Here is a 53,994-nt window from a genome sequence, read left to right as displayed (position 1 = left end):
CCTTGTTTGAAAGATCAGCGTACCTGCGTAACTCCTTAAAACCATCAGACATCCGAAAACATCCGATGATCGCAAGGCCAACGCCGCCTACGCTTCCCTTCCTTCAATAATCAAATTGTCAAAGAACCATTCGCCAGTCAGCAAATGCGGCCTGAAAGCCTTCAACCAAAGACGCCGAACCACTTCCCTGTTGCCAGGTCGATGCGGCAAAGTTGTTTGGTAGAACCAACAGCGAGGAGCGCCGTGTTGGCGGCGCCGCCGTCGATGGAGGGCGTTATACGCATGGCCTGAAGATGAGTCAACACTCTTTGTCAAAAAAGATTCACACAAGCCAAAACGTACGGATTCCCTTATCTAAATCATCGATTTAGTCCCGGAGCCTCGTCTTCTCCCGCGAATTTTTTCGATTTCTTTTTGTCTTTTTTGCTCCGGGAATACGGGAATGCCCACAGCCTCCCGTGTGAGCCCCCTCATAAAGAAGACTCGTAGCCCTATTGCGACCACAGAACCGACAAATTCTGCTCGTAACCCACCACCTCGAAGCGGTTCGCCTCGTGGGCATCCGTGCAGAAACAATTGACGATTTAAATCAAACACTGCATGTAGCAGGATCTGTTATGTTTAGCACCGCTGAAACATACTGGCCGTGGCCCAGGGCTGCGGGCTTCGGATTCACGCGATAGCTTAAAAGGACCGGACAGGTATTAATGCATTTGGGGCCCTTCCATAGCGCGCAGACCCTACGTATAGAGTTAGGTGAAGAGCCGCCGCTGCGCGGCTACGAAGGCCGCAGTGGCATGTCCGACCGTCGGCAGGTGTCTTTGCGCTGGTTTGCAGGTACCGTCCTGACAGGCGTCACTTCACTCGTATTGATGGGTGGAGCCCTCATGGCGGCACTCGACGGACAATACAGTGTGGAAGCCGCGCCCTCTTCCGGTGCATTTCTGAACGGCTTTGCCCTGTCGAGCGGTGGCGCCAAGGGCGATCGCGTCCTGCGCACCGCAGCCGAATATTCCAGCAAGCATGTCATCGACGTTAATGTGGTCACCCGCGAAGGTGACAGGGATCATATTCGGGTCCAGCCGCATGTCTTCGTCAGCGCAACGCTTGCGACCCGCAAGGATCCGGAACTCGCAGAGCGCATTCCCCCGTTCAATCCGTTGAACATGTTCGCTGACAATAACGACGATGATGGCGGCATCAGTGTTGCCGAAACCGGCACTCCGCTTCCAGCCGATTCCATCTATGGTGCAAAGCTGGAAAGCGAAGTCAGCATTTCGCTTGCCCCCTTCCCGTCTTCCAGCGGGGACATAGACCTCGACCGGACGCCGTCCGAAACCGAAGTTGAGCTTGCCGTTCGCGAAACCGCGCGCACTCTTTCTATTGACGCTGTCGAAATGGCGGCAAAATCCCTGGTTGATCCGGGCCGCTTCGATTTCAATCTCGCCCTGCAGCCCGACCTGGAACGCTACGCCGTGCGCATCACGCCGGAGAACGTTTCGTTCGTGTCCAAACAGGATGAGGACATCCGCTTTGCCGGAATGGACGAAAGCATCGTTCCCGTAACCAAGGACCAGGATCTGGTCGACGTCATGATGGATTATGACGCGACCGAAGATGAAGCACTTGCAATCTCGACCGCCTTCTCAAGCCTGTTCGGCATTTCGGACCTGACTGAAGGACAAAGATTGCGGATCGCCTATGCACCGTCGCCGGACGATCTGGAGCGGATGCGTCCTGAACGCGTCAGCCTCTATGAGAACACGGAGCACCGCGCTACGGTGGCCCGCTCGGACAGTGGCGCCTATATTGAGGCCAAGGAACCGAGCACGTTCCTTGCTGATGCCTTTGAGGAAGCCGACCGTGTTTCCTACGGCGGCCCGACCCCGGCAATCTACGACAGCCTCTACCAAACGGCTCTCGAACAGGACATGCCTGAAGAGATCATCAACGATCTGGTGCGCATGTTCTCCTTTGACGTCGACTTTAATGCGCGGGTCCAGCCGGGCGACGCCCTTGAGCTGTTCTTCACCGACGGCGACGACAACAGCCCGCCGAAGATCTTGTATGCCGCGCTCAACACCGGCAACACCACACGGGAATTCTACCGGTTCCGCACGCCAGACGACGGCGTGACCGATTTTTATGATGACACCGGTCAGAGCGCCAAGAAGTTTCTTATCCGCAAGCCGCTCAATGGCGGCAAGTTCCGCTCCGGTTTCGGCATGCGCCGCCACCCGATCCATGGCTACACCAAGATGCACCGCGGTGTGGACTGGTCTGCGTCGCGCGGAACGCCGATCATGGCGGCCGGGAACGGCACAATCGTCAAGGCCGGCTGGAGCTCCGGCTATGGCCGCCGTATCGAGCTGCAGCACACGAACGGCTACACCACGACCTATAACCACATGAGTGGTTTTGGCAGCGGCATCCGTGAAGGATCCAAGGTCACCCAGGGCCAGATCATCGGATATGTCGGCTCCACCGGCCTGTCGACAGGCCCGCACCTGCACTATGAAGTGCTCGTCAACGGCCGTTACATGGATCCGATGCGTATCAAGCTGCCGAAGGGCCGTACGCTGGATGGAGAAATGCGCACAGCGTTCGAAACCGAGCGCTACCGCGTCGACACCTTGCTGGACCGTGTCCGCAAGCCGTCGCGGATCGCTGCCATCAACTGACACTCCTGAAAAACAAAGTTCGGCCGGGGCCTTCGTGCCCCGGCCGAACTTGTTCATATCTGCACTCCAGACAGGCTTCGATCATTCAATCCCCGCCTGAGGGACCGGCACCAGCTTGACGCCGGCGACAATCAACCTGCCGCTCATCCAGCTTCCGAAACTTCCTTCTGTCGTGCCTGGTCGCGGCGCAGAGCCATGTAGATCGCCGGGATCACCAGAACCGTCAGGATCGTCGATGATGCCAGACCGAACAGCAGCGAGATCGCCAGCCCCTGAAAAATCGGATCGGTCAGGATAACAGCAGCGCCGATCATGGCGGCAAGCGCTGTCAACAGGATCGGCTTGAAGCGGATTGCCCCGGCTTCCAGCAAAACGTCCAGAAGCGGTTTGTCGGGCGTGCGCGAATGCTGGATGAAATCGACCAGCAATATGGAGTTGCGCACGATGATGCCGGCAAGCGCAATGAAGCCGATCATCGATGTCGCCGTGAATGGCGCAGCAAACAGCCAGTGCCCCAGCATGATGCCGATCAGCGTCAGCGGAATTGGCGTCAGGATCACGAGCGGCAGTTTGAAGGAACCGAACTGGGCCACCACCAGGAAGTAGATGCCCAGGATCGCCACCATGAAGGCACCTCCCATGTCCCGAAAAGTGACCCAGGTGACTTCCCACTCGCCATCCCAGAGCAGGGTTGGCCGCGTTTCGTCTTCGGGCTGACCATGGAACGAGATCACCGGTTCCCCGTCAGGTCCCCAATCCATGCCCTGGATCTTTTGTCCAACAGCCAGCATCCCGTAAACCGGTGCTTCGAACGCGCCTGCCAGTTCGCCGGTTACCATTTCAACCGCGCGCCCGTTGTGGCGGAACACCGGAAAGGATGTCTTTTCCCTGCGAACCGTCACCACGTCGCCAAGCTCGATCACGCCCCGGCCTCCAGGCAATGCATTGGCCGGCACCGGCGTTGCAAGCACCGCTTCACCGATCACCATGTCACCCCTGGCTAGATGGATCCGGATCGGGATCGGATAACGCGCCCGGCCGCGGTGCGAATAACCGACCTCCGTTCCACCATAGAGGCGCCGGACGGTGTCGAAGACATCGCCCTGCTCGACCCGGTGATATTCAAGCCGGTCCTGATCGATGGCGATGCGCACCCGGTCGGCCTGGGTTCCAAAGGAATCGTCGATATCCACGATGAACGGCACGTCCTCGAAGGCCTGGCGAACCTTGCTTGCAACCGCGCGCCTGGTTTCGGCATCGGGCCCATAGATTTCCGCAAGCAGCGTCGCCAGAACCGGCGGCCCCGGGGGCGGTTCCACCACCTTCAACACAGTACCGGCGGGTAGGTCGAGACCTGCCAGCATCTCGCGGATATCCAGCGCGATGTCATGACTTGTCCGGTCCCGCTCCCCCTTCTCGGTGAGATTGATCTGCACGTCCCCCTGTTCAGGCAGTGCGCGCAGATAGTAGTGGCGAACCAGTCCGTTGAAATTGAAAGGCGATGCAGTGCCGGCATAAGTCTGGAACGACAGGATTTCAGGCACCTTTCCCAAACGGGCGACAATTTCCTGAAGAACCCTGTCCGTGTCCTCGACCGAAGACCCTTCCGGCAGATCGGCAAGCACCTGCAATTCCGCCTTGTTGTCGAATGGAAGCAGTTTCACCGTAACGTCGGAGGTATAGAACAGCGCAAGCGAACCGATTGTGCAGACGCCGACGATCAGCAGAAAGCCCCAGGCGCGCAGGCGCGAACCGATCAACGGTCTGGCGACCTTCGCGTAAATACGACCCAGAGCCCCGCCATGGGCCGCAGGCGCATGGGAATGGCCTCCGCCGCGGCCAGCGAATTTCATCATCAGCCAGGGTGTCAGCATCACGGCAACAAAGAACGAAAACAGCATCGCTGCCGAAGCATTGGCGGGAATCGGTGCCATATAGGGGCCCATCAAGCCTGAAACGAACAGCATCGGCAAAAGGGCGACGATGACCGTCAGCGTTGCGATGATGGTCGGATTACCGACTTCCGCCACCGCTTCCACCGCGGCTTGCGTCCGGCTGCGATCATCCGACATGCCCCAGTGCCGGGCGATGTTCTCGATCACCACGATGGCGTCGTCCACCAAGATGCCGATGGAAAAGATCAGGGCAAACAGGCTGACACGGTTGATGGTGTAGCCCATCAGATAGGCTGCAAAGAGCGTGAGCAGGATCGTCGTCGGGATCACCACCAGCGTCACCAGCGCTTCGCGCCAGCCGATCGCCAGTGCGATCAGGACGACAATGGAGACTGTCGCAAGCCCAAGATGGAACAGCAATTCATTGGCTTTTTCATTGGCGGTCTCACCGTAGTTCCGGGTGATCTCCATATCCACGCCTTCGGGAAAGAGATCTCCGCGAATTGCTTCAAGCCGTGAAACGATTTCATCGGAAATCACCACCGCATTGGTGCCCGGTCGTTTGCCAATGGCCAGCGACACCGCCGGGGCCAAGGTCAATGCTCCATCTTGCTTGCGAATATGGGCGACCCTGTGCTCTGCCGGTTGAGTGGCAAGGTCGATGCGGGCGACATCACGCACATAAACGGGTCGGGCATCACGGGCGGTCAGGAAGAGATTTCCGATCTCTTCGGTCGATTGCAACGTCTCCCCTGCGACCAGAACGCGCTGCTCTCCGGCTTCCCGGACATAGCCTGCGCGGAAGGACTTGTTGGCACCCTCGATCTTGGCAGCCAGCTGCTGCAGCGTGATTCCGTAAAGCGACAGTTTTTCCGGGTCAGGTTCAACGCGAATGGCTTCCGGCTGCTCCCCGACGATGAACGTGAGACCGATGTCCGAGAGCTTGGCGATTTCGGTCTGAAGTTCACGCGCAATCCGGGTCAAACCGTTTGCCGTCCACCGCTCGGCGCCCCCCGGTGTCGGTGTCAGCGTAACGACGACAATGGCGACATCATCAATACCCCGGCCAACAATCAATGGCTCCGGAATGCCGACGGGGATCCGGTCCATGTTGGCGCGGATCTTTTCGTGCACGCGCAAGATGGCAGCGTCCGCGTCGGTCCCGACGAGAAACCGTGCCGTTACCAGCACACGGTCGTCCTGGGTCTGGGAATAGATATGCTCGACACCATCGATCGCCTTGACGATCGTCTCCAGCGGTTCCGTCACCAGTTTGACCGCATCATCCGCATTGAGGCCGTTGGCTTCCACATGAATATCGACCATCGGCACGGAGATTTGCGGTTCTTCTTCACGTGGCAGGGCAACAAGAGCAATCAGCCCGAGGGCAAGGGAAGCCATCAGGAACAGCGGGGTGAGCGGTGACCCGATGAAGGATCGGGTCAGCCATCCGGCAAGACCGAGTTTCATGGCACCAACACCCGATCACCGGCACGCAGTCCGGTCAGGATCTCGACCAGAACCGTCCCGTCGTGAAGAACATTTGCACCTGGAACCACGGCGACATCCTGGGTGCCAGCCGCAACGGCAACCTGCACATAATCGACACCATGCCGGATCGAAAGAGCAGCTTCCGGCACCGCAATGACCTGACGCTCGCCGACGGGCACATGAACAAGGGTGCGTTCGTTGACGAAATAGTCTCCCAGACCATCGACATCAACATCCGCCGTCACCCGTCCTTCAGTAATTTCAGGATAGACCTTCACGATCGTTCCGAAGGTTTGCCGGGTTGCGGTGCTCCCGGTCTCCGCAACCTCGGGCTTGGGGTCAAGACCACGTCCACCCAGCAGGACTTTCGCCCCTGAGGTTATTTGGGCGGCATGACGCTCCGGGATGGAGAGACGCAGGAAGTATCGGCCGCTGGCAATCCGGGCGACTTCCTCTCCCGGCAGAATGACCGAGCCTTCCGTGACGGGCACCGTCAGAACGCGTCCGGCATTGGGGGCCAGGACCTCGCCTTCGCTGGCGCGCTGGCGCACGACCGCCATCTCCGATTCCGCCGCGACTGTCTGGTTGGTGACCACATCGAATTGTGTGCGCACCTGATCCAGCCGGCTTTGTGCCGCGCTGCCACGGGCAACCAGTTGCTCCACACGCTCCAACTCGGTGCGGGCATTGTGAAGCTGGGAGCGCAGAACCTCGATCCGGGCCTCCGCAGCCCCCAGCTCGAGTGCAATTTTCTCGTCAACGACCAGGGCAATGACCTGATCAGCTGACACGACATCGCCCTCGCGCACGGAAATTGTCTTGATGGTTCCGCCAATGCGGGCACGGGCAGGAACGACCGTCCGGCTTTTGACCTCGGCAAATACCGCCTTGGTTTCCGGTACGGTGATCGGCTCGGCCAGAAATTCACCGGCACGAGCCACCGGCGCGGCACCCGACGCTGCAGCCAGCGTCAAAAGAAAGAAAATGAAGATACCGCGTCTCATCTTGTCCTCCACCTTACGAGAAGGCCACTCCCGGTTTCATGCCGAGCTTCTTGAAAATGATTGCTGCCGGACAAAAGCCGGTGACGGATGCCTGCATCAGGTTCAAGCCGACAAAGGCGTTGAGCAGATACCAGTAGGACGAAACGTAAAACCCCAGCGCCAGGGACAAGAGCACCATGGCACCTGCAAACATCATGACTGCACGATCGACTGTCATCTGAGTCTCCTTGATCGGATCAGCCGCCCTGGGGTTTCACCGAAGCGCGGCTCTTGTTTCACATTTATGAATATATGAATACCACAGCTTTTCGCGAGCCCGTTTGACAAAACGCAAATGCCCGGGCCAATCGAGCTACAAAACGAAAAACCCGCGGAAGTGTCCTTCCGCGGGTTTCCTTTTCATTTCTTTCAGCTTGCCTCAGATCAGGCGGCTGCGCTTTCCGAACCTTCTACCTGGAACATCAGGCGGTCTGACCCAGCCGTGACATCCACCGTCTGGCCGTCAAGGATTTCACCGGCAAGCAGCTTTTCGGCGAGAGGATCCTGAACGTCCTTCTGGATCACCCGTTTCAGCGGCCTCGCTCCATAGGCTGGGTCGTAGCCCTTCTGAGCCAGCCAACCGAGAGCGCCGTCGTCCAGTTTCAGCGTGATCTTGCGATCGCTGAGGAGAGCCCGCAGGCGCTCCAGCTGGATCTTGACGATATCGGCCATCTGCGCCCGCTGCAGGCGATGGAACAGCACGATCTCATCAAGACGGTTCAGGAACTCCGGACGGAAATGACCCCGCACGGCGCTCATCACCTCGTCGCGAACCGCATCCGTATCCTGACCTTCCGGCTGGTTGACCAGATACTCGGCCCCCAGGTTCGAGGTCATGATGATCAGCGTGTTGCGGAAGTCGACCGTCCGGCCCTGACCATCGGTCAGCCGACCGTCGTCCAGAACCTGCAACAGCACGTTGAACACGTCGCTATGCGCCTTTTCGATTTCGTCGAAAAGCACGACCTGATACGGGCGCCGCCGAACGGCTTCCGTCAACGCACCACCTTCCTCGTATCCGACATAGCCGGGAGGCGCGCCGATCAGACGGGAAACGGAGTGCTTCTCCATGTATTCCGACATGTCGATCCGCACCATTGCGCTGTCGTCATCGAAGAGGAACGACGCGAGTGCCTTGGTCAGCTCGGTCTTGCCGACACCGGTCGGTCCGAGGAACATGAACGAGCCAATCGGCCTGTTCGGATCCTGAAGGCCGGCACGCGCCCGGCGCACCGCAGTGGAAACCGCATGAATAGCTTCTGCCTGGCCAATGACCCGGTTCGCCAGCATGTCTTCCATCTGAAGCAGCTTTTCGCGCTCGCCTTCCAGCATCTTGTCGACCGGAATTCCGGTCCACTTCGAAACGACCTGGGCAATGTGAGCCGGCGTCACGGCCTCATCGACCATGGCATCGGCATCCTCTGAAGCTTCTGCTTCGGCGAGTTTGCGCTCCAGCTCCGGAACCACGCCGTAGGCAAGCTCACCAGCCTTGGCCAGATCACCGCGACGCTGCGCGATTTCCAGGTCGATGCGGGCCTGTTCCAGCTGTTCCTTGATCTTCTGTTCAAGGTTCAGCTTTTCCTTCTCGCCCTGCCAGCGGTTGCTGAGTGCCTGCGACTTTTCTTCCAGATCCGTCAGCTCCTTCTCGAGCCTGGACAGACGATCCTTTGAAGCTTCGTCACTTTCTGCCTTCAGCGCCTCGCGTTCGATCTTGAGCTGGATGATCCGGCGATCCAGTTCATCCAGTTCCTCCGGCTTGCTGTCGACCTGCATCCGCAGCCGGCTGGCGGCTTCGTCCACAAGATCGATCGCCTTGTCCGGCAGGAACCGGTCGGTGATGTAGCGGTTGGAAAGAGACGCTGCCGAGACGATAGCACTGTCGGTGATACGGACCCCGTGATGGAGTTCGTACTTCTCCTTGATCCCGCGAAGGATCGAAACCGTGTCCTCGACCGTCGGCTCGCTCACGAACACAGGCTGGAACCGGCGTGCCAGAGCGGCATCCTTTTCAACGTGCTTGCGGTATTCGTCCAGCGTTGTCGCACCGACACAGTGCAGCTCACCGCGCGCCAGAGCAGGCTTCAAGAGGTTGGAGGCATCCATGGCCCCATCCGCCTTGCCGGCGCCAACCAGCGTGTGCATCTCATCGATGAACAGGATTACCTTGCCCGCGGCCGCCTGGACTTCGGACAGAACACCCTTCAGGCGTTCCTCGAACTCACCCCGGTATTTCGCGCCAGCAATCAGCGAGCCCATGTCGAGCGCAAGAAGCTGCTTGTCCTTGAGCGATTCCGGCACATCGCCATTGACGATGCGCAGCGCAAGGCCCTCGGCAATCGCAGTTTTGCCGACCCCTGGCTCACCAATCAAAACCGGATTGTTCTTGGTACGGCGCGACAGGACCTGGATGGTCCGGCGGATTTCCTCGTCACGGCCGATCACCGGGTCGAGTTTGCCTTCCCGGGCAACCTGGGTCAGATCCCGAGCGAATTTCTTCAGCGCGTCATACTGGTTTTCGGCAGTCGCGGTATCGGCCGTCCGGCCCTGGCGAAGCTGGTTGATTGCCTCGTTCAGTCCGTTTGGCGTAATGCCGTGCCGCTTCATCAGCTTGCCGGTTTCGCTGTCGCTGTCCATGGCAAGGGCGAGCAGAAGCCGCTCCACGGTGACGAAACTGTCTCCGGCCTTGTCGGCGATCTTCTCGGCCTGCTCGAACAGGCGTGCGGTTGCCTGGCCCATGTAAAGCTGTCCGGACCCACCGGAAACTTTCGGCATCTTGTCCAGAAGGCCCTCAAGATCGCCCTTCAATGCCTTGGCGTTGCCGCCGGCACGGTCGATCAGGCCACTGGCCATGCCTTCGGGATCATCCAGAAGAACCTTCAGGATGTGTTCAGGTGCGAATTGCTGATGGCCCCGCCCCAATGCAAAGGTCTGAGCGGACTGAACAAAACCGCGCGCACGCTCAGTGTATTTTTCAAAGTTCATAAGTTACCTCCTACCCGTCCGCACCACCCGAAGCGTGGGGAACGATCTGGAATACGGACCCCTGATACGAGCATCCGCACAGCCTTTTGCAGTGCTGCTCCTCTAATATAGTGTTGCATATTCACCACAAAAGCCCCTGCGGCATCTTATTCTGTGCCGTCCGGAACGGATGTCTGCAAGCCAAACAAAAAACGGCGCCCATCATGGACGCCGTTTTATCTGTTTCAGCTTTATCGAGGCTGACTATCTACCGGATCATTCTCCGGCAGGAGCCTCGGCCGGAGCCTCTTCAGCCGCCTTGGCACGGCGCGGGCGCGCAACCCGGCGGCGTGGTTTCGGCTGATCCTCTTCGTCGGAACCGCCAGAAGCTTCAGCACCGTCCGCGGCTTCCGCCGTGGCCTGGCCTGCGTCAGCCTGATCACCGGAGGCCCGGCGCGGCGTGCGCGCACGAGGTGTCCGGGGGCGGCGGCGCGGCTTTTCGTCCGCTTCGTCGTCGCCGGCTTCGGCTTTCTCTGCCTTCTGGGAAGCGCCGTTGACCTTACCTTCCTGATCGATGACAGGCATGTCGTCGATGAAAGGCTGCGGGCTGTCGGCATCCATCAGGTCGTTGTCCGAGGAGGACACGTCCTGGGAAGACCGTTCTGCGCCATTGGAGTGGCCTGAGCCATTCGTTGCCGCGGCTTCGAAACCGTCTTCGGCTTCGTTGCGGGAAGAGGCATGCGCCATCGGCTGCTGTTGCGGCTGCGCGGCAGCCACAATGCGCAGATAGTGCTCCGCATGCTGGTTATAGTTCTCGGACATCACCCGGTCGCCGGATGCCTGGGCATCCCGTGCAAGCTGCTGGTACTTCTCTGCAACGTGCATCGCAGTACCGCGGATTTTCACATCAGGACCGTTTGATTCGTAAGTCCGGGTTAACGGATTTGGGCCCTTGCGGCCCCGTCCGCGCATACGCTTATTGCTTTGATTACCTGGTCTCATCCTGCCGTTTTCTCTTAAGGAACGGCGGTCAGCTTGACGCTGACCCAACATCGGAATTGCCTAAAACCGACACGAAATACCTGCCGAAACCAACAATGCTGGTTAGCGGCTGTCATTGAAAACATACGCAGCGCGCTAAAGGCCGATGGCCAACGCGATTGTCTTTTTCTTCGACAGTCCGAAACACCGGATAGTCCGATTTGCAACGGTTTCCAAAACGCTGAAGTTGCGCCGGTTCCCAGCTGCCGGATGCGCATGCCCCGCTAAACGCTGATAACATTTCCGGTCTCGGCAAGAGGAACGTACCCGTTTCCGTTGCGATTTCCAAGTGCTTTTTCGCCTTTGGATCAAATCCGCAAAATTAGAGCCTGCGCCCCACCACAACACGGTCGTTTCCGGAAAGATCTTTAATGATTTCAATCTCTACAAAGCCATGATGACGCAGCTGTTTTTCCAGATCCTCTCCTTGATCGAAGCCGATTTCGAGAGCGATCCAACCGCCCGGGCGCAGCAGCTTCACAGCATCCGCGACGATACGAACATAGGCTGTCAGGCCGTCCTCACCGCCATCAAGAGCAAGCTTCGGGTCATGCTGAATCACTTCGCGCGACAGTTCGGCGAGGACAGCGCTGCGGATATAGGGCGGGTTGCTGACAACCCAGTCGAAGCCGCTTTCCGCTCGCAGCGCGGAGGTATAGTCCGCCCGCACGGGAAGAAACCGGTCTCCCACGCCGTGCAGAGAGGCGTTGCCTGCAGCACATTCAAGCGCCTGTTCCGACAGGTCCACCGCGATCATCCGGCTTCGGGGCAACTCGGCCAGCAACGTGACGGCGATCGCTCCCGTACCCGTGCCGATATCGCAGATAAACGGTGCTTCTTCAGGAGCACATCTTTCAAGCACGGCATCGATCAGGGTTTCAGTGTCCGGCCGGGGCTCCAGCGTTGCCTCGTTCAAATGAAATCGCCGGCCGTAGAAATCCCGTTCTCCGAGTATCCGGCCGACGGGCATGCCATGAAGGCGTTTCCGCGCATGGGCCTCTGCAAGTTCGGCCGCAACAGGTGCAGCCTCTTCCTGTTCTCGAAAGACAAGTTCCGACAGGGGCAGCTCGAGCGCCGCGCTGACCAGAAGCCTTGCATCCAGTTCCGGTGTCGGCAAACCGGCCACCCGAAACCGGTCGCGCACGGACCGGTAAAGCTGGCCGATGGTCACCTCAGGCCTCTTCGGTTGCCAGAAGATTGGCCTGGTGGTCCAGGATCAACGGCTCGATGACTTCGCCAAGCGCTTCCCCCGAAAGGATCTGCTCCAGCTTGTAGAGCGTCAAACCGATACGATGATCCGTCACGCGGCCCTGCGGGTAGTTGTAGGTGCGGATACGCTCGGACCGATCGCCGGACCCGACCTGCAACCGCCGGGCTTCGGTCCGCTCGCTCGCAGCCCGCTCGCGCTCCTCGTCATAGATGCGCGCCCGCAGAAGCTGCATGGCTCGCGCCTTGTTCTTGTGCTGCGAGCGTTCGTCCTGAACGGCAACGACGATACCCGTCGGTAAGTGCGTGATGCGCACTGCAGAATCGGTCGTGTTGACGTGCTGCCCACCTGCGCCGGAAGCGCGATAGGTGTCGATCCTCAAGTCGCTCTCCTGAACGTCGATATCGACGTCCTCCGCCTGAGGCAGTACGGCAACGGTTGCCGCCGACGTATGAATACGTCCGCCCGACTCGGTTGCGGGCACCCGTTGCACCCGGTGAACACCGGACTCGAATTTCATCTTGGCAAAAACGTTGTCGCCGGAAACGGACGCGATCACTTCCTTGTAGCCGCCGACTTCACCTTCGCTGGCAGACAGGATTTCCACCTTCCAGCCCTGAAGTTCGGCATAACGCTGGTACATGCGGAAGAGATCTCCGGCAAAGAGAGCCGCCTCGTCGCCGCCGGTCCCTGCCCGCACTTCCAGGATGGCATCGTTGGAGTCCGCCTCGTCCTTCGGCAACAGCCCGATGCGTACATCCTGGGCCAGTTCTTCGACGCGCTCTTCCAGCTCGTCGCGCTCCATTTCGGCAAGCTCGCGCATTTCCGCGTCGGAGGACGGATCCTGCACCAGTGACTTTGCACCGGCCAGATCCTGTTCCGCCTTGATCAACGCACGGATTTTGCCGACCAACGGCTCCAGTCCGGCATATTCCCGCGACAGCTTTACATAAGCGCCCGGATCCGGATTGGCGGACATCATGTGTTCGAGTTCAGCGAACCGGTCCAGCAGGGTATCAAGTTTGTGACGCGCCAGCATACGCGCTGATTCTCCAGAAATTATCGCTTTGACGGTGAGTTACGCCCGTTAGCGCTAAAGGGCAACATCGGTTTCGGCGGCAAAGCGCTTCAACACTTCCCGTATGTTGCTGTCATCGTGTCCCGGCTCCAGTCGCGGCAGCAACCTGGCGGACAGGCGACCGGCATCAAGGGTCCGAAGCATGGCTTTCACCGGCCCAAGAGACGCGGGCGACATGGAAAGGTCCCTGAAGCCCAGGCCTATCAACGCCATGCCTTCAAGTGGACGGCCTGCAAGCTCTCCGCAAAGGGTCACGGGCACATGAGCCTTATTTGCGGCATCCACGATGGATTTCAAGGCCCGGAGGAAGCCGACACCCAATGTGTCGAACCTGTCGGCAACACGCGTGTTGCCCCGGTCGACGGCGCAGAAGAACTGGAACAGATCGTTGGAACCGACAGACACGAAGTCGACATGGCTCATCAGCTCTTCCAGTTGGAACAGCAGCGAAGGCACTTCCACCATCACGCCCAGACGGATGTTTTCCGGCGTGGCGTGACCGTGGCGGCGCAGGTGTTTGACTTCCTTGTCCACCAGCGATTTGGCCTGCAGGAATTCATCGACCACGGCAACCATCGGGAACATCAGTTTCAGGTCCCGGCCGGCGGCCGCATGCAGCAAGGCCCGGATCTGAGTTCTGAGCAGGCCCGGCCGATCAAGGCCGAGGCGCAGTGCGCGCCAGCCCATCGCCGGGTTTTCCTCCTGGATCGAGCGCAGGTACGGCAGCACCTTGTCACCACCGATATCGAGCGACCGGAACGTAACCGGTCGGCCCGCCGCCGCATCGAGAACCTGGCTGTACTGGGACTGCTGCTCCCGCATGCGCGGGAACGAAGACGCCACCATGAACTGCAGTTCGGTGCGGAACAGGCCTACCCCGGCCGCGCCAGCCTCATCCAGGTGCGGCAGATCGACCAGAAGACCCGCATTCATCTGAAGTGAAATGTCGACACCGTCCCGCGTGACGGACGGCTTGTTGCGCAGGCGCCGGTACTGGGCCTGTCGCCGCGCACGGAAGCGGACCTTTTCCGCATAGGCATTTTCCAGATCGGCGGCCGGGCGCAAGTGCACTTCGCCGGTGTCGCCATCCACGATGATCGCGTCGCCGCCATCGGCCAGGCTGACGATATCATCCACAAGTCCGACCGTCGGGATGCCGAGTGCCCTGGCAACGATGGTCACGTGGCTTGTCGGGCCGCCTTCTTCCAGCACCAGGCCGCGAATGCGGTCGCGGCCGTAGTCCAGCAGTTCTGCCGCTCCCATGTTGCGGCCGACAACGATCGCATCCTGGGGCAGTTCATCCAGGCCCGGGCCGTGTTCGCGGCCCATGAGTTCGCGGATAAGCCTGTGGGCAAGGTCGTCGAGGTCGTGCAGGCGCTCACGCAGATACGGATCGGTCTGGCGAAGCATCCGGGCGCGCGTGTCGCTCTGGACCTTTTCGACGGCAGCCTCGGCGGTCAGGCCGTTGCGGATCGCTTCCTCGATCTTCCGGATCCAGCCGCGGTCGTAAGCGAACATGCGGTAGGCTTCCAGCACCTCGCGGTGCTCGCCGATGGCCGCTATTTCTCCGCTGGCCAGCAGATCGTCGATCGAAAGCCGCAGCCGGTTGATGGCAGCTTCCAGGCGCCCCTTTTCCCGGTCCGTATCTTCCGCGATCAGGTTCGTGACGACGACACGCGGCTCATGCAGAACCACATGACCGAGGCCGACACCTTCGGCAAGACCAACACCGTTGGAGGTGATCGGCCGGGAAAGATCCAGACCGGTGGCCTTCTGGGAAATGGCTTCCAGTTCTCCGGCGGCGACCATTTCGGCGATCACCATGGCCGTCGTCTGCAGCGCTTCGACTTCGTCTTCCAGATAGGTCCGGTGAGACTTGTTCTGGACGACAAGAACGCCAAGCGTGCGGCCGGCTCTCAGGATCGGCACACCGAGGAAGGAATTATAGGCCTCTTCACCCGTTTCCGGCAGATAGGCAAAGCCCGGGTGGGCACTGGCGTTGGGCAGGTTCAGCGGCCGGGCTTCGGCCGCGATCAGGCCGACAAGACCCTGGCCGACGCGCAGCGACGCATTGTGAACCGCTTCGCTCTTCAGACCTTCGGTCGCATAGAGTTCGAGAACACCATCGGCGCGCAGGATATAAACGGAACAGACTTCCGCGACGACGTTCGAGGCGATCAACACCACGATCTTGTCGAGTCGCTCCTGCGCCGTGATCGGCTCCGCCATGACTTCGCGAAGCCGGCGGAGCAGAAGGCGCGGTCCGGCTAGGTTGCTGCGCATAGCGCCCCCGTTGATCCCGCTTCAAACAGGCCCCTTTTCTACAAGGGCCTGCCTCCCGGATGAACTATCCGTCCAACCCGTATAGCGAATGCAGAGTCCGCACCGCAAGTTCTGCATATGCTGAATCAATAAGCACAGAGATCTTGATCTCGGATGTGGTGATGGCCCGGATGTTGATACCCTTGGACGCGAGGCCGCGGAAACACTGGGCCGCGATGCCTGCATGCGAGCGCATGCCGATGCCAATGACGGAGACTTTCACCACGTCACGGGCACCTTCAAGGTTCTGGAAACCGATGACGCCGCGATTGTCTTCCAGCACCTTGTTGGCGCGTTCGAAGTCGCCTTCGGGAACCGTGAAGGTGATGTCGGTGGTCTTGCCATCCGGCGAGATGTTCTGGACGATCATGTCGACGTTGATGTTGGCATCCGCCAGCGGACCGAACACGGATTCGGCGACACCCGGCTTGTCGGCAACGTCACGAAGTGAGATCTGGGCTTCGTCCTTGGCATAGGCAATGCCGGTGACAACCTGCTGTTCCACGAGTTCATCCTCGTCGCAAATAAGAGTTCCAATCGGAAGGCCGTTCTCGCCGACCTGGGGCGCATCCGGATCGTCAAAGCTGGAGCGCACGAATGTTCTGACGCCATGGACCATGGCCATTTCCACGGAGCGCACCTGGAGTACCTTGGCGCCGAGCGAGGCCATTTCGAGCATTTCCTCGAAAGACACCCGGTCAAGACGCTGCGCCTTGGGCACGATGCGCGGATCGGTGGTGTAGACGCCGTCGACATCGGTATAGATATCACAGCGGTCGGCCTTGATGGCAGCGGCGATGGCAACGGCGCTGGTGTCGGACCCGCCGCGACCCAGGGTCGCGATCCGGTTGTCCGGCGCCACACCCTGGAAGCCCGCGAGCACGGCCACCTGGCCCTGCTCGAGACGCTCGCTCAGGAAGCTGCCCTCGATGTCGCGGATGCGGGCCGCACCGTGGTTCTCGTCGGTCTTGATCGGCACCTGCCAGCCTTGCCACGACCGGGCGTTGACGCCCATGTCCTGCAGCACGATGGCCAGGAGACCGGACGTCACCTGCTCGCCGGAAGCAACCACGGCATCATATTCGCGGGCATCGTGGAGCGGTGATGCCTCACGGCAAAACTCCACCAGCTTGTTGGTCTGTCCGGCCATGGCCGAAACTACCACCGCGACCTGATGGCCGGCGTCCACTTCCCGTTTGACATGGCGGGCGACGTTACGGATGCGATCGAGATCGGCAACCGAAGTCCCGCCAAATTTTAAAACCAGTCGGGCCATACCACTCGTATTCTTTATAGTCGTGTCTGGAAGCGCTGTTGCGCCTCTGGGATCGGCGCACATGCATACAGGCTGCGTTCCTTTGCTGCAACTGGGTGTCTTGACAAATAGTCTCAGACCTTGGAACGACTTCGAACCGTTGAATGACCAGGCGAAGCGCCAAACCGCTTCACGCTCTTGAAAGGACCGTCCGATGACTGGCAGGGCTCAGGAAACCAGAAGCACGATCGACAGCGAGGAAGTCGCGCGCTTTTCCGCCATGGCAGAAGAGTGGTGGGACCCTACGGGCAAGTTCAAGCCCTTGCACAAGTTCAGCCCGGTGCGGCTGAGTTACATCAAGGAACATGTCTGCCGGCATTTCGACCGCGACCCAAAGACCACGGACGCGTTCAAGGGGCTGCGCTGCCTCGATATCGGCTGTGGCGGCGGCCTGTTGAGCGAACCGATGGCACGTCTCGGTGCCGATATGGTCGGCGCGGACCCGTCCGAAACCAACATCGAGATCGCCCGCCTTCACATGAAGACCTCCGGCCTCGAAATCGACTACAGGGCAGAAACAGCGGAAGCATTGGCAGCGGCGGGGGAGACCTTCGACGTTGTGTTCAACATGGAAGTGGTCGAGCACGTCGCCGACGTACCTCTGTTCCTGGAGGCCACCGCGCAAATGGTCCGTCCGGGTGGGCTGATGTTCGTCGCGACCATCAATCGCACGCTGAAAGCCTATGCACTTGCCATCGTCGGCGCCGAATACGTCCTGCGCTGGTTGCCGAAGGGCACACATTCCTACGAAAAGCTGGTCCGCCCTTCCGAAATCGAAGGCCCGCTTCAGACCGCCGGGCTCACCATGATCGACCGTTGCGGCGTCACCTACAATCCGCTGACAGACACCTGGGCCAGATCGCGCGACATGGACGTGAACTACATGCTGCTGGCGAAACGGGCGAAAGACAGCTGATGAGCGATCCGATCCTGTTCGTACCGGGCCTTCTGTGCACTGAAGCGCTCTACGCCCCGCAGATAGTTGCCTTTGCCGACCGACCGATCATGGTGGCAAACCACCGCGAACACGACAGCATCAAGGCGATCGCCGCCAGCATCCTGGAAAAAGCACCGGAGCGGTTTTCCCTTATCGCTCTGTCCATGGGCGGCTATGTCGCCATGGAAATCATGCGCGAAGCGCCGGAGCGGGTCGGCAAGCTTGCCCTTCTGGACACCAACTCCCGGCCGGATACGCCCGACCAGTCGGAGCGCCGGCAGTTCCTCATCGACCTGACCCGCAAGAAGGGCTTTTCCAAGGTTCCCCACCTCCTTTACCCCGGGTTCGTTCATGAAAAGCGCGAGGAAGACGAAGAGCTGAAGGCAATCGTCGTCGAGATGGCGCAGGAAACCGGGCCCGAGGCCTTTATCCGCCAGCAGACCGCGCTTATCAACCGCATCGATTCCCGCCCCCGTCTCGGCGAAATCGCATGCCCCACGCTTGTGCTGGTCGGTGATGGCGACCGGCTCACACCGGTTGAAATCTCGCAGGAAATCCACGACCACATTCCCCAAAGCGAATTGGCGGTGATCCAAGGCAGCGGCCACCTGTCGCCTCTCGAAGCACCTGAAAAGGTAACGGCGACACTGCGCGATTTTCTCAATCGCCCTTAACCCCGCAAATCGGCTGCACAAACCTGCGGCACAAATGCCTTTTACGTAAGAATCGGTATCCGATTTGATCCGTGTCAAAGCTTGGCCTTGATGCAAAGGTACAGTTACGTCACCTTTGGAGCGGGGCCCTGCGCTGGCAATGACAGAATGCGCAGGTCCGGGGACGGCAAGCCGGCGAAGAACGCCATGGCCAGCCGCAGGACGTCACACGAACAACCGGAGGATCTTTCATGCCGACGAAAAGCAATACAGGTGCCTTCGACTTCAGCGCCATGATGGCCGAATGGCCCAAGCTGCCGGAATGGCCGGCACCAACCGAATGGCCAATGCCTGCCTTTTCCAACTGGGCGTTTGCCGAGCGCGAAGACCGCATTGAAGCCAAGGCCATCGCAAGTTTCCAGAAAGTGGGCAAGACCATGTGGTCCCATGCCGAAAAGGCGTTTGATGACCACATGAATTTCGTCAGCCACCGGCTGCACCAGGACATGGAATGCGCCAAGTCCCTCAGCCAGTGCGCCGCGCCGGAAGAAACCATGGCAACCCTGCAGGATTTCTATTCCAGAATGGCGAGCGAGTATCAGGACCATTTCGAAAAGCAGGCTGCCCTCTTCCGCGACAGCTTTTCAGAAAGCGCTGCCGTGGTTGAAGAGCTCAATGAAACGGCGATGGAAAGCGTCAACGAGATGAGCAAGGCTGCAGAAGAAAGCCTGGAAGAAACCAAGGCTGCGCTGAAACCGGCGCAGGCGCGGCGCAAGCCGGCTTCAGCGAAACCCTGACATCCTCGCCTGACCGGCCCTACACCGTTTAACCTGCTTCATCCGCCCGGGCTGAAGCAGGTTTTCGTTTTGGTTGTCACGGAAAATTCCAGTCGCCTGGCTCCACCGGCACCCGGTGAAGCCGCGGCGAAACTGCACAATTCGGAAGCCAGGAAGACGCCTGCGTCCCAAACCGATCAGCAAAGCGCGCTCTGAAGGGCCCGCTTACGCCCGTTTGAGCAGCGTCCGGGCCGTTTCCACGGCAATCTGCAAACGCTTGGGGTTGGACGGCTTCGGAATGACTTCAGCCCCTCCGTAGCGATTCTTCAGGTCCACCTTGTCCGTATTACCGGTATGAAAGATGATCGGCACTTGCTGAGCATGCAGCGTGTCGGCCAGCGGATAGACAACGCCATCGGCCAGATCGACATCCAGAAGTGCCAACTCTGGCGGCTCGGAAGACACGCAGGAACGTGCCTCGGCAACGGTCGCGAATGGCCCGACAACCTGCAAGCCCATGCCAGACAGGATATCTTCCAGCATCCAGGCGATCAGCGGCTCATCTTCCGCCACCATTACACGTATCGTATCGGGCATGTTCATCTCAGTCATCGACATCGGGAACCTCGGCACAGCATCATGATTATAAATGTTTGTTTCAATATTCAACACCGACAACCCGAAAAAGTTCCCAAGTCGATGTAAATTTTAAATATCCAAAATAATTAACAATGATTAACACTACGTAAGAAATTTCTTGGAACAATCCCACTACATAAACGCAATATATCTTCTTTTACGTTATCTTCATCTGAGACTACCGAAAGAGAAACGCCTCTTTCCCGGCAACCTAAACTTCCAGTGAAACGGCTGAGAAATCGCAATAGCAGGGAAATTGCAGAGGCCGGCAACCCGGGCGCGAAGCTCCCGCCCCTTTCCTGGGTACGCTCCGAACTTCACGCTGAAGGCCGCCTGAACTCAGTTCTTGTCGTCAGGCAGTTCAGGAAGTGCGAACACCTGAATGCCCTCGTCAAGCAATGCCTCGACATCCTTGGGCGTTGTCTCGCCATAGATGCTGCGTTCTTCAGCTTCGCCATAGTGGATCTTGCGGGCTTCCGCCGCAAAATTCTGACCGACGTTTTCCGAACTTTCGACGATACGCGCACGCACCAGTCGAAGAGCTTCGAGGATTTCCTTCTGCTGCACATCCTGCGGCAACAGGGCGGACGGCCGCATTTCGGTCGAGGCAGCTGCCGTCGGCGCATCGGCCTTGTTGGCAGCGGCTGCGGCCACCGACTGCATTTCCGCCTGCGCGGCACCGACAAGCGCCTCCCGCTTGCGTGCGGTTGAAACTGCAGGCGCCATCAAACCTTTCTGAACGCTGGTTGCTCCGCAGATCGGGCAGACAACCAGTTTTCGCGCACACTGCGCGTCGAAATCATCGGAATTGCGGAACCAGCCTTCGAAGGAATGTGCACTGTCGCAAACGAGCGTGTATTTGATCACGCCGAAATCTCCTTCAGACCATCCGCGTGACAGCAGACGAAATCCCGCTCGTTGGCGATCGCAGGGATGCGCGCCCGCGCATCGGCAACCTTCTGGGTGTCGATCTCGGCGAGAGCGTAGCCGGGATCATCATTGTCTATCTCGGCGATCACGGCACCCCAGGGGTCGATAATCAGGCTGTGACCATAGGTTTCACGCCCGTCTTCATGCGTGCCGCCCTGTGCAGCCGAAATCACGTAGGCACCGTTTTCAATGGCACGGGAGCGCTGTAGTACGTGCCAATGCGCCTGCCCGGTCTGGCGGGTAAAGGCTGCCGGCCCCGTCAGAACCTGTGCACCCTGACGAGCCTGGGTCCGGAAAATCGCCGGAAATCTTATATCGTAACAGACAGCCATGCCGACCTTGGCAAAGGGCAGATCCGCGATGACCGTCTGTGTTCCAGGTTCATAGGTTGCGGACTCGCGCCAGCTTTCGCCATTTGGCAGGTCCACGTCGAACATGTGGATCTTGTCGTAGGTCGCAAGGATCTTGCCGTCAGGCCCGATCAGAAAGGCACGGTTGGCGACCTTGCCGTTGCCGGCAAGCACGGCCAGAGACCCCAGATGCAGATAGATGCCCAGCTCGGCTGCAAGCGCACGCGCTCTTTTCAGGAACAGGTCGTCTTCGGCATCGGAAATCCGCTCCAGCAGTTCTTCGCGGCTGCGTACCAGAACATTGGACATTTCAGGCGTTTGAACGAATTGCGCGCCATCCTTTGCCGCTGCCCGGATCAGGCTTTCCGCAGCATCGGCGTTGTCCGAAATCGTCTTGCCGCTGCGCAGCTGAATGCATGCTGCCGTGAATGAGGTCATCCGACCGCTGTCTCCGTCCTGGTAGGTAAGGTTGTTCGTTCAGTAAATCAGGACGCGAGCAGTGCGTCCAGTTTACCCGCACGTTCCAGATCGTGAAGATCGTCGCAGCCGCCCACATGGGTTTTGCCGACGAAGACCTGCGGGAAGGTTGAATGACCATTGGCCTTCTGCACCATTTCCTTGCGCAGGCCTGGATCGAACGTGGCATCGTGTTCCGTGTAGGCGACGCCTTTCTTGTCCAGCAGCCGCTTGGCCGCCGTGCAGAAGCCGCAGAGCTGGCGCGTATAGATCACCACTTCAGCCATCAGGTTTTTTCCTTGCTTTTTGGCAGCTGCACGCTTTTTCCCGCACCGCCGCACACCAAATCCGGGCGTTATATGCGAGCGCGCGGCGAAAACTCAAGAGGAAGCCTGTCGGGATCAGGTCGTGTTGCCCGAGCGCAAAGCAGGGTCGACTTGCGCGAATGTGAGCACGTCGACGGAAGCTGCCCCTGAAGAAAGCAGGCATTTACAGCAGGCCGACACCGTTGAGCCGGTCGTCAGCACATCATCGATCAACACAACGTGACGCCCCTGAACCAGATCGGCCCGGCCACCATCGACCTTGAAAGCCGAGCGGACATTCTTGTGGCGGTCCTTGGCTGACAGGCCAACTTGCCGGCGTGTACGCTTTTGCCGCCTGAGGACCTGCGGTTCGAACTGACCACCGCATTCGCGGGCAACTTCCTTCGCCAGATCTGCCGCCTGGTTGAACCGGCGCTGCAGCAGTCGCATCCAGTGTAGCGGCACCGGCACCAGCAGGCTGTCGCTGCTCAGAAGTTCGCTGCCGGAACGCGCCATCCAGCGTGCCATCGGACGGGCAAGTTCCCGCCGCCCGGAAAACTTCAGTGCATGCACCATCTGCCGGGCAGGACCATCATAAAAGGCCACCGCCCGCAACCTGTCGAAGACAGGCGGTGAGGCGATCGCCTGCGGGCTCCAGGCACCGTCGCCGACATCATAGGAGAAAGGAATACCGAGCCGCTGACACCAGGGCCGCTCCAGGAACGGCATCCGGGACCAGCATTCCGCGCACAATCCCGTCTGCTCGGACACCCGCGCATCGCAGCTTAAGCAGCGCTGCGGCAGCACGAAATCGAGCGCAAATCGCGCCGCGACTTCCGGCAGGCCGGCAATGTTCATCGCAAGGCTTCGCAAAACCGCTCCCCAATGGCACCCGACAGGAATAATCCTTCAAACTGAGGAATACCTTGGCACTGAAAACACAAATCTGGCCAGCCCAAACAAGCAGGAACCGGCCTGAACTTTCAGGAAGCCTGCTCCGCAAGCCGCCTGGCGCGACCCTTGCGCCTTTGACCTTGGCGGGCGGATACCATATGTGACCGCGATAAGTTCGACGAAAACCGGGATTGCCGTGACCGCACAACCAGATCTCTTCGACCGCTCCTTCTTCCGCACCTGCCGCCTGCGGGCGCTGATGGCTGCCAAACCGGGCGCGGACTTTCTGCTGAAAGCCGTCAGCGAAGACCTGCAGGACCGCCTGCTGCTGGTCAATCGGCGGTTTCCGGTTGCTGTCGATCTCGGTGGGCACTGCGCTCACGTGAGCGAAGCAATCCGGCAGTCCGGCAAGGCTGACTTCGTGTTGCGCGCAGATCTGTTTGCTGCCGACCCGAGCCTTGCTGCACCCGACCTTGTCTTCGATGACGCCCTGATCCCCTTTGGCGACCAGTCGGTGGATCTGATCGTCTCCGCTCTCAACTTCCAATTCGTCAACGACCTGCCGGGAACACTGGTACAGCTCCGCCGTGCCTTGAAACCGGACGGCCTTTTTCTGGCAACCTTGCCCGGAGCCGGCACCTTGAGCGAACTGCGCGACAGCCTCACGCGGGCTGAGCTGGAAGTAAAAGGCGGTGCAGCTGCAAGGGTGTTGCCGTTTGCCGACACGCGCGACCTCGGCAGCCTGCTTCAAAGGGCAGGATTTGCGCTGCCGGTCACCGATTTGGACACTCTGACGGTGCGCTACGACACGATGTTCGCACTGTTGGCGGATCTCAGGGCCATGGGTGCAACATCCGTGTTGAAAGACCGCAGCAGAAAGCCGCTGTCTCGACAGGTACTGCTGCGTGCGGCCGAACTTTATGCGCAGAACCACGCCGATGCGGACGGCAGGATCCGGGCGACATTTTCACTGGTAACCCTGTCGGGCTGGGCGCCGCATGAAAGCCAGCAGAAACCATTGCGCCCCGGCTCGGCCAAGACACGGCTCGCAGACGCGCTTGGCGTTCAGGAACGGAAAATAGGCGACTAGAGGTAGCCGACGGCCCGGATCAGCTGGAACCGAGCGCTCCTTGAAGGGCAGTCGTTATCGCACCGAAAATATCGTTGCGCATGGCTGAACCTATTGCAGTCATAGAAACCAGAACGACAACGCCGATCAATCCGACAATCAGACCATATTCGATTACGGTCGCACCACGTTCATCGCGATCAAGTTTTCGGACTATACGAGCAACGGTCGCTATGCGGTTCGCGTCAGATTCAAATCTAAACTGCATGAGGCCCCCGGCGCCAAGAAAGCTGACTTAAACTGCATCCAGGAGATGGGGTATCAGAGGTTCATCAGCGGCAGGCATCGGATAATCCCTCAGCCTGACAGCCCGCACCCATTTCAACGCCTGGCCTTCCTTGCCGAGTGGAGTTCCATTCCACCTGCGGCAAATGAACAATGGCATAAGTAGGTGAAAATCTTCGTAAGAGTGGCTGGCAAAAGTAAGTGGCGCCAGACACGCTTCGTTAACTTCAATGCCGAGCTCTTCCTCCAGCTCGCGTATCAGCGACTCCTCGGGACGCTCACCTTGCTCGACCTTGCCGCCGGGGAATTCCCACAGTCCGGCCATGGATTTGCCTTCGGGCCGTTGCGCCAGAAGAATGCGGCCATCCGCATCCACAAGGGCGCAAGCGGCGACGAGCACGATCTTGGTCATTGGCAGATTGTCCAATCCTGAAACGCTGAATTAACGCGCGGTTAAGCACGTTTGCGGGCAGTACCGTCAGAACTGCTAGGGATACTCAGCTCCGGTAGTCGCCATTAATGGCGACATATTCCTTGGTGAGATCACAGGTCCAGACCGCCGCCTGGCCACTGCCAAGACCGAGATCGACCCGGATGACAATGTCTTCCTGCTCCATGACGGCAGAAGCCGCCGCTTCGCTGTAGTCTGGATCGCGCTCACCTTCCACGGCCACCCGCACATCGCCGAACCAGATGGCCAGCTTGTCGCGGTCGGCCGGCTCACCAGCCTTGCCGACGGCCATGACGACGCGGCCCCAGTTGGCGTCTTCGCCGGCGATTGCCGTCTTGACCAGCGGCGAATTGGCAATCGACAGCGCGATCCGCTTTGCGGACCCATCGCTTTCGGCACCTTCAACCCGCACTTCCACGAATTTGCGTGCGCCTTCACCGTCGCGGACGATCTGATGGGAAAGGTCCAGCATGACGTCGCCAAGAGCGGCCCTCAGCACATCGACGCGCGGATCATCGAGCGAGGCAACGCTCTCCACGCCCTTTTTGCCGGCTGCACCGGTTGCGAACAGAAGAACCGTATCGGAGGTGGACGTATCGCTGTCGACGGTCACCGCGTTAAAGCTGCCGTCGACTTCCCCGCTGAGCAGAGCCTGGAGAACAGACGGAGCGATCGGAGCGTCGGTATAGATGAACGACAGCATGGTGGCCATGTCCGGCGCAATCATCCCTGCGCCCTTGGCAATGCCGTTGATCGTCACGGTAACACCATCCAGTTCAACGCTTGCAGTGGAGACCTTCGGATAGGTGTCAGTGGTCATGATCGCCTTGGCGGCATCCAGCCAGCTCGCGCTGCCCTGGTTGGCCTTCAATTCTCCGATGACACCGGAAAACTTGTCCGCCGGAAGCGGTTCGCCGATCACGCCGGTTGATGCCAGGAAGATTTCACCTTCGCTGCAGCCAAGCTCCCTGGAGACGATTTCGGCAGACAGTTCAACAGCTGCCTTGCCCTTCTTGCCGGTAAAGGCATTGGCATTGCCGGAATTGACCAGGAGCGCGCGGGCCTTGCCGCCACCGACCCGAGCCTTGCACCAGTCAACCGGCGCGGAAGAACACTTGGAACGGGTGAAGACCCCTGCGACGGCCGTTCCCTCGGCAACCGTTGCCAGCAGGACGTCGGTCCGGCCCTTGTACTTGATCCCGGCAGAGGCGGTCGCGAACTGAACACCCTCGATCTCCGGCATCTCGGGATAGGACTTGGGTGCAAGGGGAGATACGGTGGTCGACATCAAGGCGGTCCCGGTCAGATGATACAAAGTTCCGGATCAACGGGCGCTCAATCGAGATCGTTTGACCGTCCGGACATTGATCCATTCAAATGCGTGCGAGCACCTTGTCAGCGCTCGCCTGAACACTGGATGCTCTTGCCGCAAGCATGGGACAAAGGCAAGCCTTTTCAAGCCTTTTCGGGCGTGGTGCACAAGGGCTGCAAAAAAGCCCGGCAGTCTGACTGCCGGGCTTTCTGGTTTCAGGCAGCGTTTGCCTTATTCGGTCTTGGCCGCACCGTCTTCGGCAGCAGCACCTTCTTCTTCGGACTTGGCCAGGGCTTCATCGAGGATTTCGACTGCAACCTGATCCTTCAGCTCGGCCATGCGGGCGTCATAGCGCTCGCGCATCAGCTGCTGGCGCAGACCATTTGCGACTTCCTCGAACGCCGGCTTTTCCTGACGACGCTTGTCTTCAAGCTTGATCACGTGCCAGCCGAACTGGGTTTCGACAGGCTCCTTGGTGTAGGTGCCCGGTTCCAGCGCAAAAGCCGCGGCCTCGAACGGCGGAACCATCTGACCCTTGACGAAGTACCCCAGGCTGCCCCCATTGGGACCGGACGGACCAGTAGATTTTTCGCGAGCCAGTTCAGCGAAGTCCGCGCCACCGTCCAGTTCGGCAATAAGGGCTTCAGCTTCAGCCTTTTCCTTCACCAGGATGTGACGGGCGTTGATTTCTTCCGGACCTTCGAAGTCGGCGAATTCCTTGTCGTATGCAGCTTGCACCTCTTCGTCGGTTACGGCACCGTCGATTTTCTGGGCAAGGTAAGCATTCCGCAAGGCACGTAGTTTCAGGAAGTCGAGCTGGCGCTCGAAGTCCGGATCCTTGTCCAGGCCATCTTCACGAGCGGCATGCGCCATCAGTTCCATGTCGACCATGACGTCCAGAAGAAGCTTGCGCCACTGTGCCGGCGGGAACCGCTGCAATTCCTTGCCCAGGTCCTGCGCAGCAAAGGCGAGATCGGCTTCGGTGATTTCCGTGTCGCCAACTTTCGCGACCACATCGTCCGGTTCTGCAGCGGACAGAACGGTGGATCCGAGCGACAGCGCCAGGAGAGAAACGGCAAGCGCCTGAGCCGGCCTGCGCATCGAAATTCGGAACATGAGTAGTCCTTTACGTATCGGAACAGTAATCTTTCTTTCCCCTGTCTTGCAGGGGCGTGGCTACATTGCGCATTCCTGCGGCGTTGACAAGCATTCAGCCCCCTCTTATCTGTCGGGCGTCCTGGCCGTAGCGCCGGGAAGGCATCTTTTCGGCCGCGAATGCCGGCCAGCGCTCTGCGCCAGGCGGCAACGTGGACAGCAATTGAGACGATTTCATGGGCAGGCGCCTCTTTGCCAGTTGGCGCCGCCCGGTAGGGAAGGACCGCCACATGGCTGGCCTTGGCGCTTTAGCACGTAAGATTTTCGGTTCGGCGAACGACCGGAAGGTGAAGACATTTCGGGCAAAGGTCGAACAGATCAACGCCCTGGAGTCTGAGATCCAGGCTCTTTCGGACGACGCTCTCAGAGCCAAGACCGACGAGTTCCGAAACCAGCTGAAAAACGGCGCAAGCGTCGATGACCTCTTGGTTCCCGCGTTCGCCACCGTCCGCGAAGCCGCTCGCAGGGCACTCGGTCAGCGACACTACGACGTGCAGCTCATCGGCGGCATGGTCCTCAATTCCGGACAGATCGCAGAAATGCGCACCGGTGAGGGCAAGACACTTGTGGCAACCGCCCCGGTCTATCTCAACGCCTTGACCGGAAACGGCGTTCACGTCGTTACCGTCAACGACTACCTGGCACAGCGCGACAGCGACTGGATGGGTCAGGTCTACAAATTCCTCGGCCTCAGCGTCGGCTGTATCACCCACGGGCTGAGCGACGAAGAACGCCGGGCAGCCTACGCCGCTGACGTCACCTACGGCACGAACAACGAATTCGGCTTCGATTATCTCCGCGACAACATGAAGCATGACCGCCAGTCCATGGTTCAGCGCGGACATGCCTATGCCATCGTCGATGAAGTGGATTCGATCCTGATCGACGAAGCCCGTACGCCTCTGATCATTTCCGGTCCGCTGGAAGATCGCTCCGAGTTCTACAATTCGGTCGACGCCTTCATTCCGCACCTGACTGAAGAAGATTACGAGCTCGACGAAAAACAGCGTTCGACCACCTTCACCGAAGCCGGTAACGAGAAGCTGGAAAAGCTGCTCGGCGAAGCCGGCCTGCTGAAAGGCGATTCGCTCTATGACGTCGAGAACGTCGCCATCGTGCACCATCTGCAGCAGGCGCTGAAGGCGCACAAGCTGTTCCAGCGCGACAAGGATTACATCGTCCGCAACGACGAAGTGGTCATCATCGACGAGTTCACCGGCCGCATGATGCCGGGCCGCCGTTTCTCCGAAGGCCTGCACCAGGCCCTGGAAGCCCGCGAGAAAGTGCGCATCCAGCCGGAAAACCAGACGCTGGCCTCCATCACGTTCCAGAACTACTTCCGCATGTACGGCAAGCTGGCCGGCATGACCGGTACCGCGTCCACCGAAGCCGACGAATTCGCCGACATCTACAAGCTGGAAGTGGTCGAGATTCCGACCAACGTTTCCGTGAAACGTATCGATGACGACGACGAGGTCTACCGGACCGTTCAGGAAAAATTCCAGGCCATCGTCAAGCTGATCGACGACTGCAAGCAGCGCGCCCAGCCGATCCTGGTCGGCACCACGTCGATCGAGAAGTCCGAATATCTTGCCGAGATGCTCAAGAAGCATGGCTACAAGCAGATCGATCTCAGCGATCCGGCTGCCTTTGCCGCCGCGCAGAAGAACGAAGGCGGCAAGACCAAGGTCTTCGCGGTTCTCAACGCGCGCTACCACGAGCAGGAAGCTTTCATCGTTGCCCAGGCTGGTCTGCCGGGCGCCGTGACCATTGCCACCAACATGGCCGGCCGCGGTACGGACATTCAGCTCGGCGGCAACGCCGACATGCAGATCGCCATGGAACTGGGCGACATGCCGGAAGGTGAAGAGCGCAGCGCCAGGGAAGCGCAGATCCGCGCCGAAGTCGAGGACATGAAGCAGAAGGCGCTTGCGGCCGGCGGTCTTTATGTCATCGGCACCGAGCGTCACGAGAGCCGCCGCATCGACAACCAGCTTCGTGGCCGTTCCGGCCGCCAGGGCGACCCGGGCCATTCCAAGTTTTTCCTGTCCCTGCAGGATGACCTGATGCGCATCTTCGGGTCCGAGCGCATGGATTCCATGCTGCAGAAACTCGGACTGGAAGAAGGCGAAGCCATCATCCACCCGTGGATCAACAAGGCACTTGAAAAAGCTCAGCAGAAGGTCGAGGCACGCAACTTCGACATCCGTAAGAACCTGCTGAAATTCGATGACGTGATGAACGACCAGCGCAAGGTGGTCTTCGATCAGCGTATCGAGCTGATGGACAGCGAAGCGATCCAGGACGCGGTTTCCGACATGCGTCACGACGTGATCGACGATCTTGTGTCCGCGCACATTCCCGAGCGCGCCTATCCGGAGCAGTGGGATACCGAGGGCCTTCAGGAAGAAGTCCGCAAGTATCTGAACCTGGATCTGCCGATCAAGGATTGGGCGGCTGAGGAAGGCATTGCCGACGAAGAGGTCAAGGACCGCCTGCGCAAGGCGGCCGACGCCGGCATGGCGCAGAAGGTTGCCAAATACAGCCCGGACATCATGCGTCAGGTCGAAAAGGCCGTGCTGCTGCAGACGCTCGACAACCTGTGGCGCGAGCACCTGGCCAATCTCGATCACCTGCGGTCTGTCGTCGGGTTCCGTGGTTACGCCCAGCGCGATCCGCTGCAGGAATACAAGACCGAAGCGTTCACGCTGTTTGAATCCATGCTGACCCAACTGCGCCAGATGACCACCGCGCAGCTGATGCGGGTCGAACTGGTAACGGAACAGGCACCGCAGATGCCGGCCGAACCGGAAATGCATGCTCATCACATCAATCCCTTGACCGGGGAAGACGAGATGGCCATGGCGGACGCCCAGCTTCCGGTACCTCCGGCACAGCGTGACCCGGAAGACCCTGCGACCTGGGGCAAGGTCGGCCGCAACGAGGCCTGCCCTTGCGGCTCCGGCAAGAAGTTCAAGCACTGCCACGGCGTGCTTGTCTGACGGCAGTCGGAACAATTGACCATCAAGAAGGCCAGCCTCGTCAAAGGGCTGGCCTTTTTCGTGAAATTCCGGCAGGTTGCCGCCGACTTCAACCGGCTAACGAATGTTCATGCACACCAAAGCGGCTAACACTGTCTATGTCACCCGGCGGGAAAACGCCCGCCCGCAGGCACCGCTGCTCAGCGTCATCGTACCGGTCTTTAACGAAGAGGAGGTCATCCTCCACTTCCTGCAGGCGACCCGGCCGGTGCTCGAGCGAAGCGGCCTTCGTTACGAATATGTTTTCATTGATGACGGCAGCCGGGACAGGACCGCGAACATCCTGTCGGAGGAGCTTGCAAACGGCCTGCCGGGACGGCTTCTGGGCCTTTCCCGCAATTTCGGCAAGGAAGCTGCTCTTTCCGCAGGGCTCGAGGCGGCGAAAGGAGACATCGGTGTCATCATCGATGCTGACCTGCAGGACCCGCCGGAGCTCATTTTGCAGATGCTGGACGGATGGCGCGCGGGCTATGATGTCGTCTACGGCCTCAGGGTCGACCGGTCTTCCGACACGCTCATGAAGCGGTCCACGGCGGGCATGTTCTACAGCCTGTTCAACCGCCTGGCCAATATCGACATGCCCGCGAACGCCGGAGACTTCCGTCTGATCGACCGCTGCGTTATCGATGCATTGCTGCGCCTGCCGGAACGCAATCGCTTCATGAAGGGGTTGTTTGCCTGGGTCGGGTTTCCGGCCATGGCACTGCCCTATGAGCGCCCTCCTCGCCTGGCGGGGGCTGGCAAGTTCAATTACTGGAAGCTCTGGAACTTTGCGCTGGACGGCCTCACGGGCTTCACAACGCTCCCGCTACGGGTCTGGTTCTATGGCGGCGCCCTGATCTCTGTCGGCGCCTTCACCTATGCGCTTTATCTGACGTTACGCGTCCTCATCGAAGGCATCGATCTCCCGGGCTACGCATCGCTGATGGTCGCGCTTCTGTTCTTCTCGGGTGTGCAACTGCTGTCGATCGGCATGATCGGCGAATATGTGGCGCGGCTTTTCAACGAAGCGAAACAGCGGCCGGTCTTCATCGTTCAGGATGTCATCGAAGGCGGCAACACGCCTCCATCCGCAAAGCAAACGGACGACGCCGCCAATGGCGCCTGAAATTCGCCACGGCAAGCTGAAGACGGAAACCGCTGCCGCCGGCAAATTCGCCGTGATCGGCGTGCTGGCGACACTCACCCATGCCATTGTGGCGGGCAGCCTGCTGCAATCTGGAATGCTTCCGGCCTATCCGGCCAATATCTGCGGCTTCCTGGTCGCCTTCTGTGTCTCTTTCACCGGTCACTATTTCTGGAGCTTCTCGCACCTGCGCCGGAAGGGCACCGCAATCAGAAGCATGGTGCGGTTCCTGGTGATTGCCGTCTCCGGATTCCTGCTGAACACCACCGTTCTGGCCCTGTGGCTGACCCTGACCCCCTGGCCGGATCTCATCGGCCTCCTGTTTTCCATCGCGATCGTGCCAGCCCTTTCCTTTGCCGGAGCCCGGCTCTGGGCCTTCTCGCACCATCCAGCCGAGACCTGACCCTTGATACGTCTGATCGAAAACGCTCCTTCAAGGGCGGCCCTCTACTACGCTGGCGGCCTCTGCCTGCTTTATGCCCTGATACCGACCCTGACCTTTCCCAACCCGCCACTCGACGTGGTTGAAGGCTTTGCCTGGGGCCGGGAACTTCAGCTCGGATATACCAAACATCCACCGATGCAGGCCTGGCTTCTGGAGCTCACCTATCGTCTCACGGGAGGCCTCAGTGGCGGGTACTGGCTGAGCGCGCTTTCGGTTGCCCTTGGCTATCTGTTCATCTGGCGGCTCGCTCGCCGTCTCGGACTTTCCGGCCAGCAGGCCTTCTGGTCTCTCGTGCTGACCAGCGTAACCTTCTACTTCACGCTGCCCCTGCCGGAATTCAACCCGAACATCCTGCAGATCCCCATCTGGGCAGGCATGATGCTGCTGTTTCACCGGGCAGTGGACAAAAGTCGCCTGCTCGACTGGGTCCTGCTTGGCGCCCTCGCCGCCTTCGGCCTTTACACGAAATATTTCGTGCTGCTCCTGATCGGTGCAATCGGACTTTACGCGCTGGTCTTCGCCGATGCCCGGCGGCATATCCTGCGCCCGGGCCCCTGGGTGACGATAGCCGTCTGCCTTGCCCTGCTGGTGCCACACGCGGCATGGCTTCTGGAAACAGATTTCCTGACGTTGCGCTACGCCGCCAGCCGCAGCAATCCGGCAGACGGTTTTGTCGACCATCTGTTCAATCCGCTGAACTTCCTGGCAGCTCAGATCGGCAATCACGCCGGCTTGTTCCTTGTGCTTCTGGCCGGTCTTGGCTGGCACGGCCTGAAACAGGTTCGACAGCGCAGGCGCGAAGTTGCAACGCCCCTGGCCACATCTTCCGACCGCTTTCTGCTCTGGTTTGCCGTTCTGCCGCTTGCAGTTGTTCTGATTGCATCAGCCGTTACCGGCAACGAGTTCGAACACATGTGGGGCACGCCCATGTTCGTGCTGTCCGGCATCCTGGCGGTGCGGTTTCTGGCGCTACCGCAACTCTGGCCCTTTCCCGCCCGCGCCTTCGTTGCCGCCGTTGCGATCCAGGCGATTTTCCTGGGCATCCTGTTCGGGCAGGCTGTTCTGGAGCCGCACTGGAAACACAAGCAGACCAGGCTCCACTATCCCGGCAAGGCGATCGCTGAAGACATGGCACGCGTCTGGAAGGAGCACATGGGCACCGATCTTGCTTATGTGGCCGGCGATATGTGGTCGGCGGCCAACGTCACCACACAGGCCGCCAGCCGCCCGTCGATGTTCTATCTGCATGACCGGACCCTCAGCCCCTGGATCGACCCGAAAGATGTCCAGGAAAAAGGTCTGATGATCGTCTGGCGAGGCGACCAGGAAACACCGATAGAGGAAATCCGTCGCTATTATCCGGATGCTGTCCGCGAAGGGTCGCGAACGTTCGCCTACCAGACCTCCGGCAGCATTCCCGACGTCACGGTCAACTGGGTCATCGTCCCACCTGGCAAGGTGGTTTTCGAACCAGCGAATTAATCGCAAACGCTGGCACAAGCCGTCTGGAAACCGGACGAAAACAACACTAACTTGGCGCCATGATCAGTATGGCGGAAATCGACGGCGTGGAAGACTGGTTGATCGACCAGTCTCTTGGCTCGCCCGATCTGGGGTCGATGTTCGGAGAGATGTGCGAGCGCCTGCGCGCATGCGAGGTTCCTGTGGACCGCGCCATGATCGGCTGGTCGACCCTTCACCCCCTGATCGAGGCGGAAGCCGCCATCTGGGAAAACGGCACCGAAATCCAGCGCGAGCAGATTGCCCACAATGCCGAAGAAACAGACGAGTGGCTGCAAAGCCCCGTCCGTGCCGTGCTGGTCAACCAGGAATCCGTCCTGCGACGGCGCCTCACGAATGCCAATGCCCCGCTCGAGTTTCCCTTGCTCGTTCGGCTGAAGGAAAGCGGGTACTCCGATTACATCGTCATCGCGACCGAATTCGACCTGCCGACCATCAAGGACCAGATTGCCACCTCCGGCATCGTGATCAGCTGGGCAACGCGGGAAACCGACGGATTTTCCGACGATGCCCTGACCGCAATCCGCTACATTCAAAAACGCTTTGCCCTAGCCGCGCGCGCCACCATTCAGGGGCAGATCAACCAGACGATCGCAGAGACGTATCTCGGCAAGATCGCCGGCAACAAGGTGCTCAGCGGCCAGATCCGCCATGGCGACGGCCAGACAGTCGATGCGGTGATCTATTTCAGCGACATGCGCAATTCGACCGCGATTGCGGAACTGCTTGGTCCCGATGCCTACCTTTCGTTTCTGAACACTTATTTCGACGCGACAGCCGGTGCAATTCTGGCAAAAGGCGGCGAAGTGCTCGATTTTATCGGCGATGCCGTTCTGGGCGTCTTTCCCATAGGCGCGCAAAGCCTGGACAAGGCGGTCGCACAGGCACTTTCGGCCGCGGATGAAAGCCGGAAGCGTCTGAAAGCGATCAACGCCGACCCGGCGCTGCCACACGTTCTCAAGGCGGGCATCGCCCTGTCCGTCGGCTCCGTCATGTTCGGCAATATTGGCGTCCCGCACCGGCTCACCTTTTCGGTGATCGGCCAGACGGTCCATGCGGCTGCACGGATCGAAAGCCTCACCAAGACCGTCGGCGCCGACGTTCTGATGACCGAAGACGTCGCCCGCTTCGCCAGCGAACGATCAAAACCGGCCGGGTCGTTCGAACTGAACGGCTTCACCGACCCCCAGCCCCTGTTTACCCTGGACCGGCTTTTCTGAAAGCCGCCCGTCCGGCAGGTATTTCCTCATCCCACCGACAAGCAAAGACCGACATGACCGATCTACGTCCCGACGCCCCTTCCCATCTGCCTTTCAGAGACCAGGAAGCCACCGGCCCTGACAACGGTGCTCCGGTCGTGCTGCTGCACGGCTTCGGCGGCGACCGGCAAACCTGGCTCAACATACAGACGGCACTGGCTTCGAAGAAACGCTCCATAGCGTTCGACCTGCCGGGGCACGGCGAGGCGCTGGACTGGCCGCGGATTGGCAATGCGGGGGTTTCCGCAAAAGCTGTCGGGCAGTCTCTGGAGGCGCTCGAGCTGACGAAGGTCCATCTGGTCGGCCATTCCATGGGCGGCGCAGTGGCCGCGCTGATTGCCCTGCGCAATCCTGATCTGGTGGCCAGCCTCACTTTGCTGGCACCGGGTGGCTTCGGCTCCGAAATCAATCACCGTCTACTCCGTCGCTATGCGGCTGCAACGGATGCCGACACCATGGAAACCCTGCTGGAGCAGTTCTTCGGCTGGGAGTTCAAACTGCCGAAATTCCTCGCCAGGACGGCCGCCGAAAGCCGCGCGCGCCCGGGCGCGGCCGCGACACTGGAGGCAATCGCGGACGAGATCATCGACGGCAGCGTTCAAAAGACCCTGCCGCGCGACGAACTGGCAGCCCTGCCCATGCCGATCAAGGTCCTTTGGGGCACACAGGATCGTGTCCTGCCGACCCGCCAGGCCCACAAGCTACCGGGTGTCGTTGCCACGCACATTTTCGAACGAACCGGCCACATGTTGCATCTGGAACTGCCCAAGGAAGTGACCCGGCTCATCCTTCAGAACGCTGGCTGCTGACACGGACCAACATCTGGAATACCAGAAAGTTTCCCCGCGATCTGGCCCCCCGGCGCGGTTTGGGATAGGTAGCAGGCCGAAACCCGGCCGGTCGGACGGCGGGGCCTGTATGAACCGAGCCGGAGCGCGCATGTCAGCCGAAATGTCAGCAGCCAACGATGTCATCGTCACGGCGGTGTCGGGCTATGAGCCGAAACACATGGCTGCCTGGTACAATTCCCTGAAGGCAACGGGGTATCGCGGCCGGACGGTCGCGGTTGCTTACAATGTCAGCGAAGCCCTTGTTGATTACATGAAGCACATGGGCTCGCTCGTCATCACGTTCGATCATGACGCCGGCAAGAAGCGCTACTCCTACTCGCAGCTTCGGGAAGAAATCGCCGACCATACCGATGGCGGCAAGCTTTACACAGACAGGCGCTGGACCTGGAACAAGCGCGTCCTGCGCTTCAAGGACAAGATCTACGACCGGCGCTTCTTCCATGCCAGTCACCTGGTGAAACAGCATCTCGATGCGCTTGGCGAGCCTGTGCGCTTCGTCGCCTTCTCGGATGCCAGGGACGTCATCTTCCAGTCTGACCCGTTCGCCTGGATGGAGGAGAACCTTGCTCCGGGCAAGGATCTCCTCATCGGTGAGGAAAGCATCACCCATGAAGACCCCTGGAACCGCCGGAACGTCCTGAAAACCTATGGCCGCCACGCCTATGACCGTGTGGCCAAGGTTCCCGTGTGCTGCGCTGGCTATTTCGCCGGCCGCTACGAGGCGATGATGGATTTCATGCTGGCGGTCTATTACTTCGACCAGACCAAACGCAGCGGTGATCAGGCCGCCTTCAACCAGCTTCTGACCTTTTGCGGCTGGAAGGAAAAGGCCGAGAAGGTGAACTGGCAGGTTCCCTGGCTGCTGCACGCGGTCAGTGCCAACGTCGGTCCGGATGCGCCGGGGTTCTGCATGCCTCGGGAAACCGTGCCGGTGTTCGAGGACGGGCTGGTCAAAACCTTTGACAAGCAGCCCTACGCCATCGTGCACCAGTACGACCGCAACAAGGAAATGACCGCCTATTTCCTGGAGAAATTCGGCAAGGTCGAATAACAGCAGGCGCTAACCGCGGACAATGGAAGCGCTTCGCCCTCCCGTTGCCCGCCAGCACCTATCCTATCGGAACCTGTTGTTCAGGCTTCCGGCAGCAGATCATCACGCCACGGCTCACCGATCACCCGGCGGGCCATCATGTGCGAGCGCGGTGAATTGATGCTGTCGACGGCAATAAGCCGGCCATCGTGCAGGTAGGCGACATAGAACTTGCTGTCTTCGGTCGAACCCACGACCTTTGTGTCGTCATACCCTTCCGACAGACCGGCGATCTGCAGCTTGATGTCGTACTGATCGGACCAGAACCACGGCAACGGGTCGTAATCGACTTCCTGACCCAGCAGCGCCTGGGCAACCGCCTTTGCTTGGTCGATGGCGTTCTGGACGCTTTCCATGCGCACGGACCGCTGGTAGCGGTTGGAATAGAAACGCGTACAGTCACCCGCAGCGAAGATGTCAGGATCGCTGGTCTGGCCGCATCCATCCACCAGGATCCCGTTGTCGACCTCCAGGCCCGCCTCTGCGGCCAGGTGATCATTGGGCTCTGCACCGACGGCAACCAGAACCAGTTCCGCCGGAACCGTCTCGCCTGTCGACAGCCGGACGCCGGTGACACTGTCACCACCCTCGATTGCCTCGATGCCCGTGTTCAGGCGCAATTCGATGCCGCGGGCCTTGTGCAGGCCGGAGAAATAGTCGGAAACCGCCTGGCTGACCACACGCTTCATCGGGCGATCCTGCGCCTCGATGACGGTGACCGACTTGCCCAGGCTTTTGGCGACGGCAGCGACTTCAAGACCGATGTACCCGGCTCCGATGATCGCGACATTGCTGCTTTTTTGCAGAATGTCCCGGATCACGTTGACATCGGCAATCGAGCGCAGCGTGACCACGCCCTTCTTGTTGGCACCCTCCAGCGTCAGCAGCCGGGCATTGGTGCCCGTTGCCAGAACCAGCTTGCCATACGGCAGCGTATCGCCGTTTGCCAGTGTCAGGCGCTTCGCGCCACGGTCGATCGCAACCACTCTGGTATTGGGAATGTGGTCGATATTGTTGGTGGTGAAGAAAGCCGGCGGGCGCAGCCACAAGCCTTCGGCGCCGATCTCGCCGGCCAGGAACTTCTTGGAAAGCGGCGGTCTTTGATAAGGCGGATGCGGTTCGTCGCCGATCAGCCGCAGCGGGCCTTCAAATCCGCCCTGCCGCAGGGATTGGGCGACCTGGGCTCCGGCTTGTCCTGCTCCGATGATGACGATGTCTTCCTGCATTCCGCTTCGCCCTCTTTGCGCTTGGCCGGTCCGGCGGATGGTGTGCCGGCCGATCGTTTGAGTGCATGGCTAGCACGAAGAAACGCAGGCCGCCAGAATGGCGAAACGCCGCGTCGGTGCTGACACGGCGTTTTTTCGATTTTCTTTGTTTCAAGCGGTCCGGTTCGGGATCAGGCGCTGCGCACGCCCTGCAGGAATTCGGCAACTTCCTGTCGGATCAATGCGCCCTGCTCGCCAAGCGATTCTGCAAGGTGCTCCACTTCGGAACCGTTGGACCGTGCAAGCTCGGCAGCCGAACCGACGGCCTCCATGCTCGACACCCCTTGTTCGGACCGCGCCGAGGCACTGGAAACGTTGTGCGAGATCGCCTGAACGGCTTCGTCCTGCTGCTGCACGGCCGATGCCACAGCCGAGGCAAGGCCTTCCATGTCGGAGATGATCCGGTTGACGTCCTCGATCGCCTGGACCGCCTGACCGGAAGACCCCTGGATGGCCTCGATCTGGGTCGCGATATCCTCGGTGGCTTTCGAGGTCTGGTCGGCAAGCTGCTTCACTTCGGCAGCAACCACCGCAAACCCCTTGCCTGCTTCGCCCGCGCGGGCAGCCTCGATGGTCGCGTTCAGCGCCAGCAGATTGGTCTGGTTGGCAATGTCGCGGATCAACCCCATGACTTCGCCGATCCGGTCTGCCGCGCTGGAAAGCTCCTGCATGGTGGCAACCGTTGAAGATGCACTCCGCACCGCCTGCTGGGCCACCTCCGTCGACTTGTTGGCCTGGCCGGCGATCTCGGCGATGGACGCGGCAAGCTCTTCCGCGGAATGAGCTGCGGAGGTGACGTTTTCCGCCGCCGTGCGCACCGCTTCGGCTGCTTCCCCGGACTGGTTGGCAACGTCGTCGGCCGACTGTTCCATCGACTGGGACGTCTGCCGCAGTTCGCCATTGGCTCGGTCAAGACTGTCAAGTGCCGCGGACACGGTCCCCTCGAACCGGCCGATCAGTGTATCGAGACGGGCAACGCGTTCTTCGCGCCGCCGGTTTTCCTGATCCTGCGAGGCCGCAAGTTCGGCCCGCTCGACCGCATTGTCACGGAAGACCTGAACCGTGCGGCTCATGGAAGCAAGCTCGGTACTGCCACTGTCGTCCGGCAGGTCGAGGTCGGTCTGGCCGCTGGCAAGGGCTTCCATGGCCGACTGCAGACGCGCCAGCGGGCGCGCCACCGATTGGCCGATCACAAGCGCGATGGCCGGAAGCAGCAGAAGCAGAACCACGATAGCCCCGCCGATTGCATAGGTTGCGATCGACCGGGCCATCTCAAGCTGACCGGCGGCTTCACCTTGAATGGTGTTGGCGGCTTCGCTGAGGGAAGCGATGTGCGGTGGAACAAGTTCAAACAGGTTTTCCAGCAGTTCCGAATGCTCGGCCCGCTCTGTCTTGGCGACTGTGTAATCGTCGAAGGTCGTCTTGTATTTGGCCATGTTGTCGGCCAGCTCCGCCTTGATGGCGTCGGAGATGTAGACTTTCTTCAAGAGCTTTTCGAAATCGTTGAACTCGCCCTGGAAAACTTCCAGCGCCGCCTCGGTATTGTTGAGCGTGAACTCCCGTTCCGCCAGCTGAACGGCTAGGATCGCGCGGGCCAGCTTTTCGAAATCCGGCCCGCCGCCGAATTTCATCTCTTCCGACAGGCGATGCTTGACCGCCCCTGCATACTCGTTGAGCCCCGCCAGATAGCCCTGCGTAGAGTCATACCCGATCTTCTGCTGGGCAGTGTCCAGCATCTCGAAAGCACCTCTCGTGCCTTCCAGCGTATCCTTGACGTCGGCGATTTCCGAAGCGTAGGCAGCTGCTGCCGGATTGGTTGCGATCGTCTCCAGAACTGCACTGGCTTCTTCAAGCTTGGCGTTGAAACTCTGGAATGTCTCGACGGATGGCGTGCTGTGGTAACGCTCTTCAATCGAGCGCAGCGCAGCGGCGCTTTCCGACAGTGTGCTGACCTGTCCGGCCAGTGTCGAACTGCTGCTCATGCGCGCGAAGGCCGAATTGAGCTCACCCTGGCTCCAGAAGAAGACACCGCCGATCGCCAGGAGCCCAACAATGGTGAAAAGGCTCAAGGCCAGAATTCTGGCTTTGACTGACAAATTCGCGAAGATCCGAAAAGGTGATTGAGATCTGAAGGCCACCAGCGTATGTCCCCTGGATCAACGGATGTGCCATCGGGGTCGATGTTTACATCCATGAGTTGATCGATCTGGAAGTGTTCGTGCTTCTGGCCTGTGTTTCTTTCACGACAGAACGTTCGAACACTCATGTTTGCGCCGTATATTTGACTATAAATGCCAACTTACGGTTAACATGCGTGTAACCCCACCGACTCGACGCAATCTAACCTTGCGTCATCTTCGACTTTGTCATTGAGGCTGCAATTGAATCTCCTCGCCAGAGCCGCACCGGCCATTTTTGTTTTGCTGTGGTCTACGGGCTTCGTCGGCTCTAAACTCGGCGCGCCCTACATCGATCCGATGGTGTTTTTGACGGTCCGCTTCGTTGCGGTTTTGCCGGTGCTGATTCTGCTGGCGATGTTCTTGTCTAAGTCCTGGCCGAAAGATCCCGCTGCCATTGCCCATTGCATCTTCACCGGCATGCTGGTTCACGGCATCTATCTCGGCGGCGTGTTCTGGGCAATCAAACAGGGCATGCCGGCTGGAGCGTCCTCAATCATTGTCGGTCTTCAGCCCGTGCTGACCGCGCTCATCGCGGTGGCTTTGCTTGGCGAAACCATTTCCCGCAGACACTGGCTCGCCATGGCCATCGGAGCGATTGGCCTTGCATTCGTTCTTGGTCCGAAACTCGACCTTGCCGGATCGGGCATCACGCCGGTGACGATATTCGTGGTCCTCATCTCCGTTGCGGCCATCAGCCTGGGAACAGTCTACCAGAAGCGTTTCGTACAGCAGACCGACCTCATGGCGGCAACTGTCTGGCAGTACGTCGGCGCGTTGTTTGTCACCTTTCCGCTGAGCCTGACCGAAAGCTGGCAGATCACCTGGTCAGGTGAGCTGATCTTTGCGATGGCCTGGCTCGTACTGGTCTTGTCCGTCGGCGCGATCCTGCTCCTGATGCTGCTGATCCGCGAGGGCGCCGTCTCCCAGGTCGCAAGCCTTTTTTATCTGGTGCCGGTGGCAACAGCGGTGGAAAGCTATTTCCTGTTCGGTGAATCCCTGACGCCGGTTCAGATCGGCGGCATGGTTCTGGTCATCAGCGCCGTCTTGACCATCCGCAAGAAGCCAGCAAGGAGCTAGGGGTGGTCCCCGGAAGCCGTCTTGCGGAAAATCCGGTCAGGCTTCTGTATCCAGCGCCAGAGCAAGCTGTTCCTGACGGCGGCGCCAGTAGCGCCGTTGACGGGAGATTGCCGCGTTGAGTTCACCGCCCAGAATGAACACGAGCGCGCAGATATAGAGAAAGATCAGCGCGGTCATGATCCCGGCCAGACCGCCATAGGTGGAGACGTAATTGGCGAAGCTGGCGAGATAGGCGCCGAAGGCACTGCCGGCAATGATCCACATGAACAGTGTGGCGAGCACTCCGGGCCACAGGTCGCGGAAAGTGCGATGCCCCGCGGGCAGCAGCCAGTGGGTGATGAAAAGGCCGATGATCAGCAGCGATCCGGCCAGTGTGTATCGGGCAACGTTGATTGACAGCAGGAAAGTCTCGACCTGCGGCACGAAGACCTTCAGCCCCTCGAGGGCGAGCGGCGCCAGAACCACCAGAAACGTGTAGGCAAGCAGAATGCCGGCACCCAGTAGCACAAGCCCGATCGATTGCAGCCGCAACAGCACGATGGAGCGGTTTTCATGCTGCCGGTAGGCCCGGTTGAGCGCGGTGCGCAGCGCCTCCACCCCGTTGGAGGAAAACCACAAAGCGGCAACGGCGCCGAAGGTCACAAGGTCGCCGCGGCGAATGGTCAGGACATTCTGGATTTCCCGCACGACAGGCGATGCAACGCTTGCCGGCCAGGCATCGAACAGCAGTTCCGACACCGTGTCGGCAGCACCGGTCATGCCGAGAAAGGCCGCGAGCGAGGCGATGAAGATCAGCAGGGGAAATATCGCCAGCAACCCCGACAGTGCCACGTGACTGGCCATTGCAAAGCCGTCATCCCGGGCGAAGTGACCGATGGCGTCTTTCAGGACGGCGTAGATCACGAGAACTGTCTGTCTGGCGCTCATGACCCAAGATGTGGCCTGCGCTGACACAATTCGTCAAGCCTGGGTAGTGAAAACCGCATCCGCCAAAAGGTCTATAAATTCACGCTCGACAAATGAGGGTGTGCAACGCAACATAGCTTCAACAAGAAGCGCTGCTGCGCAACAAATGAAAACGGAGATCGCCATGTCCACCGCAGCCCTGCCGGCCGCAGAAACACCCGCAAGCCTTACCGAGCGAACGGAAGCTGCCGTCGCCACGCTCGATCATCTGCTCAATCTTGCAGCGCAGCGGGTGCGCGACCGCGTGAGCGAGGATGGGCGCATCTCCTCCCGCCTGATGGAAGAAGAGCAAAGGGCAACCCACGGACTGGCCTGGTTCGCAACCTATGTGGAATCTCTGCGCCAATTGGATGCCTACGCGAAACGTCTGACCGCGGAAGGCCGCTACGGCGCTCTTGAGGACTACATCGTCCAGCTCGGATTTGCGGAGTACCTCGCGCAGATCTTCGGCGGCATTCCGATGAACCAGGGTGAAATCGTTCGCCTGGCGGATCTTGGCGTCTCTTCCGAAGAAGCTCTTGGCTTCCAAACAGCCGAAATCCTGTCGCTGATCGATTCCGGAAGCCGTCCGGAAATCCGCAGCGAGATCACCCGCCTGATCCGCGACCAGGCGGGCCATTCCACCTTTGGCGACCCAGGTCTGGACGAGACCATGGAGCAGATCCGCAACGAGATGCGCCGCTTTGCGGAAGACAACGTCGTGCCCAACGCGCACGAGTGGCATCTGAAAAACGAATATATTCCGCTTGAGATTATCGAGCAGATGTCCGAGCTCGGCGTCTTTGGCCTCACCATACCGGAAGAATACGGTGGCCTCGGACTTGGCAAGGAGGCCATGTGCGTCGTCTCCGAAGAACTGTCCCGCGCCTATATCGGTGTCGGCTCGCTCGGCACCCGGTCCGAAATCGCGGCGGAACTCATTCTGTGCGGCGGAACGGAAGAGCAGAAGCAGCACTGGCTACCGAAAATCGCATCCGGCGAGATCCTGCCGACTGCCGTCTTCACCGAACCCAATACCGGCTCGGACCTTGCCTCGCTGAAGACCCGCGCCGTGAAGGACGGCGACGTCTGGAAGGTGTCCGGCAACAAGACCTGGATTACCCACCCGGTCCGTGCCGATATCATGACCTTGCTGGCCCGCACCAACCCGGATGAACCCGGCTACAAGGGCTTGTCCATGTTCATCGCGGAAAAGCCGCGCGGCACCGATGAGGAGCCCTTCCCGGCAGACGGCATGAGCGGCGGCGAGATCGAAGTTCTCGGCTACCGGGGCATGAAGGAATATGAAATCGCTTTCGACGGCTTCGAGGTGAAGGGCGAGAACCTTCTCGGCCAGGTCGAGGGCGAAGGTTTCAAGCAACTGATGCAGACCTTTGAAGGCGCCCGCATCCAGACCGCTGCCCGCGCATTGGGCGTCGCCCAGTCTGCACTGGACCTGGGCCTGAGATACGCCGAAGAACGCGTCCAGTTCGGCAAGGAACTGGTCAACTTCCCGCGTGTTGCCGACAAACTGGCCATGATGACTGCCGAACTGATGATCGCCCGCCAGCTGACCTATTTCTCGTCCTGGCAGAAGGATTCCGGCAAACGCTGCGATCTGGAAGCAGGCATGGCGAAACTGCTTGGTGCACGGGTTGCATGGGCTGCGGCGGACAATGCGTTGCAGATCCACGGCGGCAATGGCTTTGCTCTGGAATATGCAATTTCCCGCGTCCTGTGCGACGCCCGCATCCTGAACATCTTCGAAGGTGCGGCGGAAATTCAGGCTCAGGTCATCGCGCGCCGCTTGCTCGAGACACGCGGCAACGCCTGATCGTCATCACATGGATCCTTCCTCGCGAAGGCCGTTCGCCCGCGCGTGGCGAACGTTGTCAGATTCCACGTTCGATCCCTCGTCCGGGGCGCTGTCCCGGGCCCGGGGACCGAGCTTGCTTTGCAGGCGGCCGATGACGGCCAGGACAATCACCACCATGAGTGTTGCAAGGCCTGCCAATCCGATCTGACCGACGCCACAGGCCGTGCCGATGGCACCTGCCAGCCACATCGATGCGCCGGTTGTGACGTTCTGTACCGAGCCGTTGCGGGAGAAGATCAGACCGGCGGAGAGAAACGCCACGCCCGCCGTCACGGCTTCGACCAGGCGGAGCGGATCCACATTGACGTTGCTCGCCCCGGAAAAGGGCAGATCGGCAAGCGCCTGACTGATCAGGAGAAACAGACACGAGGCGAATGCGATAAGCATATGCGTCCTGAGCCCGGCATCCTTGCCACGCTCTTCCCGCTCGAACCCGATGATACCGCCCAGAACGATGGCCGCAATCATCCGCAGAACCAGAACGTCCAGCGGAACCGCACCGAAGCCGAGGTCCATCTCTGCGGCAAGCCGGTCTACCATGGTCGTTCCTTGTTGCGGGTCGGTCAGCATAAGAGAGCAACGCCGCAACAAGTCTTTCGTTCCGGAAGGTGACCGGTGCTGCCTGCCGCCTACTCCACGGTAACCGTGATCTTTTCCGACATGACCGGCGGATTGTGCGGAATGTGCGACCAGTCACCCAGCACCAGTTGCAGCGTGTGTGAACCGGCTGGCAGTTCAATCGTGGTTTCGGTTTGCCCACCACCGAAATGCTTGTGATTGTCATCCGCCGGAATAGCTTCGTTCAGCTCCTCGCCCTCGATACTCTCATCGATGATCAGGTGATGGTGGCCGGTGTTTTCCTTTTCCGTACCGGCGGGGGCAACGCCCATTCCGGAGAGGCCGAACTGGACGGTCACCGGGCTTTTGACGGTGTCGCCATCCTTCAGGTTTACGAAGTAGAGCTTCACGCCGTCCGGTGCCGGAGTTTCTCCAGCCTGGGCGACAGCACCTGTGTGGGCAAGCACGGCAGCACCGAGCCCGATTGCAAGTCTCTTCATGATCTTCTCCCTTTCAAGGACGGAATTCTGCATTGTTCCTCACGACCACTCTTCACTTAGGGCGCCGCGCTCTCTTCCGGTAGGCCCTGCAATCCGTTTCCCGTACTGGTAGGCTTGCGAACTGTCGAAATTGTCACAGATATCCTCAGGAACGCTTCCGGTGGTCCGGCGTTCACTCCAGACGGACCCAAAACTGCAGGAGTGCGACATGAAGGATGCGATCCGACTGAAACATGATGGTTGGGTAGTCGTTGCCGACGGAACCAAGGCTTTGTTCCTGACCAACGCGGGCACGGAACACGTGCCGGACCTCAAGGTCTTTCGGAAAGAAACCCAGGACAACCCTCCCAACCGCGAGCAGACCGCTGACCGTCCCGGTCGTTTGAGTGACGGTCCGCAGGGGCATCGAAGTGCGGTTCAGGAAGCCGACTGGCATGCGCTGGCTGAAGACGATTTCGCCGCGGACCTTGCCCAGATGCTCTACAAGCGCGCCCACAAGGGCAAGTTCGACGAGATCGTACTGGTCGCAGCCCCGTCGGTTCTCGGCCAGGTCCGCAAGCGCCTGCACAAGGAAGTCAGTGACCGTGTCGTCGCGGAGATCGACAAGGATCTCACCAATCATCCTGTCGATCGCATCGAGAAACTTGTCTTCGGAAGATAATCATCTTCTTGCGCAGACGCTCAGGGCGTTCGGCCGCCACCGTCCGAACGCCCCTGCCACGATGTGCCTTGCAAGACCAGGCTCGGAATTTTTTCACCCTAGAACATAGTGGCCGCCAATTGCGGCCGCTGAAACAGGCAGGACCATGACCGTTGATCCGGACTTGGACCGGCCCCTGACGTCCATTGTCGACAGGGTCGGAGACATCACGAAAGAAGGACAGGTCTCGCTTGACCGCGTGGTCGGCGCTTTCGAGAAAACCGGATTTGCGACGATGTTGATCGTGCCCGCTGCCGCCGTCGTGACACCGCTGAGCGGCATTCCCCTGTTTTCAAGCCTGTGCGGAGTGACCATTTGTCTGATCGCGGCACAATGGCTGATGAAACGCGACCGGGTCTGGCTTCCCCACTGGTTGGGTCAGCAAAGTCTTGAGGGCGACAAGGTGCGGGTGGCGATGAACAAGCTGCGGCCCGCCGCACGCTGGCTGGACAAACATTCCCGCGCGAGAGCACGGTTCCTCTTCCGGCAACCTCTTCGGGCCTTGTTGCCGCTCTCCTGCCTCCTGTTCGGCGCCTTGATGCCCTTTCTCGAACTGGTGCCATTCTCGTCATCGCTTCTTGGCGCATCTGTTTGCCTGATTGCCTTCTCTCTCCTCACCCGGGACGGGTTGTTTGCCCTTGCCGCGCTTTTACCCCTGGCCATCGTTGTCTGGGCACTGACGGCCTTGTTCTGAGGAAGGCCTCCCGAACAGGTTCGCAGGATCAACCGAGCGCCTGAAGCGCGATGGCACCGCCATAGATGCCAAGCAGACTGACACTTTCAAAACCGATCCCGCCGGGGCCTGACTTCTGCCGCACCAGCAACCCCAGAAGAAGAACCGCCGTCATCACCAGCCCGATCGCCAGCCAGAAATAGTCCTGAGGGGAGACGGCTTGATAAAGCGAGCCGTCGCGATAGGCGACATCGGAAAGCGTCAGGAACAGAGTGTCGAAGGTGTTGCCGCCAACGATGCCGCCGATGGCGAGCTGCAGGGCACCACGATGCACGGCTGCCAGCGTCGTCACCAGTTCGGGCAGCGAGGTGACAACGGCTGTCATCAGCGCACCGACAAGCGAGGCGTTGAGATTGAAACGGTCCGTCAGCGCGCCAGCCACCTCCGCCAGCACCCAGCCCATCGAGGCGAGGATAAGCATCAGCGCTGAAAACCCTGCGATAAGCCGCAAGTTACCGCGCAGGTCGTGCTGTTCCTCATCCGGGCTGTCCTCGTGGGTTTCGGACGTATTCACGACACGCCACATGGGCTGCTCCCGCACGTGCCGCTGAGCCAGCAAACCGCTGCCATAAACGATAACCAGGGCGTAGGAGGCTGGATGAACGCCCAGTAACGTGATTTCCGGGGTGGTGTAGGCGACCAGGGGAATGGCCAGCAAAAGCATCAGCAGGGCGCATTGAAAAAGACTGGAAACGTCAGCGGCCACATGCTCCAGGTTGCCGCGCCGGTAAACGATGTCAGCGATGGCCAGAAAGGCAGTCTGCGCAGCGATACCGCCAACGCCATTTGAAAAGGCCAGCGACGCGCGGCCGTCCAGCGCTGCAGTTACGGACACCACGGTGCCCGAGAGCGACGTGGCCGCCCCCAGCAGGACACCGCCAACCAAGGCCTCGCCCAGCCCTGTCCGGTCGGCGATACGGTCAGCCTGACCGGTCAGATGAATGCCGCAAACCAGTATAACTCCACCGGCACCTGCAAAAAGCGCAAGCAAGACCCACAGCGGCAGGCTGTCGAAACCCATAGTGACCTTGTCCCCTCTTGGCATTTGCGGAAGTTGTCCGGACTTCAAAGGGAAAACGGTCACCCCACCAGGAAGTTCCCACCTGAACGTTCCCGCTTGGATCTCCCAGGGGGGAACGAATAAGGGTCTTGCGCGTTAACCGCTGAAGAGCAGTCGAGCCTGACTGCCAAGTGGCAACATCGCGAGGTAGTGAAGATGATCTATCACGGCTTTAACGACGATGCGGACCGGCACCTTGCCATCCTGCGTGAAAGGATCAGAGACAAGGAAGCCTCCAGCTGGAAGCACCTTGCTCTTGGCTTTGGATTCAGCGGCATCATTTTCTCGCTGATCGCCCTGATATTCCTGCTCAGCTATTGACCGTACGCTCAGGCCAGCCTGGACGTTTTCAGGAACACTACTGCCTCTCGAACGTTGTTCTGAAGAGTGATGAGGCCAAACCGCCCTCAGCGCTTGCAACGACGCACAATCCAGCGAGGTAGAGATGACTTATCAAAGGCAGACCAACGAACAGGACAAAGAAGTCGTTCTGGGAGAAAAGGAAGCCAAGCAGGGCCTCGAACTTCACGAGATGCGTTACGTCCTGGCGATCGGCACCGCAGGCGCGGTAATCGCACTGGCGGTTGTCGGCTACATCCTGCTTTGAGTTCTCCAGTCCGGAAGGGTAGAGCCCTTCGAAGGACCAAACAAAAGGGACGAACCTTGAAAAGGTCGTCCCTTTTGTTTTTCGGGCGAGACGTTCAACTCCCGCTCATGGAAGGTGACCCGGCAGATCGCCGGGCAGACCGATTAACGGCAAGCCGCCACATATTCACGGCCATAGGAATCGCGGTAGATACACTTGCCCGGTTCCGTTGCCCTTCCGACAAGCGCACCGGCAGCTGCGCCGACGGCGCCACCAACAAGCGCTCCGCCTGCCTTACCGGTCGTTGCAGCACCGATCGCCGCGCCTGAGGCACCACCGATCACCGCGCCCTTTTGCGTGTTGTTGCAAGCGGTCAGACCAGTCAAAGCGACCGCAACCAGCATGATTTTCCACATGATCAACTCCCTTCGTGTTGCATTAGGCAGAACGGGAGAGCAGCGGAAATGTTCCAGAAAAAGATGGAAAACTGCCGCCAAGACCAACGCAGAGATCCGTCGTGCGGAGGAACTTCTGTCAGCCTCGAACGTTTGCCCGGTATCGGGCAGCCGGCGATCCAGAAGAGGATTTCCCGGCTGCCACTTACAGGAGGATCCGACATGACTGACAGGACCAGGGACGAGATCGCCCGTATTCTGAAAGACAACACGCGCAGCAAGGCTGATCGCGTAGACGAGCTTCTGCGGATGCGAGAGGACGCACGTGCCCTGCAACGGGCGGCGACGGAAAGCCCGATGGGTAACGAAACCCCGGATTCGTCGGGCCTTCGGGACATCGACAGGGCATTGGAGCGCCTCGGCCATAGCGACCTGACCGAGGCTGAGGAAAACAGCGCCGCAACCCTTTGACCGGCGACCTTGCGCGGCCCTTCCAGCCCGGCCTGGGAGGGCGAAACGTTGAAGCCGCCGGCAAGAAAACCTATCTCTAAAGGCGAACACAAGCACAGGCGGCTCCATGAACACCACTTTTGAAGACCTTGGCTTTGACCCCGAGATCCTCGGTCCAGAGGAAGAGCAGAAGAAGACGATCCGTCAGAAATTGATGACCACGGTCCGCAAGGCCGCGCGTCAGGTGCCGTTCATGGAAGATGTCGTCGCCGGCTATTTCTGCGCGCTCGATCCCTCGACACCCAGCAAGGTACGGGCCACCGTCCTCGCATCGCTGGCGTATTTCGTGCTGCCTTTGGACGTAATTCCAGACTTTCTGATCGGCATCGGCTTCGGCGATGACGCGACCGTGCTTCTGGCGGCCCTCGCGATGATCCGCAGCCACATGCGGCCGGATCACTACCAGGCTGCAAAGGATGCCTTGAAGGACGGTGAAATCTGACCGCCTGTCTAGGGGTGGTCGCGTCCGGGCTGATCGTCTTGTGCCGGCTTGTGCGTCACTTGACCGGCCGCTTTGGTTCCGTGCCAGCAGCCTGACGTTCTCCCGGCAATCAGCCAGTAAATTCCACCGCCTATAAATCCGGCCGCCAGCGCAACCGCACTTCCCGGCCGGAAAGCACTGTCCGCGGCTTCGGCTCCAAGTGTCCAGACTGCAAAGGCGATCACCCCGGCGGCACCGACGTGAAACAGGAAACTGCGCAGCCGTGCAGCTTCGGCCAGAACGATTGCAACGGCAGCCGGGGCCAGGGCCGTGGCACCGACCACGCTTGCACCCACGAGACCGCTTCCGACCATTGTTGCAAAGGCAATCGGGTCGGCTTCGGGATGCCCGGCCCGGAAAAAGCCCCAGGCAAGGAACAGGCCGCACGCCAGCACCGCGAAGATGAAACCGAACGCGATCCTGAGAAGCTGCAACATGAATTTCCCGCCGTCCAAACCGCTGTCCTTCCTTGATATGCGCGAGCTGACTGCTTAGTTGACCATCTGCCGGTCGGATTGCAACCTTCCAGAACCGGCAGTTGCCCGACTGGCCATGATCAGGCCAGCCGGAGCCTTAGCCCCTGAAAATGTGACCCGGCATGTCGAAAACGGTGTTTTCGCTTGACTTTTTGCCGGTTTCGCAAGACGTTGGGGGATGGCGTTAGGCCATATCCATCTCAGCACCTTGGTACCAGCGTTCCGAGGGTTTTTGTGCATGGAGCATATCAAAGTCCTAGCGCCACGTTGAAACGAAAGAGGAGTTTGCGACCATTCGCCGTCCGTTCCGCGCCCCGCCTCCTACGAAGGAAGGCCCGCGCACAAACCACGAAATTCGCGTTCGCGAAGTCCAGTTGATTGATCATGAAGGCGCCAACCGTGGCGTCATCCCGACAGAAGAGGCGATGGGCATCGCCATGGATGCCGGGTTGGATCTTGTTGAAATCCAGCCGAACGCAAATCCGCCTGTCTGCAAGATCCTGGACTATGGCCGGTACAAGTACCAGGCTCAGAAGAAAGCAGCAGAAGCCCGCAAGAAACAGAAGACCGTCGAGATCAAGGAGATCAAGATGCGTCCGAACATCGACACCCACGACTACGAGGTGAAGATGAAGAGCATGTTGCGGTTCTTTGGCGAAGGCGACAAGGTGAAGGTCACACTCCGTTTCCGGGGCCGCGAAATGGCCCACCAGGACCTGGGCATGAACTTGCTCAACAAGGTCCGTGAGGAAACCAACGAAATCGCCAAGGTTGAATCCGCGCCGAAGCTTGAAGGCCGCCAGATGGTTATGGTTCTGGCTCCGATCAAGTAAGCTTCATCGCGTTTGAATGTCCGAAAACCCCGCTCCGGCGGGGTTTTCTCGTTTTCAGGCGGCAGAACAACTCATTTCCTCAAAAATCCCGTCCGGCATGTCACATCCAGCGCCGCTGTCTTGTCATTACCTGCGAACACCAGGTGTGCGCAGGAGACGAAAATGATGATGGACAATGGGAATGCAGCAGCAGGGCTTCAGACCAAGCTTGCGAATGACCGGCAATTGATTGACGTCGCCGTCGTTTTTCACAGCGGGTATGGTCACACAGAACGTCAGGCAGCGGCTGTCAGGCAGGGCATAGAGGATGTCGACGGTGCACGCGCACTGCTTCTGACGGCCGATGAAGCCAGCACCCGCTGGAACGAACTCAATGCGGCCAGCGCAATTATCTTCGGCACGCCAACCTACGTCGGCGCAGCCTCCGCCGCCTTCAAGACCTTTCAGGAAGCCAGCTCGCAGGAAATCATGTCGAAGGGCTATCTCTGGCGAGACAAGATTGCGGCCGGCTTCACCAATTCCGGTTCGCGCTCCGGCGACAAGCTGGCGGTGCTCATCCAGTTGGCCCTGTTTGCAGCCCAGCACGGCATGCACTGGGTCAGCCTGGACCTGCCGCCAGCCAATTGTTCCTCGCAAGGATCGGAAGACGATCTCAACCGGCTCGGTTTCTGGCTCGGGGCCGCGGCACAGTCGAACACCGACGAAGGGCCGCAGACAGCTCCCCCGGCCGCGGATCTGGCAACCGCCCGCCATCTGGGCAGGCGTGTGGCGAATACGGCCTTGCAGTTTGCAGCCGGACGGGCGCAAGCGCGGCCCGAACCGGCGTTGACGTGATAGGCTGTCGTGATCATGACGGACACACCGGCCCTTGAAGAAGACACAGCTTTACGCAGGCGACTGACCCGCATCGCATACCGCATGCTGGGATCAGTCTCCGACGCGGAAGACGTGGTTCAGGAAGCCTGGCTGCGCTGGCTTGCCGCCGACCGGGAAAAGGTGCGCGAGCCTGTCGCTTTCCTGAAGACCATCGTCACACGGCTTTGCCTCAATGAATTGAAATCCGCACGCCGTCGCCGCATGTCTTATGTTGGCCCCTGGCTTCCAGAGCCCCTGCTGACGACATCAGATGTCGAAGTCGCCGACGACATCACGTTGCCCGTGATGGTGGCTCTGGAGCGGCTGTCACCGCTCGAAAGGGCCGCCTTTCTGCTGCATGACGTTTTCAGCATGGGTTTCGAGGAAATTTCGACCGCCATCAACCGGGAACCGGCAGCCTGCCGCAAGCTCGCCAGCCGGGCCAGGGCAAGGCTGCAGGAAGCAAGACCACGCTTTTCCGCCACGCCGGAACAGGGCCGGAAGCTGGCGACCGCCTTTTACGAAGCATCGCGCAGCGGCGACATGGAGAAACTCCAATCCCTGCTGGCCGAAGACATCGTCGTCTACGCCGACGGCGGCGGCAAGGTGCCTGCCACTTCAGCTCCGACATTCGGGCACGAACGGTCGATGAGCCTCTTTGCGGCACTCGCCCGCTATTTCAGAAAGGCTCCGTCACGCCTGATCCGGTTTGCTGACATTGACGGACTGCCCGGTTTTGTAACCGAGGAAGATGGCGGCATTGTCCAGACAACCGCATTGCAGATCCGGGACGGCAGGATCATCGCCATCTATGTGACCCGCAACCCGGAAAAGCTCAGGCATCTTGGCGCAGAGCAGGAGGACACGATACGTCCGCCAATTGACCTGAACTGATCAGCACGAGTGGAAATCAGTTTCGCGGCGTTATCCGATAAGCCGGTTCACATCAACAACCGGCATTCCTGCGTTGTGCGCTGCCTCAAGCCCCTGATGACTGTCCTCGAACACGAGGCATTGTGCGGCTGCGACACCGAGCCGGGAAGCGGCTTCCAGGAAGAGATCCGGCGCCGGTTTGGCATGGGCAACGTCATCAATCGTGACAACCGTATCGAACAACGGCAGCAGTCCCGTCTCCTTCAACGACGCCAGCACCACTTCCTGCGGTCCACCAGAGGCGACCGCCATCGGCAACTTGCCGTGAAACCTCCGCGCAATGGCGCTTATTACCTCGATCTCGCCGACTTCACCGATCCGGGCCAATACTGCCGTGCGCATCTCCCGAACGGCCAGTGGGCGATCCACCGTAACGCCGTGCTCGGCTTCGTAGTCATCAAGCAGCACATGTTCCGACATTCCCGCCCGGGCGTGGTACCAGTCCGGCTCCATATGATGACCGGCGGCCCTGAACGCGTCCTGCCAGGCACCGGCATAGAGCGTTGGTGTTTGCACCAGCGTACCATCACAATCGAAAATCAGGGCCTGCGCCCGTTGGAGAAGCGTCTCCAGTTCATTCATGTCATTGGGCTTTCGATGAGAATTGCACGGAAATCGTTGACGTTGGTGAGGGTTGGCCCCGGCACCACCTGATCGCCAAGAGCCGCGAAGAAACTGTGGCTGTCATTGTCGCCGAGCATGGCGACCGGGTCGAGGCCAAGCACCTCTGCACGCTCAAGAGTGCTTGGGCCAACAACCGCCCCTGCAACATCCGCCGCCCCGTCGACACCGTCTGTGTCACAGGCAATCCCGTAAAGACCGTCAGCTCCCTTGAGCGCGATCGCGAGCGCAAGGGCAAATTCCGCATTCGGACCACCACAGCCCTTGCCGCGCCGCGTCACCGTGCATTCACCGCCGGACAGAAGCAGGACGGGCCGCCCACCCGGTTTCATCGCCTGCTGGCGTTCGATCGCGAGTCTCGCCTGCTGTTCAGCCACTTCGCGCGCCTCGCCTTCAATGGCATCCCCCAGGATCTCGACTTCCATACCTTCGTCGGCTGCCAGGCTTGCCGCTGCTTCCAGCGAAAGCGATGGTGCCGCGATGATGCGGTTTTCCACCCTCGACACTCTTTCATGTTCCGGCGGCAGCACTCCGGTGGCGCTGTCCAGCACAGCGAGAACAGATGCCGGCACAGACATGCCAAAGCGTTCGATAACCGCACGCGCGTCCGCTGGCGTCATCCGATCGCCGACCGTCGGGCCCGAGGCAATGAAGGCCGGATCGTCACCGGCAACATCGGAAATGATCAACGCCGTCATCCGGGCAGGATAGGCTGCCGCTGCAAGCTGGCCACCCTTGACCAGGCTGACATGCTTGCGGACCGTGTTCATGTCGGTGATTGGCGCGCCTGATGCCAGCAGGGCTTCATTCAAGGCTTGCAGGTCAGCCAGC

Annotated in this window: 51 protein-coding genes (1 of these 51 running past the window's edge); 23 read left to right on the top strand and 28 right to left on the bottom strand. The window is 60.0% G+C overall.

The window, feature by feature from the left end; translation table 11 throughout:
- The first annotated feature begins 707 nt into the window (after positions 1–707).
- Positions 708–2,681, top strand: coding sequence for a M23 family metallopeptidase (locus tag J7447_RS23415; protein ID WP_031270257.1), 1,974 nt, complete (start codon positions 708–710; stop codon positions 2,679–2,681).
- Positions 2,682–2,824: 143 nt separating this feature from the next.
- On the opposite strand, the gene J7447_RS23410 is transcribed toward J7447_RS23415, so the two are convergent.
- The 9 genes from J7447_RS23410 to J7447_RS23370 form a co-directional block, all read right to left on the bottom strand.
- Positions 2,825–6,046 carry an efflux RND transporter permease subunit gene (locus tag J7447_RS23410; RefSeq protein ID WP_209171092.1) on the bottom strand — a complete coding sequence of 1,074 codons (3,222 nt, stop codon included), beginning with the start codon at positions 6,044–6,046 and terminating at the stop codon, positions 2,825–2,827.
- On the bottom strand, positions 6,043–7,071 hold the full coding sequence (locus J7447_RS23405) for an efflux RND transporter periplasmic adaptor subunit (protein ID WP_209171091.1): 1,029 nt from the start codon (positions 7,069–7,071) through the stop codon (positions 6,043–6,045). The genes J7447_RS23410 and J7447_RS23405 overlap by 4 nt, the downstream gene beginning before the upstream one ends.
- 13 nt (positions 7,072–7,084) lie before the next feature.
- Complete coding sequence (locus J7447_RS23400; protein WP_023002994.1) at positions 7,085–7,288, bottom strand: DUF2892 domain-containing protein; 204 nt, start codon at positions 7,286–7,288, stop codon at positions 7,085–7,087.
- A 206-nt stretch (positions 7,289–7,494) separates the two neighbouring features.
- A complete protein-coding gene (gene clpB, locus J7447_RS23395; protein WP_023002993.1) occupies positions 7,495–10,092 on the bottom strand; it encodes an ATP-dependent chaperone ClpB in 2,598 nt (865 codons plus the stop codon).
- Between the two features lie 255 nt (positions 10,093–10,347).
- Positions 10,348–11,043, bottom strand: coding sequence for a DUF4167 domain-containing protein (locus J7447_RS23390; RefSeq protein ID WP_139314266.1), 696 nt, complete (start codon positions 11,041–11,043; stop codon positions 10,348–10,350).
- Between the two features lie 391 nt (positions 11,044–11,434).
- Entirely contained in the window at positions 11,435–12,283 is an 849-nt protein-coding gene (gene prmC, locus J7447_RS23385; RefSeq protein ID WP_209171090.1) for a peptide chain release factor N(5)-glutamine methyltransferase, read from the bottom strand.
- 1 nt (position 12,284) lies between these two features.
- A complete protein-coding gene (prfA, locus tag J7447_RS23380; protein WP_023002990.1) occupies positions 12,285–13,358 on the bottom strand; it encodes a peptide chain release factor 1 in 1,074 nt (357 codons plus the stop codon).
- A gap of 54 nt (positions 13,359–13,412) precedes the next feature.
- The gene (ptsP, locus tag J7447_RS23375) at positions 13,413–15,680 is read right to left on the bottom strand and encodes a phosphoenolpyruvate--protein phosphotransferase (protein WP_023002989.1); all 2,268 of its coding nucleotides are present in this window, start codon (positions 15,678–15,680) and stop codon (positions 13,413–13,415) included.
- A 64-nt stretch (positions 15,681–15,744) separates the two neighbouring features.
- Complete coding sequence (locus J7447_RS23370; protein WP_055659596.1) at positions 15,745–16,995, bottom strand: aspartate kinase; 1,251 nt, start codon at positions 16,993–16,995, stop codon at positions 15,745–15,747.
- Positions 16,996–17,188: 193 nt separating this feature from the next.
- Here J7447_RS23370 and ubiG point away from each other — a divergent pair, with 193 nt between their 5' ends.
- The 3 genes from ubiG to J7447_RS23355 all read left to right on the top strand — a co-directional run bounded on the left by ubiG (position 17,189) and on the right by J7447_RS23355 (position 19,421).
- Positions 17,189–17,950 carry a bifunctional 2-polyprenyl-6-hydroxyphenol methylase/3-demethylubiquinol 3-O-methyltransferase UbiG gene (ubiG, locus tag J7447_RS23365; protein ID WP_209171089.1) on the top strand — a complete coding sequence of 254 codons (762 nt, stop codon included), beginning with the start codon at positions 17,189–17,191 and terminating at the stop codon, positions 17,948–17,950.
- Positions 17,950–18,645: an alpha/beta hydrolase gene (locus J7447_RS23360; protein ID WP_075284189.1), complete on the top strand. Its 696-nt coding sequence runs from the start codon at positions 17,950–17,952 to the stop codon at positions 18,643–18,645. Before ubiG ends, J7447_RS23360 begins: the two co-directional genes overlap by 1 nt.
- Before the next feature lie 230 nt (positions 18,646–18,875).
- Positions 18,876–19,421: a hypothetical protein gene (locus J7447_RS23355; RefSeq protein WP_023002985.1), complete on the top strand. Its 546-nt coding sequence runs from the start codon at positions 18,876–18,878 to the stop codon at positions 19,419–19,421.
- Between the two features lie 204 nt (positions 19,422–19,625).
- On the opposite strand, the gene J7447_RS23350 is transcribed toward J7447_RS23355, so the two are convergent.
- The 5 genes from J7447_RS23350 to J7447_RS23330 form a co-directional block, all read right to left on the bottom strand.
- Positions 19,626–19,997: a response regulator gene (locus J7447_RS23350; protein WP_075284198.1), complete on the bottom strand. Its 372-nt coding sequence runs from the start codon at positions 19,995–19,997 to the stop codon at positions 19,626–19,628.
- Positions 19,998–20,378: 381 nt separating this feature from the next.
- Complete coding sequence (locus J7447_RS23345) at positions 20,379–20,906, bottom strand: DUF1178 family protein (protein ID WP_023002983.1); 528 nt, start codon at positions 20,904–20,906, stop codon at positions 20,379–20,381.
- Entirely contained in the window at positions 20,903–21,757 is an 855-nt protein-coding gene (locus tag J7447_RS23340) for a carbon-nitrogen hydrolase family protein (RefSeq protein WP_209171088.1), read from the bottom strand. Before J7447_RS23340 ends, J7447_RS23345 begins: the two co-directional genes overlap by 4 nt.
- Before the next feature lie 47 nt (positions 21,758–21,804).
- On the bottom strand, positions 21,805–22,062 hold the full coding sequence (gene grxC, locus J7447_RS23335; RefSeq protein ID WP_006932400.1) for a glutaredoxin 3: 258 nt from the start codon (positions 22,060–22,062) through the stop codon (positions 21,805–21,807).
- Positions 22,063–22,176: 114 nt separating this feature from the next.
- Positions 22,177–22,938, bottom strand: coding sequence for a ComF family protein (locus J7447_RS23330; RefSeq protein WP_209171087.1), 762 nt, complete (start codon positions 22,936–22,938; stop codon positions 22,177–22,179).
- A 295-nt stretch (positions 22,939–23,233) separates the two neighbouring features.
- Here J7447_RS23330 and J7447_RS23325 point away from each other — a divergent pair, with 295 nt between their 5' ends.
- The gene (locus J7447_RS23325) at positions 23,234–24,064 is read left to right on the top strand and encodes a methyltransferase domain-containing protein (protein WP_209171110.1); all 831 of its coding nucleotides are present in this window, start codon (positions 23,234–23,236) and stop codon (positions 24,062–24,064) included.
- A 19-nt stretch (positions 24,065–24,083) separates the two neighbouring features.
- On the opposite strand, the gene J7447_RS23320 is transcribed toward J7447_RS23325, so the two are convergent.
- The 4 genes from J7447_RS23320 to J7447_RS23305 all read right to left on the bottom strand — a co-directional run bounded on the left by J7447_RS23320 (position 24,084) and on the right by J7447_RS23305 (position 27,207).
- On the bottom strand, positions 24,084–24,311 hold the full coding sequence (locus tag J7447_RS23320; protein WP_152505400.1) for a Flp family type IVb pilin: 228 nt from the start codon (positions 24,309–24,311) through the stop codon (positions 24,084–24,086).
- 27 nt (positions 24,312–24,338) lie between these two features.
- Entirely contained in the window at positions 24,339–24,740 is a 402-nt protein-coding gene (mutT, locus tag J7447_RS23315; protein WP_152505399.1) for an 8-oxo-dGTP diphosphatase MutT, read from the bottom strand.
- Positions 24,741–24,825: 85 nt separating this feature from the next.
- A complete protein-coding gene (gene argJ, locus J7447_RS23310; RefSeq protein ID WP_075284199.1) occupies positions 24,826–26,067 on the bottom strand; it encodes a bifunctional glutamate N-acetyltransferase/amino-acid acetyltransferase ArgJ in 1,242 nt (413 codons plus the stop codon).
- A gap of 255 nt (positions 26,068–26,322) precedes the next feature.
- A complete protein-coding gene (locus J7447_RS23305) occupies positions 26,323–27,207 on the bottom strand; it encodes a peptidylprolyl isomerase (protein ID WP_051990069.1) in 885 nt (294 codons plus the stop codon).
- Between the two features lie 269 nt (positions 27,208–27,476).
- Between J7447_RS23305 and secA the strand changes: the two genes are divergently transcribed.
- The 7 genes from secA (at position 27,477) to J7447_RS23270 (ending at position 36,540) form a co-directional block, all read left to right on the top strand.
- On the top strand, positions 27,477–30,248 hold the full coding sequence (secA, locus tag J7447_RS23300; RefSeq protein ID WP_062491312.1) for a preprotein translocase subunit SecA: 2,772 nt from the start codon (positions 27,477–27,479) through the stop codon (positions 30,246–30,248).
- 109 nt (positions 30,249–30,357) lie between these two features.
- Positions 30,358–31,395 (top strand): glycosyltransferase family 2 protein, encoded by a 1,038-nt coding sequence (locus tag J7447_RS23295; protein WP_209171086.1) that lies wholly within the window; start codon positions 30,358–30,360, stop codon positions 31,393–31,395.
- Entirely contained in the window at positions 31,385–31,816 is a 432-nt protein-coding gene (locus J7447_RS23290; protein WP_062486781.1) for a GtrA family protein, read from the top strand. Before J7447_RS23295 ends, J7447_RS23290 begins: the two co-directional genes overlap by 11 nt.
- A 3-nt stretch (positions 31,817–31,819) precedes the next feature.
- Positions 31,820–33,340: a glycosyltransferase family 39 protein gene (locus tag J7447_RS23285; protein WP_209171085.1), complete on the top strand. Its 1,521-nt coding sequence runs from the start codon at positions 31,820–31,822 to the stop codon at positions 33,338–33,340.
- A 68-nt stretch (positions 33,341–33,408) separates the two neighbouring features.
- The gene (locus J7447_RS23280) at positions 33,409–34,599 is read left to right on the top strand and encodes an adenylate/guanylate cyclase domain-containing protein (RefSeq protein ID WP_209171084.1); all 1,191 of its coding nucleotides are present in this window, start codon (positions 33,409–33,411) and stop codon (positions 34,597–34,599) included.
- A 53-nt stretch (positions 34,600–34,652) separates the two neighbouring features.
- Positions 34,653–35,447: an alpha/beta fold hydrolase gene (locus J7447_RS23275; RefSeq protein ID WP_023002969.1), complete on the top strand. Its 795-nt coding sequence runs from the start codon at positions 34,653–34,655 to the stop codon at positions 35,445–35,447.
- Between the two features lie 130 nt (positions 35,448–35,577).
- Complete coding sequence (locus J7447_RS23270) at positions 35,578–36,540, top strand: hypothetical protein (protein WP_209171083.1); 963 nt, start codon at positions 35,578–35,580, stop codon at positions 36,538–36,540.
- A gap of 80 nt (positions 36,541–36,620) precedes the next feature.
- Here J7447_RS23270 and J7447_RS23265 read toward each other — a convergent pair whose 3' ends face one another.
- Positions 36,621–37,805 (bottom strand): FAD-dependent oxidoreductase, encoded by a 1,185-nt coding sequence (locus tag J7447_RS23265; protein WP_209171082.1) that lies wholly within the window; start codon positions 37,803–37,805, stop codon positions 36,621–36,623.
- Between the two features lie 170 nt (positions 37,806–37,975).
- The gene (locus J7447_RS23260; RefSeq protein ID WP_209171081.1) at positions 37,976–39,913 is read right to left on the bottom strand and encodes a HAMP domain-containing methyl-accepting chemotaxis protein; all 1,938 of its coding nucleotides are present in this window, start codon (positions 39,911–39,913) and stop codon (positions 37,976–37,978) included.
- 312 nt (positions 39,914–40,225) lie between these two features.
- Here J7447_RS23260 and J7447_RS23255 point away from each other — a divergent pair, with 312 nt between their 5' ends.
- Positions 40,226–41,101: a DMT family transporter gene (locus J7447_RS23255; RefSeq protein ID WP_286189477.1), complete on the top strand. Its 876-nt coding sequence runs from the start codon at positions 40,226–40,228 to the stop codon at positions 41,099–41,101.
- Between the two features lie 36 nt (positions 41,102–41,137).
- Here J7447_RS23255 and J7447_RS23250 read toward each other — a convergent pair whose 3' ends face one another.
- Positions 41,138–42,028: a YihY/virulence factor BrkB family protein gene (locus J7447_RS23250; RefSeq protein ID WP_023002964.1), complete on the bottom strand. Its 891-nt coding sequence runs from the start codon at positions 42,026–42,028 to the stop codon at positions 41,138–41,140.
- Positions 42,029–42,191: 163 nt separating this feature from the next.
- Between J7447_RS23250 and J7447_RS23245 the strand changes: the two genes are divergently transcribed.
- Positions 42,192–43,880 (top strand): acyl-CoA dehydrogenase family protein, encoded by a 1,689-nt coding sequence (locus J7447_RS23245; RefSeq protein WP_075283356.1) that lies wholly within the window; start codon positions 42,192–42,194, stop codon positions 43,878–43,880.
- A 6-nt stretch (positions 43,881–43,886) separates the two neighbouring features.
- On the opposite strand, the gene J7447_RS23240 is transcribed toward J7447_RS23245, so the two are convergent.
- A complete protein-coding gene (locus J7447_RS23240; RefSeq protein ID WP_286189474.1) occupies positions 43,887–44,462 on the bottom strand; it encodes an MgtC/SapB family protein in 576 nt (191 codons plus the stop codon).
- An 89-nt stretch (positions 44,463–44,551) separates the two neighbouring features.
- Complete coding sequence (locus tag J7447_RS23235) at positions 44,552–44,980, bottom strand: DUF4399 domain-containing protein (RefSeq protein WP_209171080.1); 429 nt, start codon at positions 44,978–44,980, stop codon at positions 44,552–44,554.
- A 208-nt stretch (positions 44,981–45,188) separates the two neighbouring features.
- Between J7447_RS23235 and J7447_RS23230 the strand changes: the two genes are divergently transcribed.
- Both J7447_RS23230 and J7447_RS23225 read left to right on the top strand, forming a co-directional pair.
- Positions 45,189–45,641, top strand: coding sequence for a host attachment family protein (locus J7447_RS23230; protein ID WP_023002960.1), 453 nt, complete (start codon positions 45,189–45,191; stop codon positions 45,639–45,641).
- 145 nt (positions 45,642–45,786) lie between these two features.
- On the top strand, positions 45,787–46,374 hold the full coding sequence (locus J7447_RS23225; RefSeq protein ID WP_152505390.1) for an exopolysaccharide biosynthesis protein: 588 nt from the start codon (positions 45,787–45,789) through the stop codon (positions 46,372–46,374).
- Between the two features lie 28 nt (positions 46,375–46,402).
- Here J7447_RS23225 and J7447_RS23220 read toward each other — a convergent pair whose 3' ends face one another.
- Positions 46,403–47,434, bottom strand: a complete 1,032-nt coding sequence (locus J7447_RS23220) for a cation transporter (RefSeq protein WP_055659627.1) — start codon at positions 47,432–47,434, stop codon at positions 46,403–46,405.
- 195 nt (positions 47,435–47,629) lie between these two features.
- Here J7447_RS23220 and J7447_RS23215 point away from each other — a divergent pair, with 195 nt between their 5' ends.
- Entirely contained in the window at positions 47,630–47,794 is a 165-nt protein-coding gene (locus J7447_RS23215; protein WP_023002957.1) for a hypothetical protein, read from the top strand.
- Between the two features lie 124 nt (positions 47,795–47,918).
- The gene (locus J7447_RS23210; RefSeq protein WP_158514155.1) at positions 47,919–48,080 is read left to right on the top strand and encodes a hypothetical protein; all 162 of its coding nucleotides are present in this window, start codon (positions 47,919–47,921) and stop codon (positions 48,078–48,080) included.
- A gap of 143 nt (positions 48,081–48,223) precedes the next feature.
- Here the strand turns inward: J7447_RS23210 and J7447_RS23205 are convergent, their stop codons facing one another.
- Positions 48,224–48,475 carry a YMGG-like glycine zipper-containing protein gene (locus tag J7447_RS23205; protein ID WP_023002955.1) on the bottom strand — a complete coding sequence of 84 codons (252 nt, stop codon included), beginning with the start codon at positions 48,473–48,475 and terminating at the stop codon, positions 48,224–48,226.
- A gap of 201 nt (positions 48,476–48,676) precedes the next feature.
- On the opposite strand from J7447_RS23205, the gene J7447_RS23200 reads away from it, so the two are divergent.
- Together J7447_RS23200 and J7447_RS23195 are read left to right on the top strand one after the other, a co-directional pair.
- On the top strand, positions 48,677–48,925 hold the full coding sequence (locus tag J7447_RS23200) for a hypothetical protein (RefSeq protein WP_075283357.1): 249 nt from the start codon (positions 48,677–48,679) through the stop codon (positions 48,923–48,925).
- Positions 48,926–49,031: 106 nt separating this feature from the next.
- Positions 49,032–49,406, top strand: coding sequence for a YkvA family protein (locus J7447_RS23195; protein WP_023002953.1), 375 nt, complete (start codon positions 49,032–49,034; stop codon positions 49,404–49,406).
- An 8-nt stretch (positions 49,407–49,414) separates the two neighbouring features.
- Here J7447_RS23195 and J7447_RS23190 read toward each other — a convergent pair whose 3' ends face one another.
- Positions 49,415–49,882 carry a hypothetical protein gene (locus J7447_RS23190; RefSeq protein ID WP_209171079.1) on the bottom strand — a complete coding sequence of 156 codons (468 nt, stop codon included), beginning with the start codon at positions 49,880–49,882 and terminating at the stop codon, positions 49,415–49,417.
- Positions 49,883–50,214: 332 nt separating this feature from the next.
- Here J7447_RS23190 and infC point away from each other — a divergent pair, with 332 nt between their 5' ends.
- The 3 genes from infC to J7447_RS23175 all read left to right on the top strand — a co-directional run bounded on the left by infC (position 50,215) and on the right by J7447_RS23175 (position 52,503).
- Positions 50,215–50,754 (top strand): translation initiation factor IF-3, encoded by a 540-nt coding sequence (infC, locus tag J7447_RS23185; protein WP_075283347.1) that lies wholly within the window; start codon positions 50,215–50,217, stop codon positions 50,752–50,754.
- Between the two features lie 168 nt (positions 50,755–50,922).
- On the top strand, positions 50,923–51,588 hold the full coding sequence (locus J7447_RS23180) for a flavodoxin family protein (protein WP_209171108.1): 666 nt from the start codon (positions 50,923–50,925) through the stop codon (positions 51,586–51,588).
- Positions 51,589–51,603: 15 nt separating this feature from the next.
- On the top strand, positions 51,604–52,503 hold the full coding sequence (locus J7447_RS23175; protein ID WP_209171078.1) for a sigma-70 family RNA polymerase sigma factor: 900 nt from the start codon (positions 51,604–51,606) through the stop codon (positions 52,501–52,503).
- Between the two features lie 30 nt (positions 52,504–52,533).
- On the opposite strand, the gene J7447_RS23170 is transcribed toward J7447_RS23175, so the two are convergent.
- Positions 52,534–53,124 carry an HAD family phosphatase gene (locus J7447_RS23170; RefSeq protein WP_209171077.1) on the bottom strand — a complete coding sequence of 197 codons (591 nt, stop codon included), beginning with the start codon at positions 53,122–53,124 and terminating at the stop codon, positions 52,534–52,536.
- Positions 53,121–53,994: the 3' portion of a glycerate kinase gene (locus J7447_RS23165; protein ID WP_209171076.1), read on the bottom strand. Its footprint extends 398 nt past the window's final position; the window shows 874 of its 1,272 coding nt (coding positions 399–1,272); the start codon falls outside the window, past its right edge; the stop codon is at positions 53,121–53,123. The genes J7447_RS23170 and J7447_RS23165 overlap by 4 nt, the downstream gene beginning before the upstream one ends.

Source organism: Labrenzia sp. R5_0 (genome assembly GCF_017743835.1).
Taxonomy (GTDB): domain Bacteria; phylum Pseudomonadota; class Alphaproteobacteria; order Rhizobiales; family Stappiaceae; genus Roseibium; species Roseibium algicola.
The sequence above is the reverse complement of the archived record's forward strand: the minus strand, read 5'-3'. Positions and strand labels throughout refer to the sequence as shown.

What these genes read in the sequence shown, in the direction of transcription:
- J7447_RS23415 (WP_031270257.1), top strand. Translation starts at nt 708, where the DNA reads ATGCATTTGGGGCCCTTCCATAGCGCGCAGACCCTACGTATAGAGTTA.
- J7447_RS23410 (WP_209171092.1), bottom strand. Translation starts at nt 6,046, where the DNA reads ATGAAACTCGGTCTTGCCGGATGGCTGACCCGATCCTTCATCGGGTCA.
- J7447_RS23405 (WP_209171091.1), bottom strand. Translation starts at nt 7,071, where the DNA reads ATGAGACGCGGTATCTTCATTTTCTTTCTTTTGACGCTGGCTGCAGCG.
- J7447_RS23400 (WP_023002994.1), bottom strand. Translation starts at nt 7,288, where the DNA reads ATGACAGTCGATCGTGCAGTCATGATGTTTGCAGGTGCCATGGTGCTC.
- clpB (WP_023002993.1), bottom strand. Translation starts at nt 10,092, where the DNA reads ATGAACTTTGAAAAATACACTGAGCGTGCGCGCGGTTTTGTTCAGTCC.
- J7447_RS23390 (WP_139314266.1), bottom strand. Translation starts at nt 11,043, where the DNA reads ATGCGCGGACGGGGCCGCAAGGGCCCAAATCCGTTAACCCGGACTTAC.
- prfA (WP_023002990.1), bottom strand. Translation starts at nt 13,358, where the DNA reads ATGCTGGCGCGTCACAAACTTGATACCCTGCTGGACCGGTTCGCTGAA.
- ptsP (WP_023002989.1), bottom strand. Translation starts at nt 15,680, where the DNA reads ATGCGCAGCAACCTAGCCGGACCGCGCCTTCTGCTCCGCCGGCTTCGC.
- J7447_RS23370 (WP_055659596.1), bottom strand. Translation starts at nt 16,995, where the DNA reads ATGGCCCGACTGGTTTTAAAATTTGGCGGGACTTCGGTTGCCGATCTC.
- ubiG (WP_209171089.1), top strand. Translation starts at nt 17,189, where the DNA reads ATGACTGGCAGGGCTCAGGAAACCAGAAGCACGATCGACAGCGAGGAA.
- J7447_RS23360 (WP_075284189.1), top strand. Translation starts at nt 17,950, where the DNA reads ATGAGCGATCCGATCCTGTTCGTACCGGGCCTTCTGTGCACTGAAGCG.
- J7447_RS23355 (WP_023002985.1), top strand. Translation starts at nt 18,876, where the DNA reads ATGCCGACGAAAAGCAATACAGGTGCCTTCGACTTCAGCGCCATGATG.
- J7447_RS23350 (WP_075284198.1), bottom strand. Translation starts at nt 19,997, where the DNA reads ATGCCCGATACGATACGTGTAATGGTGGCGGAAGATGAGCCGCTGATC.
- J7447_RS23340 (WP_209171088.1), bottom strand. Translation starts at nt 21,757, where the DNA reads ATGACCTCATTCACGGCAGCATGCATTCAGCTGCGCAGCGGCAAGACG.
- grxC (WP_006932400.1), bottom strand. Translation starts at nt 22,062, where the DNA reads ATGGCTGAAGTGGTGATCTATACGCGCCAGCTCTGCGGCTTCTGCACG.
- J7447_RS23330 (WP_209171087.1), bottom strand. Translation starts at nt 22,938, where the DNA reads ATGAACATTGCCGGCCTGCCGGAAGTCGCGGCGCGATTTGCGCTCGAT.
- J7447_RS23325 (WP_209171110.1), top strand. Translation starts at nt 23,234, where the DNA reads ATGGCTGCCAAACCGGGCGCGGACTTTCTGCTGAAAGCCGTCAGCGAA.
- J7447_RS23320 (WP_152505400.1), bottom strand. Translation starts at nt 24,311, where the DNA reads ATGCAGTTTAGATTTGAATCTGACGCGAACCGCATAGCGACCGTTGCT.
- mutT (WP_152505399.1), bottom strand. Translation starts at nt 24,740, where the DNA reads ATGACCAAGATCGTGCTCGTCGCCGCTTGCGCCCTTGTGGATGCGGAT.
- argJ (WP_075284199.1), bottom strand. Translation starts at nt 26,067, where the DNA reads ATGTCGACCACCGTATCTCCCCTTGCACCCAAGTCCTATCCCGAGATG.
- J7447_RS23305 (WP_051990069.1), bottom strand. Translation starts at nt 27,207, where the DNA reads ATGTTCCGAATTTCGATGCGCAGGCCGGCTCAGGCGCTTGCCGTTTCT.
- secA (WP_062491312.1), top strand. Translation starts at nt 27,477, where the DNA reads ATGGCTGGCCTTGGCGCTTTAGCACGTAAGATTTTCGGTTCGGCGAAC.
- J7447_RS23295 (WP_209171086.1), top strand. Translation starts at nt 30,358, where the DNA reads ATGCACACCAAAGCGGCTAACACTGTCTATGTCACCCGGCGGGAAAAC.
- J7447_RS23290 (WP_062486781.1), top strand. Translation starts at nt 31,385, where the DNA reads ATGGCGCCTGAAATTCGCCACGGCAAGCTGAAGACGGAAACCGCTGCC.
- J7447_RS23280 (WP_209171084.1), top strand. Translation starts at nt 33,409, where the DNA reads ATGGCGGAAATCGACGGCGTGGAAGACTGGTTGATCGACCAGTCTCTT.
- J7447_RS23275 (WP_023002969.1), top strand. Translation starts at nt 34,653, where the DNA reads ATGACCGATCTACGTCCCGACGCCCCTTCCCATCTGCCTTTCAGAGAC.
- J7447_RS23270 (WP_209171083.1), top strand. Translation starts at nt 35,578, where the DNA reads ATGTCAGCCGAAATGTCAGCAGCCAACGATGTCATCGTCACGGCGGTG.
- J7447_RS23265 (WP_209171082.1), bottom strand. Translation starts at nt 37,805, where the DNA reads ATGCAGGAAGACATCGTCATCATCGGAGCAGGACAAGCCGGAGCCCAG.
- J7447_RS23250 (WP_023002964.1), bottom strand. Translation starts at nt 42,028, where the DNA reads ATGAGCGCCAGACAGACAGTTCTCGTGATCTACGCCGTCCTGAAAGAC.
- J7447_RS23245 (WP_075283356.1), top strand. Translation starts at nt 42,192, where the DNA reads ATGTCCACCGCAGCCCTGCCGGCCGCAGAAACACCCGCAAGCCTTACC.
- J7447_RS23240 (WP_286189474.1), bottom strand. Translation starts at nt 44,462, where the DNA reads ATGGTAGACCGGCTTGCCGCAGAGATGGACCTCGGCTTCGGTGCGGTT.
- J7447_RS23235 (WP_209171080.1), bottom strand. Translation starts at nt 44,980, where the DNA reads ATGAAGAGACTTGCAATCGGGCTCGGTGCTGCCGTGCTTGCCCACACA.
- J7447_RS23230 (WP_023002960.1), top strand. Translation starts at nt 45,189, where the DNA reads ATGAAGGATGCGATCCGACTGAAACATGATGGTTGGGTAGTCGTTGCC.
- J7447_RS23225 (WP_152505390.1), top strand. Translation starts at nt 45,787, where the DNA reads ATGACCGTTGATCCGGACTTGGACCGGCCCCTGACGTCCATTGTCGAC.
- J7447_RS23220 (WP_055659627.1), bottom strand. Translation starts at nt 47,434, where the DNA reads ATGGGTTTCGACAGCCTGCCGCTGTGGGTCTTGCTTGCGCTTTTTGCA.
- J7447_RS23215 (WP_023002957.1), top strand. Translation starts at nt 47,630, where the DNA reads ATGATCTATCACGGCTTTAACGACGATGCGGACCGGCACCTTGCCATC.
- J7447_RS23210 (WP_158514155.1), top strand. Translation starts at nt 47,919, where the DNA reads ATGACTTATCAAAGGCAGACCAACGAACAGGACAAAGAAGTCGTTCTG.
- J7447_RS23205 (WP_023002955.1), bottom strand. Translation starts at nt 48,475, where the DNA reads ATGTGGAAAATCATGCTGGTTGCGGTCGCTTTGACTGGTCTGACCGCT.
- J7447_RS23200 (WP_075283357.1), top strand. Translation starts at nt 48,677, where the DNA reads ATGACTGACAGGACCAGGGACGAGATCGCCCGTATTCTGAAAGACAAC.
- J7447_RS23195 (WP_023002953.1), top strand. Translation starts at nt 49,032, where the DNA reads ATGAACACCACTTTTGAAGACCTTGGCTTTGACCCCGAGATCCTCGGT.
- J7447_RS23190 (WP_209171079.1), bottom strand. Translation starts at nt 49,882, where the DNA reads ATGTTGCAGCTTCTCAGGATCGCGTTCGGTTTCATCTTCGCGGTGCTG.
- J7447_RS23180 (WP_209171108.1), top strand. Translation starts at nt 50,923, where the DNA reads ATGGACAATGGGAATGCAGCAGCAGGGCTTCAGACCAAGCTTGCGAAT.
- J7447_RS23175 (WP_209171078.1), top strand. Translation starts at nt 51,604, where the DNA reads ATGACGGACACACCGGCCCTTGAAGAAGACACAGCTTTACGCAGGCGA.
- J7447_RS23170 (WP_209171077.1), bottom strand. Translation starts at nt 53,124, where the DNA reads ATGAATGAACTGGAGACGCTTCTCCAACGGGCGCAGGCCCTGATTTTC.